At 72.9% G+C, this 57,671-nt stretch carries 54 protein-coding genes (2 of these 54 cut by a window edge); 46 read left to right on the top strand and 8 right to left on the bottom strand.

Annotated elements, in window-relative coordinates; all coding sequences use genetic code 11:
* A protein-coding gene (locus ACH0BZ_RS03150; RefSeq protein WP_406896503.1) for a neutral zinc metallopeptidase crosses the window boundary here: on the bottom strand, positions 1 to 679 show its 5' portion. 221 nt of this gene lie to the left of the window's left edge; the window shows 679 of its 900 coding nt (coding positions 1-679); the start codon lies at positions 677 to 679; the stop codon falls past the left edge of the window.
* Between the two features lie 193 nt (positions 680 to 872).
* On the opposite strand from ACH0BZ_RS03150, the gene aspS reads away from it, so the two are divergent.
* Entirely contained in the window at positions 873 to 2,696 is a 1,824-nt protein-coding gene (gene aspS / locus ACH0BZ_RS03145; protein ID WP_406896501.1) for an aspartate--tRNA ligase, read from the top strand.
* Positions 2,697 to 2,782: 86 nt separating this feature from the next.
* On the opposite strand, the gene ACH0BZ_RS03140 is transcribed toward aspS, so the two are convergent.
* The gene (locus tag ACH0BZ_RS03140; RefSeq protein WP_406896500.1) at positions 2,783 to 4,081 is read right to left on the bottom strand and encodes an alkaline phosphatase family protein; all 1,299 of its coding nucleotides are present in this window, start codon (positions 4,079 to 4,081) and stop codon (positions 2,783 to 2,785) included.
* A gap of 155 nt (positions 4,082 to 4,236) precedes the next feature.
* Between ACH0BZ_RS03140 and ACH0BZ_RS03135 the strand changes: the two genes are divergently transcribed.
* The 7 genes from ACH0BZ_RS03135 to ACH0BZ_RS03105 all read left to right on the top strand — a co-directional run bounded on the left by ACH0BZ_RS03135 (position 4,237) and on the right by ACH0BZ_RS03105 (position 11,712).
* Positions 4,237 to 5,580, top strand: coding sequence for a replication-associated recombination protein A (locus tag ACH0BZ_RS03135; protein WP_406896499.1), 1,344 nt, complete (start codon positions 4,237 to 4,239; stop codon positions 5,578 to 5,580).
* 111 nt (positions 5,581 to 5,691) lie between these two features.
* Positions 5,692 to 5,847, top strand: coding sequence for a hypothetical protein (locus ACH0BZ_RS03130; RefSeq protein WP_406896498.1), 156 nt, complete (start codon positions 5,692 to 5,694; stop codon positions 5,845 to 5,847).
* A 164-nt stretch (positions 5,848 to 6,011) separates the two neighbouring features.
* On the top strand, positions 6,012 to 8,672 hold the full coding sequence (alaS, locus tag ACH0BZ_RS03125) for an alanine--tRNA ligase (protein WP_406896497.1): 2,661 nt from the start codon (positions 6,012 to 6,014) through the stop codon (positions 8,670 to 8,672).
* Between the two features lie 50 nt (positions 8,673 to 8,722).
* Positions 8,723 to 9,142 carry a Holliday junction resolvase RuvX gene (gene ruvX / locus ACH0BZ_RS03120; RefSeq protein ID WP_406896780.1) on the top strand — a complete coding sequence of 140 codons (420 nt, stop codon included), beginning with the start codon at positions 8,723 to 8,725 and terminating at the stop codon, positions 9,140 to 9,142.
* A 106-nt stretch (positions 9,143 to 9,248) separates the two neighbouring features.
* A complete protein-coding gene (mltG, locus tag ACH0BZ_RS03115; protein ID WP_406896496.1) occupies positions 9,249 to 10,421 on the top strand; it encodes an endolytic transglycosylase MltG in 1,173 nt (390 codons plus the stop codon).
* Entirely contained in the window at positions 10,411 to 11,280 is an 870-nt protein-coding gene (locus tag ACH0BZ_RS03110) for a shikimate dehydrogenase (RefSeq protein ID WP_406896495.1), read from the top strand. The genes mltG and ACH0BZ_RS03110 overlap by 11 nt, the downstream gene beginning before the upstream one ends.
* Before the next feature lie 3 nt (positions 11,281 to 11,283).
* Complete coding sequence (locus tag ACH0BZ_RS03105; RefSeq protein WP_406896494.1) at positions 11,284 to 11,712, top strand: prepilin peptidase; 429 nt, start codon at positions 11,284 to 11,286, stop codon at positions 11,710 to 11,712.
* Between the two features lie 56 nt (positions 11,713 to 11,768).
* Here the strand turns inward: ACH0BZ_RS03105 and ACH0BZ_RS03100 are convergent, their stop codons facing one another.
* Positions 11,769 to 13,313, bottom strand: coding sequence for a flavin-containing monooxygenase (locus tag ACH0BZ_RS03100; protein WP_406896493.1), 1,545 nt, complete (start codon positions 13,311 to 13,313; stop codon positions 11,769 to 11,771).
* 70 nt (positions 13,314 to 13,383) lie between these two features.
* Between ACH0BZ_RS03100 and ACH0BZ_RS03095 the strand changes: the two genes are divergently transcribed.
* From ACH0BZ_RS03095 to secG, 38 genes are all read left to right on the top strand, one after another.
* Positions 13,384 to 14,436: a helix-turn-helix domain-containing protein gene (locus tag ACH0BZ_RS03095; RefSeq protein WP_406896492.1), complete on the top strand. Its 1,053-nt coding sequence runs from the start codon at positions 13,384 to 13,386 to the stop codon at positions 14,434 to 14,436.
* Positions 14,437 to 14,462: 26 nt separating this feature from the next.
* A complete protein-coding gene (aroC, locus tag ACH0BZ_RS03090; protein ID WP_406896779.1) occupies positions 14,463 to 15,698 on the top strand; it encodes a chorismate synthase in 1,236 nt (411 codons plus the stop codon).
* Positions 15,695 to 16,282: a shikimate kinase gene (locus ACH0BZ_RS03085; RefSeq protein ID WP_406896491.1), complete on the top strand. Its 588-nt coding sequence runs from the start codon at positions 15,695 to 15,697 to the stop codon at positions 16,280 to 16,282. Before aroC ends, ACH0BZ_RS03085 begins: the two co-directional genes overlap by 4 nt.
* On the top strand, positions 16,252 to 17,406 hold the full coding sequence (gene aroB / locus ACH0BZ_RS03080; protein WP_406896490.1) for a 3-dehydroquinate synthase: 1,155 nt from the start codon (positions 16,252 to 16,254) through the stop codon (positions 17,404 to 17,406). Before ACH0BZ_RS03085 ends, aroB begins: the two co-directional genes overlap by 31 nt.
* Positions 17,403 to 18,518, top strand: coding sequence for a M24 family metallopeptidase (locus ACH0BZ_RS03075; protein ID WP_406896489.1), 1,116 nt, complete (start codon positions 17,403 to 17,405; stop codon positions 18,516 to 18,518). The genes aroB and ACH0BZ_RS03075 overlap by 4 nt, the downstream gene beginning before the upstream one ends.
* 44 nt (positions 18,519 to 18,562) lie before the next feature.
* Positions 18,563 to 19,126: an elongation factor P gene (gene efp, locus ACH0BZ_RS03070; RefSeq protein WP_406896488.1), complete on the top strand. Its 564-nt coding sequence runs from the start codon at positions 18,563 to 18,565 to the stop codon at positions 19,124 to 19,126.
* 2 nt (positions 19,127 to 19,128) lie between these two features.
* Positions 19,129 to 19,683, top strand: coding sequence for a transcription antitermination factor NusB (gene nusB / locus ACH0BZ_RS03065; RefSeq protein WP_406896487.1), 555 nt, complete (start codon positions 19,129 to 19,131; stop codon positions 19,681 to 19,683).
* A gap of 69 nt (positions 19,684 to 19,752) precedes the next feature.
* A complete protein-coding gene (gene pyrR, locus ACH0BZ_RS03060; protein WP_406896486.1) occupies positions 19,753 to 20,337 on the top strand; it encodes a bifunctional pyr operon transcriptional regulator/uracil phosphoribosyltransferase PyrR in 585 nt (194 codons plus the stop codon).
* Positions 20,334 to 21,275: an aspartate carbamoyltransferase catalytic subunit gene (locus ACH0BZ_RS03055; protein WP_406896485.1), complete on the top strand. Its 942-nt coding sequence runs from the start codon at positions 20,334 to 20,336 to the stop codon at positions 21,273 to 21,275. The genes pyrR and ACH0BZ_RS03055 overlap by 4 nt, the downstream gene beginning before the upstream one ends.
* A complete protein-coding gene (locus ACH0BZ_RS03050) occupies positions 21,272 to 22,588 on the top strand; it encodes a dihydroorotase (RefSeq protein ID WP_406896484.1) in 1,317 nt (438 codons plus the stop codon). The genes ACH0BZ_RS03055 and ACH0BZ_RS03050 overlap by 4 nt, the downstream gene beginning before the upstream one ends.
* Positions 22,585 to 23,142, top strand: a complete 558-nt coding sequence (locus tag ACH0BZ_RS03045; RefSeq protein WP_406896483.1) for a hypothetical protein — start codon at positions 22,585 to 22,587, stop codon at positions 23,140 to 23,142. Before ACH0BZ_RS03050 ends, ACH0BZ_RS03045 begins: the two co-directional genes overlap by 4 nt.
* Entirely contained in the window at positions 23,139 to 24,350 is a 1,212-nt protein-coding gene (gene carA / locus ACH0BZ_RS03040) for a glutamine-hydrolyzing carbamoyl-phosphate synthase small subunit (protein WP_406896482.1), read from the top strand. Before ACH0BZ_RS03045 ends, carA begins: the two co-directional genes overlap by 4 nt.
* Positions 24,350 to 27,709: a carbamoyl-phosphate synthase large subunit gene (carB, locus tag ACH0BZ_RS03035; protein WP_406896480.1), complete on the top strand. Its 3,360-nt coding sequence runs from the start codon at positions 24,350 to 24,352 to the stop codon at positions 27,707 to 27,709. The genes carA and carB overlap by 1 nt, the downstream gene beginning before the upstream one ends.
* Positions 27,706 to 28,560, top strand: coding sequence for an orotidine-5'-phosphate decarboxylase (pyrF, locus tag ACH0BZ_RS03030; RefSeq protein ID WP_406896479.1), 855 nt, complete (start codon positions 27,706 to 27,708; stop codon positions 28,558 to 28,560). The genes carB and pyrF overlap by 4 nt, the downstream gene beginning before the upstream one ends.
* Before the next feature lie 434 nt (positions 28,561 to 28,994).
* On the top strand, positions 28,995 to 29,318 hold the full coding sequence (gene mihF / locus ACH0BZ_RS03025) for an integration host factor, actinobacterial type (protein ID WP_107747547.1): 324 nt from the start codon (positions 28,995 to 28,997) through the stop codon (positions 29,316 to 29,318).
* Positions 29,319 to 29,325: 7 nt separating this feature from the next.
* Positions 29,326 to 29,940 carry a guanylate kinase gene (gene gmk, locus ACH0BZ_RS03020; protein ID WP_406896478.1) on the top strand — a complete coding sequence of 205 codons (615 nt, stop codon included), beginning with the start codon at positions 29,326 to 29,328 and terminating at the stop codon, positions 29,938 to 29,940.
* 23 nt (positions 29,941 to 29,963) lie between these two features.
* Positions 29,964 to 30,251 carry a DNA-directed RNA polymerase subunit omega gene (gene rpoZ / locus ACH0BZ_RS03015; RefSeq protein WP_406896477.1) on the top strand — a complete coding sequence of 96 codons (288 nt, stop codon included), beginning with the start codon at positions 29,964 to 29,966 and terminating at the stop codon, positions 30,249 to 30,251.
* The gene (gene coaBC / locus ACH0BZ_RS03010; RefSeq protein ID WP_406896476.1) at positions 30,248 to 31,516 is read left to right on the top strand and encodes a bifunctional phosphopantothenoylcysteine decarboxylase/phosphopantothenate--cysteine ligase CoaBC; all 1,269 of its coding nucleotides are present in this window, start codon (positions 30,248 to 30,250) and stop codon (positions 31,514 to 31,516) included. The genes rpoZ and coaBC overlap by 4 nt, the downstream gene beginning before the upstream one ends.
* Before the next feature lie 92 nt (positions 31,517 to 31,608).
* Positions 31,609 to 32,820: a methionine adenosyltransferase gene (gene metK, locus ACH0BZ_RS03005; protein ID WP_406896475.1), complete on the top strand. Its 1,212-nt coding sequence runs from the start codon at positions 31,609 to 31,611 to the stop codon at positions 32,818 to 32,820.
* 55 nt (positions 32,821 to 32,875) lie between these two features.
* A complete protein-coding gene (locus tag ACH0BZ_RS03000; protein ID WP_406896474.1) occupies positions 32,876 to 34,930 on the top strand; it encodes a primosomal protein N' in 2,055 nt (684 codons plus the stop codon).
* Positions 34,931 to 34,994: 64 nt separating this feature from the next.
* Complete coding sequence (def, locus tag ACH0BZ_RS02995) at positions 34,995 to 35,549, top strand: peptide deformylase (protein ID WP_406896473.1); 555 nt, start codon at positions 34,995 to 34,997, stop codon at positions 35,547 to 35,549.
* 3 nt (positions 35,550 to 35,552) lie between these two features.
* Complete coding sequence (fmt, locus tag ACH0BZ_RS02990; RefSeq protein WP_406896472.1) at positions 35,553 to 36,491, top strand: methionyl-tRNA formyltransferase; 939 nt, start codon at positions 35,553 to 35,555, stop codon at positions 36,489 to 36,491.
* Positions 36,488 to 37,996: an RsmB/NOP family class I SAM-dependent RNA methyltransferase gene (locus ACH0BZ_RS02985; RefSeq protein WP_406896471.1), complete on the top strand. Its 1,509-nt coding sequence runs from the start codon at positions 36,488 to 36,490 to the stop codon at positions 37,994 to 37,996. The genes fmt and ACH0BZ_RS02985 overlap by 4 nt, the downstream gene beginning before the upstream one ends.
* Before the next feature lie 24 nt (positions 37,997 to 38,020).
* The gene (locus ACH0BZ_RS02980; RefSeq protein ID WP_406896470.1) at positions 38,021 to 38,956 is read left to right on the top strand and encodes an alpha/beta hydrolase; all 936 of its coding nucleotides are present in this window, start codon (positions 38,021 to 38,023) and stop codon (positions 38,954 to 38,956) included.
* 122 nt (positions 38,957 to 39,078) lie between these two features.
* Entirely contained in the window at positions 39,079 to 39,756 is a 678-nt protein-coding gene (gene rpe / locus ACH0BZ_RS02975; protein ID WP_406896469.1) for a ribulose-phosphate 3-epimerase, read from the top strand.
* An 11-nt stretch (positions 39,757 to 39,767) separates the two neighbouring features.
* On the top strand, positions 39,768 to 40,874 hold the full coding sequence (ribD, locus tag ACH0BZ_RS02970; protein ID WP_406896468.1) for a bifunctional diaminohydroxyphosphoribosylaminopyrimidine deaminase/5-amino-6-(5-phosphoribosylamino)uracil reductase RibD: 1,107 nt from the start codon (positions 39,768 to 39,770) through the stop codon (positions 40,872 to 40,874).
* A gap of 10 nt (positions 40,875 to 40,884) precedes the next feature.
* Positions 40,885 to 41,508, top strand: coding sequence for a riboflavin synthase (locus ACH0BZ_RS02965; protein ID WP_406896467.1), 624 nt, complete (start codon positions 40,885 to 40,887; stop codon positions 41,506 to 41,508).
* Positions 41,509 to 41,593: 85 nt separating this feature from the next.
* Complete coding sequence (locus ACH0BZ_RS02960) at positions 41,594 to 42,838, top strand: bifunctional 3,4-dihydroxy-2-butanone-4-phosphate synthase/GTP cyclohydrolase II (RefSeq protein ID WP_406896466.1); 1,245 nt, start codon at positions 41,594 to 41,596, stop codon at positions 42,836 to 42,838.
* Positions 42,835 to 43,311 (top strand): 6,7-dimethyl-8-ribityllumazine synthase, encoded by a 477-nt coding sequence (ribH, locus tag ACH0BZ_RS02955; RefSeq protein WP_406896465.1) that lies wholly within the window; start codon positions 42,835 to 42,837, stop codon positions 43,309 to 43,311. Before ACH0BZ_RS02960 ends, ribH begins: the two co-directional genes overlap by 4 nt.
* Positions 43,308 to 43,781: a PH domain-containing protein gene (locus ACH0BZ_RS02950; RefSeq protein WP_406896464.1), complete on the top strand. Its 474-nt coding sequence runs from the start codon at positions 43,308 to 43,310 to the stop codon at positions 43,779 to 43,781. The genes ribH and ACH0BZ_RS02950 overlap by 4 nt, the downstream gene beginning before the upstream one ends.
* A gap of 6 nt (positions 43,782 to 43,787) precedes the next feature.
* Positions 43,788 to 45,854, top strand: a complete 2,067-nt coding sequence (uvrC, locus tag ACH0BZ_RS02945; protein WP_406896463.1) for an excinuclease ABC subunit UvrC — start codon at positions 43,788 to 43,790, stop codon at positions 45,852 to 45,854.
* A 5-nt stretch (positions 45,855 to 45,859) separates the two neighbouring features.
* On the top strand, positions 45,860 to 46,744 hold the full coding sequence (gene rapZ / locus ACH0BZ_RS02940) for an RNase adapter RapZ (protein ID WP_406896462.1): 885 nt from the start codon (positions 45,860 to 45,862) through the stop codon (positions 46,742 to 46,744).
* Between the two features lie 7 nt (positions 46,745 to 46,751).
* Positions 46,752 to 47,750 (top strand): uridine diphosphate-N-acetylglucosamine-binding protein YvcK, encoded by a 999-nt coding sequence (yvcK, locus tag ACH0BZ_RS02935; RefSeq protein WP_406896460.1) that lies wholly within the window; start codon positions 46,752 to 46,754, stop codon positions 47,748 to 47,750.
* Positions 47,751 to 47,772: 22 nt separating this feature from the next.
* Positions 47,773 to 48,756, top strand: a complete 984-nt coding sequence (gene whiA, locus ACH0BZ_RS02930) for a DNA-binding protein WhiA (RefSeq protein WP_406896459.1) — start codon at positions 47,773 to 47,775, stop codon at positions 48,754 to 48,756.
* A gap of 142 nt (positions 48,757 to 48,898) precedes the next feature.
* A complete protein-coding gene (gene gap, locus ACH0BZ_RS02925; protein WP_406896458.1) occupies positions 48,899 to 49,915 on the top strand; it encodes a type I glyceraldehyde-3-phosphate dehydrogenase in 1,017 nt (338 codons plus the stop codon).
* Positions 49,916 to 50,037: 122 nt separating this feature from the next.
* Positions 50,038 to 51,255 carry a phosphoglycerate kinase gene (locus ACH0BZ_RS02920; RefSeq protein ID WP_406896457.1) on the top strand — a complete coding sequence of 406 codons (1,218 nt, stop codon included), beginning with the start codon at positions 50,038 to 50,040 and terminating at the stop codon, positions 51,253 to 51,255.
* A gap of 29 nt (positions 51,256 to 51,284) precedes the next feature.
* Positions 51,285 to 52,070 carry a triose-phosphate isomerase gene (tpiA, locus tag ACH0BZ_RS02915; RefSeq protein ID WP_406896456.1) on the top strand — a complete coding sequence of 262 codons (786 nt, stop codon included), beginning with the start codon at positions 51,285 to 51,287 and terminating at the stop codon, positions 52,068 to 52,070.
* A 127-nt stretch (positions 52,071 to 52,197) separates the two neighbouring features.
* Positions 52,198 to 52,431, top strand: coding sequence for a preprotein translocase subunit SecG (secG, locus tag ACH0BZ_RS02910; protein ID WP_406896454.1), 234 nt, complete (start codon positions 52,198 to 52,200; stop codon positions 52,429 to 52,431).
* Positions 52,432 to 52,524: 93 nt separating this feature from the next.
* Here secG and pgl read toward each other — a convergent pair whose 3' ends face one another.
* From pgl to tkt, 5 genes are all read right to left on the bottom strand, one after another.
* A complete protein-coding gene (gene pgl / locus ACH0BZ_RS02905; protein ID WP_406896453.1) occupies positions 52,525 to 53,259 on the bottom strand; it encodes a 6-phosphogluconolactonase in 735 nt (244 codons plus the stop codon).
* A 94-nt stretch (positions 53,260 to 53,353) separates the two neighbouring features.
* Complete coding sequence (locus ACH0BZ_RS02900) at positions 53,354 to 54,274, bottom strand: glucose-6-phosphate dehydrogenase assembly protein OpcA (RefSeq protein ID WP_406896452.1); 921 nt, start codon at positions 54,272 to 54,274, stop codon at positions 53,354 to 53,356.
* On the bottom strand, positions 54,271 to 55,818 hold the full coding sequence (zwf, locus tag ACH0BZ_RS02895) for a glucose-6-phosphate dehydrogenase (protein ID WP_406896451.1): 1,548 nt from the start codon (positions 55,816 to 55,818) through the stop codon (positions 54,271 to 54,273). Before zwf ends, ACH0BZ_RS02900 begins: the two co-directional genes overlap by 4 nt.
* Entirely contained in the window at positions 55,815 to 56,921 is a 1,107-nt protein-coding gene (gene tal / locus ACH0BZ_RS02890) for a transaldolase (RefSeq protein ID WP_406896450.1), read from the bottom strand. Before tal ends, zwf begins: the two co-directional genes overlap by 4 nt.
* Positions 56,918 to 57,671 carry the 3' end of a transketolase gene (gene tkt / locus ACH0BZ_RS02885; protein WP_406896449.1) on the bottom strand. 1,358 nt of this gene lie beyond the right edge of the window, so only the last 754 of its 2,112 coding nucleotides appear in the window; its start codon lies beyond the right edge, outside the window — the gene reads right to left on this strand; it ends in the stop codon at positions 56,918 to 56,920. The genes tal and tkt overlap by 4 nt, the downstream gene beginning before the upstream one ends.

Below are 57,671 nucleotides of genomic sequence, written 5' to 3'. Positions count from 1 at the left end.
ATCCGCGGGCCGGGGTGCTGGTGGCGTAGTGGAACCAGATACCGGCGTAGCAGTCGGCCTGGAGCTCCGCGCGAACGGCTCCCGAGGACGGGCCCTGCGGGTCCTGCTGAGAGCGGCGCAGATCGCCGAGCATGTTCTGGAGATGGTGGCCGAATTCGTGCGCCACCACGTAGCTCGTGGCGACGAGGTCGTCGGAGCCGCCGAGCTGACCGGCGAGCACCTGGTCGAAGAACGACGGATCCATGTAGACGTCCTGGTCGGCCGGGCAGTAGAACGGCCCGACGTCAGACGAGGCCGCGCCGCACGCGGTGCTCACCGAGCCCTCGAAGATGGTGGTGTGCGGTTGCTCCCACGCCATTCCGGTCTGCTGGGGGAGCTGCTGCCCCCACACGTCCTCGAGGCTGATCGTGGTGGCCTTGATCCGGCAGATCGTATCGGTGTTGGCCATCTCGCCCGTGCACTCGTCGAGCCGCTGGTCGATCCGACTCTGGGACTGGGGATCGCCCTGGCCACCGCCGGTGTCCAGGCCCAGCTGTCCGGGGTCCACGCCCAGGAAGAGGGCCACCAGGACGACGACGATGCCCCCGACGCCGCCGCCGACCGCCATTCCGCGCCGGCCGCCACCGCGTCCGCCGGAGACGGAGCCACCCGAGAGATCGGCATCCTTACGGAAGGTCATGGCCATCCACCCTTCACCGCCGGGGAGCCCGGGGTCATCCCGGGCGGGGGTCCCCGCATCGTCACGGGGATACTCTAAGCGGGCGCTCAGGGCGCTGCGACCCATCCGGGGCGAATCCGGCGGGGGTCGTAGACTGGGCGACGATCACCGCACGATCCACCTTCGCCGTCACCCCATCGAGAGGACCACCGCAGTGCTGCGCACCCATTCCGCCGGCCAGCTCCGAGCCACCGACGCCGGAGCCACCGTCACCCTGGCCGGTTGGGTCGCGCGCCGCCGGGACCACGGCGGCGTGATCTTCGTGGACCTGCGCGACTCCACCGGCGTGTGCCAGGTGGTGTTCCGCTCCGAGGACGTGGCCGGGCGCGCCCACCGGCTGCGCAACGAGTACTGCGTGGCCGTCACCGGCACGGTGGACCGCCGGCCCGAGGGCTCGGAGAACCCGAACCTCGCCTCGGGCGAGGTCGAGCTCGACGTGACGTCCTTCGAGGTGCTCGGCGAGGCCGCGGCGCTGCCGTTCCAGCTCGACGACGAGGTGGGCGAGGAGGCGCGCCTGCGCCACCGCTACCTCGACCTGCGCCGCGAGGGGCCCGGGGCCGCACTACGCCTGCGGTCCAAGGTCAACGCCGCCGCCCGTGCAGTGCTCGACCGGCACGAGTTCGTGGAGATCGAAACCCCGACCCTCACGCGGTCCACCCCGGAGGGCGCCCGCGACTTCCTCGTGCCCGCGCGCCTGCAGCCGGGCACCTTCTACGCGCTGCCCCAGTCGCCGCAGCTGTTCAAGCAGTTGCTCATGGTGGCGGGCATGGAGCGGTACTACCAGATCGCCCGCTGCTACCGGGACGAGGACTTCCGTGCCGACCGCCAGCCCGAGTTCACCCAGCTCGACGTGGAGATGAGCTTCGTCGACCAGGACGACGTGATCTCGCTGGCCGAGGAGATCCTCGCCGGCGTCTGGGCCACCGCCGGGTACGAGATCACCACCCCGATCCCGCGGATGACCTACGAGGAGGCGATGCGCCGCTTCGGCTCCGACAAGCCCGACCTGCGGTTCGATATCGAGCTGGTCGAGTGCACCGAGTTCTTCGCGGACACCCCCTTCCGCGTCTTCCAGGCGCCGTACGTCGGCGCCGTCGTCATGAAGGGCGGCGCCTCCCAGCCGCGCCGCCAGCTCGACGCCTGGCAGGAGTGGGCCAAGCAGCGCGGCGCCAAGGGGCTCGCCTACATCCTCGTGGGCGAGGACGGCGAGCTCGGCGGTCCCGTGGCCAAGAACCTGTCCGAGACCGAGCGCGCCGGGATAGCCGCGCACGTCGGCGCCGAGCCGGGGGACTGCGTCTTCTTCGGCGCCGGTCCGGTCAAGTCCACCCGCGCGCTCCTGGGCGCGGCCCGCGGCGAGATCGCCGAGAAGCTGGGGCTCATCGACCCCGACGCGTGGGCGTTCACGTGGGTCGTCGACGCCCCGATGTTCGAGCCGGCGGACGAGGCCACCGCCGCCGGCGACGTGGCCGTGGGCTCCGGCGCCTGGACCGCCGTGCACCACGCCTTCACCTCGCCGCGCCCCGAGCACCTGGGCACCTTCGACACCGATCCGGGCTCGGCGCTGGCATACGCCTACGACATCGTGTGCAACGGCAACGAGATCGGCGGCGGGTCAATTCGTATCCACCGCAAGGACGTCCAGGAGCGGGTGTTCGCGGTGATGGGCATCTCCCACGAGGACGCGCAGGAGAAGTTCGGCTTCCTGCTGGACGCCTTCGCCTTCGGCGCCCCGCCGCACGGCGGCATCGCCTTCGGCTGGGATCGGATCGTGGCGCTGCTCGCCAAGACCGACTCGATCCGCGACGTCATCGCGTTCCCCAAGTCGGGCGGCGGCGTCGACCCGCTCACGGACGCCCCCTCGCCGATCACACCGGAGCAGCGCAAGGAGTCGGGCATCGACGCCCAGCCGGTCCAGCGGGGTACCACCGCCCCGGCCGGTGCGGCCGACGGCGACGGCGCGGCGGCCCCGCAGGCCTGATCATGGCCGTGGCCGGGGCCCGCCAGCGGCCCCGGACAGGCCGGACCGCCCGCGCCGGCACCGGGGTCCGTGCCCGGCGCCGGAAACTAGAGGTGGAACGCCTCGAGCGCGGGGGCGCCGTCCATCGACCGGTGGTCGAGGCCGAAGAGCCGGGCGACCGTCGAGCCCACGTCGACCGTCCACACCGGGCGGTCGACGACCTGGCCGCGCCGGATGATCCGGTGGCCGCCGCCCACGAAGAACGGGATGCCGAGGGTGACCTCGTGCCCGTGGTTGCCGGGGATCGGGTTGGACAACGGCGTGGGGTCGGAGAACCGCCAGCCCGGGTGGCAGGTGGCGATGAGATCGCCCGCGCGGTCCCCGAGGTGGAGCTCGGCCGGGTCGTAGAGCCGGTTGACGCCGGGCAGGCCGCCCACGACCTCGCGCAGCCGGCGCAGCGAGGCGTCGCGCTCGTGCGCAGGTCCGAGGTAGGCGAAGGTGTCGGCGCCGCCGTTCTGGGCCACCCCGAACCGGCCGCGGATCGCCGGGTCGGCGTCGATGGCGCCGGCGGCGCTGATGAGGCTCATCGGCTCGGACCAGTCCATGCCGTGGTCGGCCAGCACGATGAGGACCGAGCGGTCCCACCGGCCGGTCGAGCGGAGGAACTGCTCGAACTCCCACAGCTTGTGGTCGGAGTTGTAGACCGCCTGGTTACGGGCGAGTCGTAACGAGGTGCCGGACAGGTCCATGTGCCCGAACCGGTCCATGTCGCCGAGGTTGACGAAGGTGAACCGGGGGGAGTGGTCGGTGACGGTCTGCTTGAGCGCCTCGATCGTGAACCAGTCGAGCGAGTGATCGGTGATCGGCACGAGCGGGAACGGGGCCCACTGGACGCTCGCCCGGCCGCCGAACAGCCCGTGGAGGTAATCCTTGCTCAGTACGCTCGCGGTGGTGAGCCCCGCCTCGGTCCGGATGCGGTCGAGGACCGTCGGCGCGCGCAGGTCGTCGGGCCGGTCGAGGGTGCGCTCGTCACCGACCGCGTGGTCCCAGATGGAGTTCGAGGGCACGCCGTTGCGGGCGGGCAGGACGCCGGTGACCATCGCCGCGTGGTTGGGCAGGGTCTCGGCGATCATGATCGACGAGGCCTGGGAATAACGGGTGCCCTCGGCGGCCCAGCGGTGCAGGGTCGGGGACTGGACGGGATTGAGCTCGTCGGGCCGCATTCCGTCGGTGACGATCACGTAGACGTCGAGGTCGTCGGCCACGGGCCGGACCGGCGATGCCCAGACCGGGGCCGGGTCGGCGAGGACGGTGGCGCCCACCGCGGCCATGAGCCCGGCACCCGCGAGGGCCTCCCGGCGGGTGATCGTGGTGGGACGGTGGCTGGCGTTGCCGGACGTGCACATGCGAGGGGACTCCTGGTCGAGGGGCGGCCCCGGCAGTTCGGGACAGTCGTCCGTCAACTCAACCCGGTTCGCACGCCCGGCACAAGGATTCGGGCGGGTTCGTCGCCAGAAGTTCACCGGGAGCCCTGTCGGAGGCCCTCGTCTAGCCTGGGGGCGTGACCGAGGACGCCGGATTGTTCGCCGCCGGGGACGCCGCACCGGCCCCGCCCGCGGCCGGCCCGGTAGACCCCTCGGCTCCGCTCGCGGTCCGGATGCGACCGCGCACCCTGGACGAGGTGATCGGCCAGGAGCATCTCCTGCGGCCCAACTCGCCGTTGCGGCGCCTGGTGGAGGGCCGGGGCGGGTCGTCGGTCATCCTCTATGGTCCGCCGGGGACGGGTAAGACGACGCTGGCCAACCTGGTCGCGAGCTCGTCGGGCCGGCACTTCGTGTCCCTGTCCGCCCTGAGTGCCGGCGTCAAGGACGTCCGCTCGGTGATCGAGGACGCGCGCACCCGCCAGGTCCACGGCCAGCGCACGGTCCTGTTCATCGACGAGGTGCACCGCTTCTCCAAGAGCCAGCAGGACGCTCTGCTCGCGGCCGTGGAGAACGGGATCGTCCTGCTGGTGGCCGCAACCACGGAGAATCCGCACTTCTCGGTGATCGCCCCGTTGCTCAGCCGGTCGCTCATCGCCGAGCTCCACGGGCTCGACGACGCCGGGGTGGCGGAGGTCGTACGGCGCGCCGTGAAGGACGAGCGGGGGCTGTCCGGCGGGGTCGAGGTCACCGACGAGGCGGTGGCGGACATCATCAGGCTCGCCGGCGGCGACGCCCGACGCGGCCTGACGATCCTCGAGGCGGCGGCCGGGGCCGCGGAGGAGGGGGTGGTCACGCCGGAGATCGTCGAGCTCAGCCTCGACGCCGCGCCGGTGCGCTACGACCGCGACGGGGACCAGCACTACGACGTGACGAGCGCATTTATCAAGTCGATCCGCGGGTCCGACGTCGACGCCGCCCTCCACTACCTGGCGCGGATGCTCGTGGCGGGGGAGGACCCCCGGTTCATCGCCCGCCGGCTCATGGTGCACGCCAGCGAGGACATCGGGATGGCGGACCCCACTGCGTTGCTCGCCGCGAGCGCGGCGGCGGAGATCGTGCAGAAGGTCGGCATGCCCGAGTGTCGCCTCGCGCTGGCCCAGGCCACCGTCCACCTGGCCACCGCACCCAAATCCAACGCGGTGATCGCCGCGATCGACGCGGCGATGGCCGACGTGCGCGGCGGCGGGGTCGGTCAGGTGCCCAAGCATCTGCGCGACGGCCATTACGCTGGCGCCAAGGGGCTGGGCAACGGGGTGGGTTACCGGTACGCCCACGACGCCCCGGCCGGAGTGGTGCGGCAGCAGTACCCGCCGGACGAGTTGGTGGGGCGCGACTACTACGCACCGAGCGGGCACGGGCACGAGCGCGAGCTGTCCACCCGGGTGGCCAAGCTCAGGGGGATCATCAGAGGTGGGGAATGAAGGAATTTTCTCCCGATTTTCTCTGAGTCGGGGACAGGTCTTCCTGTCGCTGCCAGAATCCCCTGTGAACGCGTCCGATCGTGGCGCGCCACCTCAGGACAGGAGAATACCGTGCAGCTCATCACCTACCTCATCGGCACCGCCGTCAGCCTCGGGACGTCCGTGGCCTTCTGGGGCACCGCCGCGCACAGCATGGGCATGTTGCCGCCCGAGGCCTTCATCGCCGCGGAGAACATCGGCATCACGCTCCCGCCGATGCCGCGCTGACCCGGGGCCGCATCGCCGACCGCGCCGGCGGGAGGGGCCACGACCACCCGGTCGTGGCCCCTCCCGCCGTTCCCGCCGCGGCACCGGATCTCCGGGTGGCGCCGGCCCGGCGGTAGTCTGGAACACCGTCCGAACCCTCCGCAGCAGACCAGTGAGGCCTTCCAGTGCAGACCCATGAGATCCGGCGCCGCTTCCTCGACCACTTCGTCAAGGCAGGCCACGCCGAGATCCCCAGCGCGTCGCTCGTCCTGGACGATCCCAACCTGCTGTTCGTCAACGCCGGCATGGTGCCGTTCAAGCCGTACTTCCTGGGGCAGGAGACGCCCGAGTACGCCACGGCCACCTCCATCCAGAAGTGCGTGCGCACCCTCGACATCGAGGAGGTGGGCATCACCACCCGCCACAACACCTTCTTCCAGATGGCGGGCAACTTCTCCTTCGGCGACTACTTCAAGGAGGGCGCGATCCGCCACGCGTGGTCGCTGCTCACGGGGTCGGTGGAGGACGGCGGGTACGGGATCGATCCGGCGTTGCTGTGGGTCACCGTCTACCTCGACGACGACGAGGCGTTCGGCATCTGGCGGGACGTCGTGGGCGTGCCGGAGGAGCGCATCCAGCGCCGTGGGATGGCCGACAACTACTGGTCGATGGGCGTGCCCGGACCGTGCGGCCCGTGCTCGGAGATCTTCTACGACCGGGGCCCGCAGTACGGCGCGGACGGCGGCCCGGAGGCCGACGAGGACCGCTACATCGAGATCTGGAACCTCGTCTTTATGCAGAACGAGCGCGGGGAGGGGGCGGGCAAGGACTCGTTCGAGATCCTCGGGCCGCTGCCCAAGCAGAACATCGACACCGGTATGGGCGTCGAGCGCGTCGCGTTTCTCCTCCAGGGTGTGGAGAACGTCTACGAGACCGATCTCCTACGGCCCGTGATCGACGCCGCGCAACGGCTCACCGGGGCGACGTACGGCGCCGACTCCGCCGCGGACGTGCGCTTCCGCGTGATCGCCGATCACGCGCGTACCGCCTACATGCTGATCTCCGACGGCGTGACCCCGGGCAACGAGGGGCGCGGGTACATCCTGCGACGGCTGTTGCGCCGGATCGTGCGGTCGGCCCGGCTCCTGGGCGCGACCGGCGAGACGATCGCCGAGTTCATGGCGACCGTCAAGGAGGCCATGGGCCCGTCGTACCCCGAGACCCTTCCGGGCTACGAGCGCATCGAGCGGGTCGCCGTGGCCGAGGAGGCCGCGTTCCTCAAGACTCTCGAGTCGGGAACCCAGCTCTTCGAGCGCGCCGTCGGCGCCGCCAGAGGGGCGGGCCGGCAGACCCTGTCCGGCGACGAGGCCTTCGCCCTCCACGACACCCACGGCTTCCCGATCGACCTCACGCTCGAGATGGCGGCCGAGGCGGGCCTGCAGGTGGACGAGGAGGGCTTCCGCTCGCTCATGGCGGAGCAGCGGGCGCGCGCCAAGGCCGATTCGCAGGCCAAGAAGTACGCCCACGCCGACCTCTCCGTGTACCGGGAGTTCCTCGACGCGGGCGAGACCCGGTTCACCGGATTCACCGAGCTCACCGACGAGGTCACGCTCCTCGGGATCGTCGCCGGCGGCGAGTCGGTCCGCGTGGCCCGGGAGGGCGACGAGGTCGAGTTCGTGCTCGACCACACCCCGTTCTACGCGGAGTCGGGCGGCCAGCTGGGCGACCGGGGCACGATTTCCACCGCCGGCTTCCAGATGCGGGTGGACGACGTGCAGAAGATCGGCAAGAAGCTCTGGGTGCACAAGGGCGTGCTCACCGGAGGCGAGGTCGAGGCGGGCCAGCTCGTCACGGCGGCCGTCGACCCCGCGTGGCGCAAGGGCGCCACGCAGGGCCACTCGGCCACCCACCTCGTCCACGCCGCGCTGCGCCAGATCCTCGGCCCGGAGGCCGTCCAGGCCGGCTCGCTCAACAAGCCCGGCTACCTGCGCTTCGACTTCAACTGGTCGGGCGGCATCCCCGGGGACGTGCTCGCCCAGGTCGAGGAGGTGACCAACCTCGCCGTCGACGCCGACTACGGGGTCCACACCATCGAGACGACCCTCGACGAAGCCAAGCGGATGGGTGCCATGGCGCTGTTCGGGGAGAATTACGGCTCGCAGGTGCGCGTGGTGGAGATCGGCGGTCCGTTCTCCATGGAGCTCTGCGGCGGCACGCACGTCACCAGCTCGGCGCAGATCGGCCCGGTGAGTCTGCTCGGCGAATCGTCCGTCGGGTCGGGCATCCGCCGCGTCGAGGCCTACGTGGGCATGGACGCCTACCGCCACCAGGCCCGCGAGCGGGCGCTCGTCTCTGGTCTGGCCACCTCTCTCAAGGCGCCCGCCGACGAGCTGCCCGACCGGGTGGCGGCGCTGGCCGCCAAGCTCCGGGAGGCGGAGAAGCAGCTCGAGGCGCTGCGGGCCGCCCAGCTCGCCTCCCGGGCCGGCGACCTCTTGGCCGGGGCCGAGGACCTCGGCGGCGTCCGCCTCCTCGCGCACTCCGCGCCGGGGACCCCGGCCGGGGACCTGCGCACACTCGCCTCGGACCTCAAGGGGCGCCTCGGCTCGGACGCCGGGGTCATCCTCCTCACCGCGCCCGAGAGCGGCAAGGTGCCCTTCGTCATCGCCGTGAGCGCGGCCGCCCAGGAGCGGGGCCTGCGGGCCGGCGACCTGGTCAAGGCGATCGCTCCGGCTCTCGGTGCCCGCGGAGGAGGCAAACCCGACATGGCGCAGGGTGCCGGTTCCGAGCCGGGCGGCGTCGACGCGGCCGTGGCGGCTCTGCGCGACGTGGTGCGGGGCGCCGGGTGACGCACGACGGCCCCGCCGCGTCGGCCTGGACCCGCGGCCGGCGCCTGGGCATGGACGTGGGGACCGCGCGCATCGGAGTGGCCTCCTGCGACCCCGACGGCATCCTCGCCACACCCGTAGAGACGATCCGGGTGGTCTCGGGCGACCCCGGGTGGGAGCGGGAACTGTGCCGGCTCGCCGAGCTCGTCGAGGAGTACGACGCCGTCGGCGTGGTCGTGGGCCTGCCCACCTCGCTCAAGGGGCGGGAGACGGCGTCGACCGCCATGGCCCGGTCCTTTGTCGCCGCACTCGGTGCGGCGACGCCGGACCTGCCGGTCGAGCTCGTCGACGAGCGGCTCACCACGGTGACGGCGGGCGCGGCCCTCCACGGCGCCGGCCGGAACACGCGGAAGCAGCGCGACGTCATCGACCAGGCGGCCGCGGTGGTGCTGCTGCAGTCGTGGATCGACTCGCGGCACGCCCGGCGATGAGCAGTGGGCCGCCCGCGCGAACTGGATAAACTCGCCCACACCACCGTGCTGCCGCCCGGGCAGCCCTGTGAGGGCGCGTACCCCACGGCCAAGTAAAAGGAGCACGATGTCTGCGGCACGAGGACGTTCACGGACGGCGGGGACTGCCCGACTCCTGCTCATCGGCGCGGTCATCGGCGTCGTGGTGGCCTTCGGCGCCATGGCGTACCGCTACCTCAACGCCGAGGTCACCGCCGCCCCGGATCACGAGGGCGAGGGCACCGGCAGCACGCTGCTGCACGTGCAGGCCGGGGACACGCTCGGCGTGGTGGGCGACCGGCTGTACGAGATCGGCACCGTGGCCAGTACCCGCGCCTTCGTGGGCGCGGCGTCCGGCACCTCCGTCGAGGGCATCCAGCCGGGGTACTACCAGGTCCGCCGGGAGATGAGCGCGGACGCGGTCGTGGAGATGCTCGCCGACCCGGAGAGCCGGGTCGGGTTCATCGACATCAAGCCCGGCGGGCGACTGCTCGACACCGACGTCGTGGGCGGTCACACCGAGAAGGGCATCTACACCCTCATCGCCGACGCCACGTGCATGCGCGACCTCGACATCCCGGACGCGGAGCCGACGTGCCGCCACCCCCAGGAGATCGTCGACGCGGCCGTGCACACGGACCCCTTAGAGCTCGGCGTGCCGGACTGGGCGATCAACGAGGTGCGGACCGCGCCGGACCCGGTGCGCCGCCTCGAGGGCCTGGTGGCGCCCGGCGTGCACAACGTCGACCCCACCGCCGAGCCCGTAGAGATGCTCCGCCAGCTCATCGACTCCTCCACCGCCAGCTACGACGAGACGGGACTCGTGCCGTCGGCCGAGCGGATCGGGCTCACCCCGTACCAGGTGGTCACCGCAGCCTCGCTCGTGGAGAAGGAGGGGCACACCGGGGACTTCGACAAGATCGCCCGGGTGATCCTCAACCGGCTCGACGAGCCGATGCGTCTGCAGTTCGACTCCACGGTCAACTACGCACTCGCGGACCAGGAGATCGCCACCACCGACGCGGACCGCGCCGCCGAGACCCCCTGGAACACCTACGCCAAGGACGGGCTGCCGTACGGCCCGATAGGCTCGCCGGGTCTGGACGCGCTGCGCGCGATGGAGAACCCGGCCGAGGGCGGCTGGAAGTACTTCGTCACCGTCGACATGCAGGGCACGACCCTTTTCGCCGACGAGTACCCCGAGCACGAACAGAACCAGTCGATGGCCATCCAGAACGGTGTCCTGTCCAGTGGCCGCTGACGCCACCTCCCCGGGGGACGTCGCCGGGACTGCGCGGTCCGCCGCGGTACTGGGCTCCCCGGTCGAGCACTCGCTCTCGCCCGTGCTGCACGGCGCCGCCTACCGCGCGCTCGGCCTGGCCGACTGGACCTACGAGCGAATCGAGTGCGTCGCCGAGCGGCTGCCAGGCCTCGTGGGCGCCTCGCCGGCCGACCGGGTCGGCTACTCGGTGACGATGCCCGGCAAGGTCGCCGCCCTGGAGTTCGCGAACGAGGTGAGCGAGCGCGCCCGCATCGTGGCCAGCGCCAACACCCTCGTGCGCCGGAACGGGGACTGGTACGCGGACTGTACCGACGTGGACGGCGTGACCGGCGCGCTAGCGGAGTTCGGCGACCTACCCGCCGAGCCGTCGGCGGTCGTGCTCGGCGTCGGCGGGACGGCGCGGCCGGTGCTCGCCGGGCTCGCGGCCGCGGGGGCAACCCGGGTCCTGCTCGCGTCGCGGCGCGACAACGCGGGCCCCGCGCTCGAGTGCGGCCGGGAGCTGGGTCTGGAGGTGCGTGACGTGCGGCTCGACGACCCGGCGCTGCCGGACGCGATCGGCGCGGCGGACGTCCTGGTCAACACGATCCCCGAGCCCGGCGTGCGTGAGCTCACCGGGCTCGTCGCCGGCGCGCGGCGGCTGTTCGACGTCCTCTACGATCCCTGGCCCACGGCGCTCGGCGCGGTGGCGGGCGACGCCGGCATCCCCGTGGTGGGCGGCGACGTGATGCTGCTCAACCAGGCCTTCGGTCAGGTCGAGCTGTTCACGGGGCTCCCCGCGCCGCGCCGGGAGATGGCGGCGGCGCTCGCGGATGCGCTGGGACGCCGCTCCGACGCCTAGGCGATGACCTCCGTCGCCTCGGGGCTCTCCTGCGCGTGGCTGCTCTCGGTGGCCCTCGTCGACGCCCGGTCGCGTCGCATACCGTGGCCCCTGGCCGCGGTGGGACTCCTGGTGGCCGCCGGGGTCGCGGCGAGCACGGGGACGGCGTGGGCCGCGGTGGCGGGTGGGGCCGCACTGGGCGCGGTCTACCTCGTGCTGCGGCTGATCTCGCCGTCGTCGCTCGGCGGCGGCGATCTCAAGGCGGCCCCGGCGATGGGGGCGCTCTCCGCCTCCGCGGCCGGCACCGACGGCTGGCTCGTCGTCCTCGTCGTCCCCTTTGTCATCACCGCCCTCGCCGGTCTCGTGCTGCGGGTCGCGCGGGGCGCGAGGGCGGTGCCCCACGGCCCCGGGATGTGCCTCGCCGCGGCGGCCGTGCTCCTGTCCTCGTGGTGACAGTGGCCCGTGGTCACACCGGGCCCGCCGCGGCCCGGCCCGGCGGGGCGCGGCGGTCAGTGCGCGGACGGCCCGGGGGACGGCGCTTCGGCGCGTCGCGGGGCGAGCCGGGCGTAGTCGGCCGGGTCGGCGGTCCGGGTGCGGCGCTGGTACTCGTGGACCAGCCCCGGCCAGTTGGTGGTGATCCGCCCGGAGTCGGCGCGGTACCAGGAGTTGCAGTCGCTCCACACGGAGTCACGGAGACGGGACATGATCTCCGCGTCGTAAGCCCGGTCGACCTCGGGGCGCACCTCGAGTGCCTCCCGCCGATCGGAACGGGCGAGCACCTCGACGAGCTGGCGGATGTAGCGGGCCTGCTGCTCCATCATGAGGATGATCGAGCTGCTGCCGAGATTGGTGTTGGGGCCGTAGACGACGAACATGTTGGGAAAGCCCGGCACAGCCATGCCGAGGTAGGCGCGGGCCCCGTCGCTCCACTGCTCGTGCAGGTCGCGGCCGCCCCGTCCGCGGATGGTCATGGGGGCGAGGAACTCGGTGGCCTTGAAGCCGGTGCCGTAGACGAGGACGTCGGCGGAGTGCAGGCGGCCGTCGGCGGTGCGGACGCCCTCGGGGACCACCTCGGTGATCGCGTCGGTCACCACGTCGACGTTCTCCTTCGCCAGCGCCGGGTACCACTCGTTGCTGAACAACATGCGCTTGCAGCCGATCGGCTCGGTGGGGGTGAGGGCGGCGCGCAGCTCCGGGTCCCGCACCGTGAGCCGGAGGTTGGCCCGGGCGAGCCCGGTGAGGATGCGCGCCAGCGGGCGGACCGAGGTGAGCGCCAGGCCGATGAGCTCGGTGGTCTCCCAGATCGTCCCGCGCATTGCGGTGACCAGGCCGGGCACGCGGGCGAAGGCGGCGCGGTGGCCGTCGGTGTAGGCGCGGTCGGGCTTGGGCACCACCCAGGGCGCGGAACGTTGGAAGACGGTGACGTGCCCCGCGACCTCACGGATACGCGGCACGAACTGGATGGCCGAGGCCCCCGTGCCGAGGACCGCGACGCGCCGCCCGGTCAGGTCCACGTCGTGCCGCCACTGCGCGGAGTGGAAGGACGGTCCGGCAAAGGTGTCCAGGCCGGGGAGAGCGGGCAGCGCGGGCCGGGAGAGCTGTCCGACTGCGGGCACGAGTACGTCGGATTCGTAGGTCTCGCCGGAGGCGGTGTGCACCGTCCACGTGGCGGTGTACTCGTCGAACTCGGCCGCGGTCACCTCGACGCCGGTACGGACGAGGCCGCGCAGGCCGAACCTGTCGGCGGTCTCGCGGATGTAGGAGAGGATGTCGGGCTGCTCGGCGTAGCGACGTCCCCAGTCCGTCTTGCGGTGGAACGAGTACGAGTACAGGTTCGAGGGGACGTCGCACGCCGCGCCGGGGTAGGTGTTCTCGCGCCAGACGCCGCCCACGTCGTCGGCCTTCTCGAGGATCGTGACCTCGGCCAGGCCGTCGCGGGTGAGCTCGTAGGCGGCGCCGAGGCCTCCGAAGCCTGCGCCGATGACGAGGACGCGCGGCCGGCGACGGACGGGGTCGGCCGGAGAGGTCCCTGCGGGGTGGATAGTGGTCGTCATTCCCCGACGGTAGAGCCGGCAGGGGCGTGAGCGGCAGACATTGGCGGCCGAATAATCCATAATCCCGGCCATGATCTCCTGGGACGGCCCCGCGGTGCGGCACTGGGACTTCCCGCGCTCGGCCACCGGGATCGCGGTCCTCGTCGAGGCCGGGGGCCGTCTCGGGGTGGAACCCGGGACGGTTCTGCGGGGCGTCGGACTGGGGCCGGGGGACCTGGCGAACCCCGACCTGCTCGTCGCGCCGGGCCGGGAGCTCACGGCGATCCGCAACCTCCGCGCCGCCGTGGGTGACCGCCCGGCCCTCGCCGCCGAGGTGGGTGCCGCGTACCGCCTCACGACATTCGGGATCCTCGGCTATGCGCTTCTCGCGAGCCCCACCCTGCGCGAGGTCATCGCGCTCACCCTGCGCTTCATCGACCTGAGCTACATCTTGAGCACGATCGGCGTCCGGGTGGCTGGCGGCCGGGTCGTCGTGCGGCTGGACGGTGCGGGGCTCCCACCGGACGTCCGCGACGTCCTCGTGGACCGCGACCTGTTCGCCATCCACTCGGTCCTCGGCGAACTCGTCCCCGACGGGCTGCCCTTCACCTCCGTCGCCTTCGGCGGCGGGCGCCCCGCCCCCACGCTCGAGGCGTACGGCGCGCGGCTCGGGGTGGCCCCGTCCGAGAGTGACGACGAGGGGATCGTCGCGACATTCGACGCCGCGCACCTGTGCCGGCCGCTCCCGCAGGGCAGCCAGGCCGCGGTGGCCGTGGCGGAGGCGATGTGTCGCGATCTCGCGGCCACGCGCCGGGCCCGGGGACCGCTGGGCGGTCGCGTCCGCGTGGAGATCACCGGCCGGCTCGCGCGCGGGGCGGCGATGTCCGAGGTGGCCTCGGCGCTGGGGATGAGCCCCCGGACGCTGCGCCGCCACCTCGCGGACGAGGGCACCTCCTACCAGCGCCTGCTCGACGAGGTGCGGCTCGAACTGGCCGAGCGGATGCTCGTGACCGGGCTGCTGTCGGTGGAGGACGTGGCGCTGCGTCTGGGCTACGCGGAGGCGTCGAGCTTCATCCACGCCTACCGCAGGCTCACCGGCACGACCCCCGCCCGCGCCCGGCGCCCGGGGAGGAGCCGGGCCTGATGTGCCGCGCCGCCCGCGGACGTGGGATGATCGGCGACGTGCTGAAGTGGACCACCGCCGGAGAATCGCATGGCCAGGCCCTCGTGGCGATCGTCGAGGGCGCCATCGCGGGCGTCGAGGTGACGAGCGGGGAGATCGCCGCCCAGCTCGCCCGCCGCCGGCTCGGCTACGGCCGCGGGGCGCGGATGAAGTTCGAGGCCGACGCCGTGCGGGTCCTCGCCGGGGTGCGGCACGGCCGCACCATGGGCTCCCCGGTCGCCATCGAGGTGGGCAACACCGAGTGGCCCAAGTGGGAGCAGATCATGGCGGCCGACCCGATCGACCCGGAGTCGATCGACGACAAGGCGCGCGCCGCCCTGCTCACCCGCCCGCGTCCGGGCCACGCCGACCTCGCGGGCATGCTCAAGTACGACTTCGCCGACGCCCGCATGGTCCTGGAGCGCGCCAGCGCCCGGGAGACCGCGGCCCGCGTGGCCGCCGGCACCGTCGCCCGGGCGATCCTGCGGGACGTCCTCGGCGTGGAGGTGCTCTCTCACGTCATCTCGATCGGTGCCTCCGAGCCGTACGTCGGTCCCGAGCCGACCTTCGCCGACCTCGAGGCGATCGACGCCAGCCCGGTGCGCGCGTTCGACGCGGCCGTGGGCGAGGCCATGATCGCCGAGATCGAGGCCGCCAAGAAGGCCGGCGACACCCTCGGCGGGGTGGTCGAGGTGGTGGTGCGCGGCCTGCCGATCGGTCTCGGCTCCCACGTCTCGGGCGAGGAGCGGCTCGACGCACAGCTCGCGGCGGCTCTCATGGGCATCCAGGCCATCAAGGGCGTCGAGGTGGGCGACGGGTTCGAGACCGCGCGCCGCCGTGGCAGCGTGGCGCACGACGAGATCGTCCGCGGCCCCGACGGGGTGGGCCGGCGCAGCAACCGCGCCGGCGGGCTCGAGGGCGGCATGACCAACGGGCAGGCGCTGCGCGTGCGCGCGGCAATGAAGCCCATCTCCACCGTCCCGCGGGCGCTGAGCACCGTGGACATGTCCGACGGCTCCGATGCGACCGCGATCCACCAGCGCTCCGACGTGTGCGCGGTGCCCGCGGCCGGCGTGGTGGCCGAGTCGATGGTGGCGCTCGTCCTGGCCCGCGCCGTCCTGCAGAAGTTCGGCGGCGACTCGGTATCCGAGACCCGCCGCAACGTCGAGGGCTACCTCGACGCGGTCGCCGAGCGGCTCGACTGGGACGACGAGGTGCGGGGCGGGGAGACGGGCCCGGCGTGAGCGCCGCGACGCGTCCGGTCGCCGTCCTCGTGGGGCTGCCCGGCGCCGGCAAGACCACCATCGGGCGCAAGCTCGCCCGCCGGCTGGACGTGGGGTTCCGGGACACGGACCAGATGATCGAGGAGCTCGAGGGCCGGGCGATCCCCGAGATCTTCGCCACCGACGGCGAGCCCGCGTTCCGGGCGGTCGAGGAACGGGTCGTGGGCGAGGCGCTTGAGACGGTCGACGGCGTACTCTCCCTGGGCGGCGGCGCGATCCTCTCGGAGGTCACGCGCGAGCGCCTGCGCGGGCACCGCGTGGTGCACCTGACGATCGGCGTCGCCGAGGGCGTCCGCCGCTCCGGGGGGTCGACCCGTCCGCTGCTCTCGGGTGGCGACGTGACCGCGCGGTACCAGGCCCTGCTCACCGAGCGGGCACCGCTGTACCGCGAGGTGGCGTGGACCACCGTGACCACCGAGCGGCGCAGTTCCGGCAAGGTGGTGACGGACATCGTGGACCGGTTGGAGTCCGGCGACCCCCACGCCCGGGGCGGCGGAGCCCGCGGAGGATCCCGATGGGCGAGCAGAGAAGCGAGGAGCACATGAGCGCGGAGAACCAGAGCACCGACCCGATCGTCGTGGAGGTGCGGGCCGACGCGCCGTACCCGGTGGTGATCGGCCGGGGTCTGCTCCCGGAGATCCTCGAGACCTGCCGGACGGCCCGTAACCTGGCGATCTTCCACCAGCCCCCGCTCGCCGAGACGGCGGAGGCGTTGCGCGAGCAGCTCGCCGAGGCGGGGGTCAACGCCCACCGCGTGGAGATCCCCGACGCCGAGGCCGGCAAGGACCTCGCCGTGGCCGGGTACTGCTGGGACGTCCTGGGCCGGATCGGCCTCACCCGCAAGGACACCATCGTCAGCCTCGGGGGCGGCGCGGCTACCGACCTGGCCGGCTTCGTCGCCGCCACCTGGATGCGCGGCGTGCGGGTGGTGCATATCCCCACCACGCTCCTGGCGATGGTGGACGCGGCCGTGGGCGGCAAGACCGGCATCAACACCGACGCCGGCAAGAACCTCGTGGGCAGCTTCCACGAGCCCGCCGCCGTCTTCGTCGACACCGCGACCCTCGAGACCGTGCCCCGCAACGAGCTCATCTCCGGCATGGCCGAGGTGGTCAAGTGCGGGTTCATCGCCGACCCCGAGATCCTCGACCTCATCGAGGCCGACCCCGAGGCCGCGCTCGACCCCGCCGGCGCGACGATCGTCGAGCTGATCCGGCGCAGCGTGCAGGTCAAGGCCGACGTCGTGGGAGAGGACCTCCTCGAGGCCGGCCTGCGCGAGAACCTCAACTACGGGCACACCCTGGGCCACGCCGTGGAGCGCCGCGAGCAGTACCGCTGGCGGCACGGCGCGGCGGTGAGCGTGGGCATGTGCTTCGTCGCCGAACTCGCCCGCCTGGCCGGGCGGCTCGACGACGCCACGGCCGACCGCCACGCCGCCGTGCTGTCCGCGCTCGGGCTGCCCACCGGATACGACGAGGACGCCTTCCCCCGCCTACTCGAGCTCATGGCCGGCGACAAGAAGAACCACTCCGGGGTCCTGCGGCTGGTCGTGCTCGACGGCCTGGCCCGCCCGGCCCGCATGGAGGGCCCCGACCCCACGCTCATGGCGGCCGCCTACGCCGCCATCTCCTCCGGCCGTGGAACCGGTGGTGGCGGGGTGCTGCTGTGACCCCGACCGGGCCCGCCGCGTCGTTCGCGACGCGGCGGGGGGCCGTCGCCGAGGCGCTGGTGGCCGCCGGCGCGCGGTCGATGCTCGTCACCGACCCCCGCAACATCGCCTACCTCACCGGATTCCGGGGCTCCGGGGGAGCGGTCCTGCTCTCCGATGACGGCGAGGCCGTCCTGTGCACCGACTCGCGGTACGAGTTGCAGATCGTCGAACAGGCGCCCGACGTGGGCCACGTGATCTCCCGCGAGTACGTGGCCGGTGTCCTCGGCCGGCGTCGGGAACCGGCGGACGCGCCGCTGGCCGTCGAGGCGGACCACCTCACCCTCGCGGCGGCGGCCGCCCTGCGCGACGCGCTCACCGAGGTGGGCTCAGGAGGGGCGCCGGTCGTCGAGACCCGCGGGCTCGTCGAGGGCGTGCGCCGCGTCAAGGACGCCGGGGAACTCGACCTCATCACCCGGTCCTGCCGGGTGCTCGACGAGGCGTGGACCCACGTGCTGACCACCGGGCTCGTCGCCGCCGGACGGAGCGAACGGGAGGTGGCGGCCGACCTCGAACACGCCATGCGCCATGCCGGATCCGAGGGGACGGCCTTCGACACGATCGTGGCCTCCGGCCCGAACGGCGCCCTCCCGCATCACGAGCCGGGCGACCGGCTCCTCGCGGACGGCGACCTCGTCGTCGTCGACTTCGGGGCCACGGTGGGCGGCTACGCCTCCGACTGCACCCGGACGGTGGCCCTCGGCGCCGCCTCGGACCGGCTCATCGAGGCCTACGACGTGGTGCTGCGGGCGCAGCTCGCCGGGCTCGGGGCGGTGCGCCCCGGCCTGCCCTGCGCCGAACTCGACGCGGTGAGCCGGGAGGTCATCGCGGCCGCCGGCCTCGGCGACCACTTCGGCCATTCTCTCGGCCACGGGGTGGGGCTGGACGTGCACGAAGCCCCCGCGGTGTCCGCGAGGTCCACGAGTACACTGACCGACGGCGACGTGATCACCGTCGAACCGGGCGTCTACCTCCCGGGGCTCGGCGGGATCCGCATCGAGGACACCGTGGCCGTCACCTCCGGGGGCGGCCGGGCCCTGACGACCACCTCCAAGGCCCTGGCCGTACTCTGATGTGCCCCGGGCCCGAGCACCAGACCCCCTAAGGAGAACCGACCATGGCGTCCACCGCCGACTTCAAGAACGGCCTCGTCCTCAAGGAGGAGGGCCAGCTCTGGCAGATCGTCGAGTTCCAGCACGTCAAGCCGGGCAAGGGCCCCGCCTTCGTGCGCACCAAGCTCAAGAACGTCGTCTCGGGCAAGACCATCGACAAGACCTTCAGCGCCGGCGTCAAGGTGGAGATCGCCACCGTCGACCGCCGCGACATGACCTTCCTCTACCGCGACGGTGAGGACTACGTCCTCATGGACGAGAAGGACTACGAGCAGATCAACGTGACCCCCGCCGTGATGGGCGACGGTGCGCGCTTCCTACTCGAGAACACCACGGTGCAGGTCTCGTTCAACGAGGGCGTGGCGCTCTTCGCCGAGATGCCCGTGGCTGTGGACCTCGTGGTCCAGCACACCGACCCGGGTCTGCAGGGCGACCGCTCGACCGGCGGGACCAAGCCCGCGACCCTGGAGACCGGCGCCGAGGTCCAGGTCCCGCTGTTCGTCAACACCGGCGACAAGCTGCGTATCGACACGCGCGACGGCCGCTACCTCAGCCGGGTCAACGACTGACCATGGCCGAGGACGCCGACTACCGGCGCCGGGGCTCCCGGTACCGGGCGCGCAGGCGCGCCGTGGCGCTGCTGTTCGAGGCGGAGCTGCGGGATGCCGACGTCGTGGAACTCGCCGAGGAGCGGCGCCGCATGGGCGCCGACTCCCAGGAGTTCCACGACGTGGCGCCGTACACCATGGAGATCGTCACCGGCGTGGCTGAGCGCCTCGACCGGATCGACGCGATGATCTCCGACCATCTGCGCGAGTGGACGCTCGAGCGGCTTCCCGCCGTCGACCGCGCCGTGCTGCGCGCCGGGGCCTGGGAACTGCTCTACGGCGCCGAGGACCTGGGGGCGGCCACGGTGATCGACCAGGCGGTCCTGCTCACCGCCGACCTGTCCGCGGAGAAGTCGGTGGCCTACGTCAACGCCGTGCTCGACCGCGTCGCGGGCCTGGCCGAGCACATCCGGGCCGCCGAGCGGGCTGTGTCCTCACTCGACGCCTCACCCGAACCGGACGCGGTGGACGTGTCGGAGACCACGCCCGACCGTGGGGGGAGCGACCCCGTCGGCTGATAGAGTGGCGAGCCGAAAGCTATCCCTTTAACGAGCCGTCCAGCGAGGCGGACAAGGAGGTGGTGATCGGTGAACGACGGTGGCCCCGGCGCGGGCACGGTCTCACTCTTCACGTCTGACGACGTCTCCCGGACGGTATCCCGGCTGGCGCATCAGATCATCGAACGCACCGCGGTGGACGCGCCCGAGGCGCCCCGCGTGGTTCTGCTCGGCATCCCCACCCGGGGCGTACCCCTCGCCGCCCGGCTCGCCGGCCGCATCCGCGACTTCGCCGGGGTCGACGTCCCCGCCGGCGCCCTCGACGTGACGCTCTACCGCGACGACCTCGCGGGCGGCCCCCACCGGCCGATGGGCCCCACGACCGTTCCCACCGAGGGGATCGACGGCGCCACCGTCGTCCTCGTCGATGACGTCCTCTACTCCGGCCGCACCATCCGCGCCGCCTTCGACGCCCTGCGTGACCTCGGCCGCCCGGCCCGCGTGCAGCTCGCCGTGCTCGTGGACCGCGGGCACCGCGAACTGCCGATCCGCGCGGACTACGTGGGCAAGAACGTGCCCACCTCCCGTGACGAGGACGTGGCCGTGCGGTTAGCGGAGGTCGACGGTGACGACGCGGTGGTCCTGCACCGCCCCGGACAGGAGGAAACCCGGTGAAGCACCTGCTCTCCGCCGCCGACCTGGACCGCGCCGCGGCCGAGTCGATCCTCGACGAGGCCGACCGGCTCAAGGAGGCGCTGCTCGGCCGCGAGGTCCGCAAGCTGCCCACGCTGCGCGGTAAGACCGTCCTCACGGTGTTCTACGAGAACTCCACCCGCACCCGCGTGTCCTTCGAGACCGCCGGCAAGTGGATGAGCGCGGACGTCATCAACGTCTCCGCGAGCGCGTCGTCGGTGCAGAAGGGCGAGTCGCTGCGGGACACCGCGCTCACGCTCACCGCGATCGGCGCCGACGCGCTCATCGTGCGGCACCCCGCCTCCGGTGCCGCCGTGCAGATGGCCCGCTGGGTGGCACCGGGTGGCGTGGGCCCGTCGGTGATCAACGCCGGCGACGGGACGCACGAGCACCCCACCCAGGCGCTGCTCGACGCCATGACCCTGCGCGAGCGGCTCGGCGGGCTCGACGGGCGCCGCGTCGTGATCGTGGGCGACGTCCTGCACTCCCGGGTCGCGCGCTCCAACGCGCTGCTGCTCTCCACTCTCGGCGCCGAGGTCGTCCTGGTGGCTCCGCCCACCCTGCTGCCCGTCGGCGTGGACACCTGGCCGGTCCGCGCCTCCACCGACCTCGACGCCGAGCTCGCCGACGCGGACGCCGTGATGATGCTGCGCGTCCAGGCCGAGCGCATGAACGGCGCGTTCTTCCCCTCGGCCCGCGAGTACGCCGTCCGGTACGGCCTCGGCCCGGGCCGTGCCGCCCGGCTGCGGGAGGACACGGTGGTGCTGCACCCCGGGCCGATGGTGCGCGGCATGGAGATCGGCTTCGACATCGCGGACGCCCCGGCCTCCGCGGTCCTGCAGCAGGTGACCAACGGCGTTCACGTGAGGATGTCCGTCCTCCTGCACACCCTCGTCGCAACGGAAGGAACCCCCGAGTGAGCCCTCGCCAGACCCCGCCCCTGCTGCTGAGCCGGGTGCGACCCTACGGGGAGGGCGACCCCGTGGACGTTCTCGTGGTGGACGGTCGCATCGCCGCGATCGGGCCCGATGCCGGCGCGGAGGCCCCGGACGGCACCGAGACCCACGACCTCGGCGGCGGCGTCCTGCTGCCCGGCTTCGTGGACCTGCACACCCACCTGCGCGAGCCCGGCCGCGAGGACACCGAGACCATCGCCACGGGTTCGGCGGCCGCGGTCCGCGGCGGCTACACCGCCGTGTTCGCCATGGCCAACACCCAGCCGGCGCAGGACAACCAGACGGTCACCGACTCGGTGTGGCGGATCGGCCGCGAGGTCGGCCTGTGCGATGTCCACCCCGTCGGCGCCGTGACGGTGGGCCTGAAGGGCGAGCAGCTCACCGAGATGGGCCAGATGGCCTCCGGCGAGGCCGGGGTCAGGATTTTCTCCGACGACGGCATGTGCGTCCACGACCCGCTCATCATGCGCCGGGCGCTCGAGTACTCGGCCGGGCTCGGCGTCCTGGTGGCCCAGCACGCCGAGGAGCCGCGGCTCACCCGCGGGGCCGTGGCGCACGAGGGGCCGACCGCCGCCCGGCTGGGCCTGACCGGCTGGCCCCGCTCGGCCGAGGAGTCCATCGTCGCCCGCGACGCGATCCTCGCCCGCGACGCCGGCGCCCGCGTCCACATCTGCCACGCCTCGACGACCGGCACGGTCGAACTGCTCACCTGGGCCAAGGGGCAGGGCATCGCGATCACCGCCGAGGTCACCCCGCACCACCTGCTGCTCGACGACACGCGGCTGGAGACCTACGACGGCGTCTACCGCGTCAACCCGCCGCTGCGCGAGGAGCACGACACCCTCGCCCTGCGCAGGGCCCTCGTCGAGGGCGTCATCGACTGCGTGGCCACAGACCACGCCCCGCACGCCGCTCAGGAGAAGTGCTGCGAGTTCGCCGCCGCCCGCCCGGGCATGCTGGGCCTGGAGACGGCCCTGCCGATCGTCGCCTCGCTGCTCGTGGAGACCGGCGACATGACGTGGCGCGACCTCGCCCGCGTGATGAGCACCCGGCCCGCCGAGATCGCCGGGCTCACCGACCAGGGCCGGCCGATCGAGGTGGGCGAGCCCGCCAACCTCGCCGTGGTGGACCCCGACTCGGAGTGGACGGTCGTCGGCGAGGAGTTGGCCAGCCTCTCCGCCAACACCCCGTACGAGGGCATGTCCTTCTCGGCGCGGGTAGTGGGCACCGTCTACCGGGGCCGTCTGGTGTCGCGTGACGGAGAGGTGCTCGCGTGAGCCAGCAGTTCTGGACCGTGGTCGTCGTCCTTGCCGTATTCCTGGCGATCGTCGGCCTCATGGCGGTCGGCTGGCGCAACCGCCAGTCGGGGCAAGAGGACCTGTACGACGACCTACCGACGCCGCCCGGGGACCCGGGCGAGGTGGTCCTCGGCCCGCTCGGCGGGGTGTACGTGGGCAGCACCGTTGCCGGCGACTGGCAGGCGCGTGTCGCCCGCCCGCCGCTCGGGCACCGCTCGGCCGGCACCCTCACCGCCCACACGGGCGGGCTGGCGCTCGCGCTCGCCGACGGCACCGTGTGGATCCCCCGCGCGGACCTCGTGGGCGTGCGCCGCGAGTCCGCTCTCGCCAACAAGGTCGTCCCCGGGGGCGGCCTGCTCGTGGCCCGGTGGCGCGTCGCCGGCCGCGAGGGCCACACCGTGATCGATTCCGGGTTCCGTGCCGACGACAAGGACACCTACCCCCGCTGGGAGGCGCTGCGCGGCTACGCCGACGACGGCTCCGATGAGCAGCACACCGACAGCCCCCGCTCCAGCACCGAGGAGAACCAGTGACACCGCAGAGCAGCACCACCGCCACGGGCGCGCGGCAGCCCGCCGCCCTCGTCCTCGAGGACGGGCGCATCCACCGCGGGACGGCCTTCGGGGCGTCGGGCACCACCCTCGGGGAGGCCGTCTTCACCACCGCCATGTCCGGCTACCAGGAGACGCTCACCGACCCCTCCTACTGCCGCCAGATCGTCGTCACCACCGCGCCGCAGATCGGCAACACGGGTTGGAACGACGAGGACGGCGAGTCCCTGCTCGACGGCCGGGACCGCGGCGGCCGCATCTGGGCCGCCGGCCTGGTGATCCGGGACCTGTCGCGCCGCGCCTCCAACTTCCGGGCCCGGCGCACCCTCGAGGAGGAGATGGTCGCCCAGGGCATCGTGGGCATCGCCGACGTGGACACCCGGGCCGTGGTCCGGCACATCCGCGACGCCGGCTCGATGAAGGCCGGCATCTTCTCCGGCGAGGACCTCGCCGACGATGAGACGATGCTCGCCGCCGTCCGCGACCAGGAGTCCATGGCCGGCGCCAACCTGTCCGGCGAGGTCTCGACCGACGAGGCCTACGTCGTGGAGCCCGCAGACGGCACCGAGGCCCGCTACACCGTGGCCGCGCTCGACCTGGGCATCAAGAGCAACACCCCGCGCATGCTCGCGGCGCGCGGATGCCGCGTCCACGTCATCCCGCACGACTCCACGCTGCAGGACGTTCTCGACCTGGACGTGGACGGCGTGTTCCTCTCCAACGGTCCCGGCGACCCGGCCACTGCGGACGCCGCCGTGCACCTCACCAAGGAGGTGCTGAGCCAGGGAATCCCGTTCTTCGGCATCTGCTTCGGCAACCAGATCCTCGGCCGCGCGCTCGGTCTCGAGACCTACAAGATGCGCTTCGGGCACCGCGGCACGAACATCCCCGTCGTGGAGAAGGCCACCGGCCAGGTGGCGATCACCTCGCAGAATCACGGCTTCGCCCTCCGCGCGCCCGAGTCCGACACGTGGGACACCCCGTGGGGGACCGCGACCGTCACGCATCTGTGCGCCAACGACGGCACGGTCGAGGGTGTCGCGCTGTCCGACGGCAGCGCCTTCTCGGTCCAGTACCACCCCGAGGCCGCGGCCGGCCCGCGGGACGCCGCCGACCTCTTCGACCGTTTCGTCGGTCTCCTGGGCTCCGCCGGGGCCGGATCCGCCACCACCGGAAAGGGCACGAACTGATGCCGCGCCGTTCTGACATCCACCACGTCCTCGTGATCGGCTCCGGGCCGATCGTCATCGGCCAGGCCTGCGAGTTCGACTACTCCGGCACCCAGGCGTGCCGCGTGCTGCGCGCGGAGGGCCTGCGGGTGACCCTGGTCAACTCCAATCCGGCCACGATCATGACCGACCCGGAGTTCGCCGACAGCACGTACGTCGAGCCGATCACGCCCGAGTACATCGACAAGATCTTCGCCAAGGAGGCGGCCGACGGGCACCCGGTCGACGCCGTCCTCGCGACCCTCGGCGGGCAGACCGCGCTCAACGCCGCGATGGCCCTGGACGCCCAGGGGATCCTCGCCAAGCACGGCGTCGAGCTCATCGGCGCCGACATCCCGGCGATCAACCGCGGCGAGGACCGCCAGACCTTCAAAGACATCGTCGAGAGCATCGGCGGCGAGTCCGCCCGCAGCCGCGTGTGCCACACGATGGAGGAGGTCCACGAGACCGTCGCCGAACTCGGCCTGCCGGTCGTCGTACGGCCGTCGTTCACCATGGGCGGCCTCGGCTCCGGCCTCGCCTTCACCACCGAGGACCTCGAGCGGATCGCCGGTGGTGGCCTCGCCGCGTCGCCGACCGCCAACGTGCTCATCGAGGAGTCCATTCTCGGCTGGAAGGAGTACGAGCTCGAGCTCATGCGCGACGGCAAGGACAACGTCGTGGTGGTGTGTTCGATCGAGAACGTCGACGCGCTCGGCGTGCACACCGGCGACTCGGTCACCGTCGCGCCGTCGATGACCCTGACCGACCGCGAGTTCCAGAACATGCGCGACATCGGCATCGCGATCCTGCGCGCCGTGGGCGTGGACACCGGCGGCTGCAACATCCAGTTCGCCGTCAACCCGGCCGACGGTCGGCTCGTCGTGATCGAGATGAACCCGCGCGTGTCCCGGTCCTCGGCCCTGGCCTCCAAGGCCACCGGCTTCCCGATCGCCAAGATCGCGGCCAAGCTCGCGATCGGCTACACGCTCGACGAGATCACCAACGACATCACCGGCGAGACCCCGGCGTGCTTCGAGCCCACGCTCGACTACGTCGTCGTCAAGGCCCCCCGCTTCGCCTTCGAGAAGTTCCCGGGTGCCGACGACACGCTCACCACCACCATGAAGTCGGTGGGCGAGGCCATGAGCCTGGGCCGCAACTACCGCGAGGCGCTCGGCAAGGTCATGCGCTCGCTCGAGACCAAGCAGTCCGGCTTCTGGACCATGCCCGACGAGTACTTCGCGCCCGGCCGCTCGACGGACGTCGAGGCCGTCCTCGAGGACCTGCGCCGCCCCACCGAGGGGCGGATGTACGACGTCGAGCTCGCGCTGCGCCTGGGCGCCACGGTCGAGCAGGTCCACGAGGCCTCCGCGATCGACCCCTGGTTCCTCGAGGAGGTCGCGGCGCTCGTCGAGCTGCGCGAGGAGATCGTCGAGGCCCCCGTGGTGGACGAGGCGCTGCTGCGCCGCGCCAAGCACAACGGCCTGTCCGACGCGCAGATCGCGGCTCTGCGCCCCGAGTTCGCGGGCGCCGAGGGCGTCCAGCGGCTCCGTCACCGCCTCGGCGTGCGGCCGGTGTACAAGACGGTCGACACCTGCGCCGCCGAGTTCGAGGCCAAGACGCCGTACCACTACTCGACCTACGAGCTCGACCCGGCCGCGGAGTCGGAGATCGCGCCGCAGACCGAGCGCGAGAAGGTCATCATCCTGGGCTCCGGCCCCAACCGGATCGGCCAGGGCATCGAGTTCGACTACTCGTGCGTCCACGCCGCCCTGACCCTGTCCGAGGCCGGCTACGAGACCGTCATGGTCAACTGCAACCCGGAGACGGTCTCGACCGACTACGACACGGCTGACCGGCTCTACTTCGAGCCCCTGACGTTCGAGGACGTCATGGAGGTCTACCACGCGGAGTCGCAGTCCGGAACCGTCGCGGGCGTGCTCGTCCAGCTGGGCGGCCAGACGCCGCTGGGCCTGGCCGCGCAGCTCGAGGAGGCCGGCGTGCCGATCGTGGGCACCAGCCCGTCCGCGATCGACCTCGCCGAGGACCGCCGCGAGTTCGGCGAGGTGCTCGTGGGCGCCGGGCTGCCCGCGCCCGCGTTCGGTACCGCGATCACCGCCGCCGAGGCCACCGAGATCGCCGCCGGGATCGGCTACCCGGTGCTCGTGCGCCCGTCTTACGTCCTCGGCGGGCGGGGCATGGAGATCGTCTATGACGAGGAGTCGCTGCGGTCCTACATCGACCGCGCCACCGAGGTCAGCCCCGATCGCCCGGTGCTCGTGGACCGCTTCCTCGACGACGCCGTGGAGATCGACGTGGACGTGCTGTGCGACGGCACCGAGGTCTACCTCGGCGGCGTCATGGAGCACATCGAGGAGGCCGGCATCCACTCCGGCGACTCGGCGTGCGCCCTGCCGCCCATCACCCTGGGACAGGACGACATCGAGAAGGTGCGGCGCTCGAGCGAGGCCCTGGCCTTCGGCATCGGCGTCAAGGGCCTGATGAACGTCCAGTACGCGCTCAAGGACGACGTCCTGTATGTGCTCGAGGCCAACCCGCGCGCCAGCCGCACGGTCCCGTTCGTCTCCAAGGCCACCGGCGTACACCTGGCCAAAGCGTGCGCCCGGATCATGCTGGGGGAGAGCATCGCCGACCTTCGGGCCGAGGGGCTGCTGCCGTCCGACCGCGACGGCGGCTCCCTGCCCGCGGACGCCCCGGTCGCCGTCAAGGAGGCGGTGCTGCCGTTCAATCGGTTCCGCACCCCCGAGGGACAGACCGTGGACTCGCTGCTCAGCCCGGAGATGAAGTCGACCGGAGAGGTCATGGGCATCGGGCCAGACTTCGCCGTCTCCTTTGCCAAGGGTCAGCTCTCGGCCGAGGGCGTGCTGCCCACCTCCGGGACGGTGTTCGTCTCCGTGGCGAACCGCGACAAGCGCTCGATGGTGTTCCCGGCGCAGCGACTTGCCGCGCTCGGGTTCACGGTCCTGGCCACCGAGGGCACCGCGCTCATGCTGCGCCGCTACGGCATCGCCTGCGAGACCGTGGCCAAGCTCACGGAGTCGGGTCCCCGGCCCGTGGACGCCGACGGCAACCCGGCGAGGACCATCGTGGACCGGATCAACGCCGACGAGGTGGACCTCATCCTCAACATCGCGTCCTCGACGGGCGGGACCCGCGCGGACGGCTACGAGATCCGCTCCGCGGCCATCTCTCGGCGCGTGCCGTGCATCACCACAGTGCAGGGCGCCACCGCGGCGGTCCACGGCATCGAGGCCATCCGCCGCGGCGAGGTCACCGTGAGCCCGCTGCAGGAGCTGCACACCGGGTTCGCGCAGTGAGCACCGGCGCCCGGGCCCCGTTCGGCCACCGGCTCCGAAAGGCGGTGGCCGAACGGGGGAACCTGTGCGTGGGCATCGATCCGCACCCGGCGCTGCTCGAGGCCTGGGGCCTGGGCGTCGGCGCCGCCGGCGTGCGCGAGTTCTCCCGTCGGGCGCTCGAGGCGTTCGGCGACCTGGTCCCGGCCGTCAAGCCGCAGGTGGCCTTCTACGAAGAGCACGGCTCCGCCGGCATCGCCGTCCTCGAGGAGGTCCTCGGTCAGATCGGCTCCTGCGGTGCCCTGTCGGTGGCGGACGCCAAACGAGGAGACATCGGTTCCACGATGGCCGGGTACGCCCGCGCCTGGCTGGCCGACGGCTCGCCGCTCGCGTGCGACGCCCTCACCGTCTCGCCCTACCTGGGCGTGGGTGCGCTCGACGCGGCCTTCGACGCCGCCGCAGACACTGGTCGCGGGTTGTTCGTCCTCGCCCGGACCTCCAACCCCGAGGCCGGCGGCCTGCAGGCCGCCACGGGTGGGGGCGCCACCGTGGCCCAGGCGGTGGTCGACGAGGTGGGGCGGCGCAACGCCGCCCGGGCAGACGACGCCGCCGGTTCGCTGGGGTCGTTCGGCGTCGTTGTGGGCGCGACCGTCGCGGACCCGCCGCGCCTGGACGCACTCGCGGGCCCGGTGCTCATGCCCGGGGTGGGGGAGCAGGGGGGCACGCTCGACGACGTCCGCCGGATCGCCGGGCCCGCGCTCACCGACACCCTCGTCAACGTCTCCCGGCACGTGCTCCGCGCCGGGCCGGACGTTGCCGCCATGCGGTTGACCGTGCTCGACCTCGCCGCGACGTACCGTTTCGGGGCCGGCTGAACGAGCCCGCTCGAGCTCCCATCGGACCCCGTCGGACAACTGACGTCACACCGTTCACACGCGCGTCACCGCTGACGGGGGAATCGGCCGGGTTTCGGACGTTTCGTGTCGCCCTGCGTGACGTACGGCGCTAGTCTGCCCGTATCCTCACGCATCAAAGCGCAGATCAGACGGGGTGCCACGCCGGACCCCCGTGCGGGTGCACGGCCTGACAGCCGAGTACTGTTGCGGAGGTCATCAGGCCCGTGACCGGTCCTCGTCCTCCCCGGAGGGCACGGATCCCGCGGGTACGGTGAGCACGAGGGAGCGCCCGTTCCCGATGCGATCCGCAGCCCGCGGACGCGCCGGGGCCGGTCAACGCTCACCGAACGTGGATGTCCTACGGTGGACACCCGCGTGAGTCACGAGACACACACGAACGAGACGGAGGAATTGTGGCCCTTCCCCAGTTGACCGATGAGCAGCGCGCTGCTGCTCTGGAGAAGGCGGCTGCCGCCCGTCGCGCCCGGGCTGAGCTCAAGGAGCGCCTGAAGCGCGGTGGCACCGACCTCAAGCAGGTCCTCAAGGACGCCGAGAACGACGAGATCCTCGGCAAGATGAAGGTGTCCGCCCTGCTCGAGGCGCTGCCGAAGGTCGGCAAGGTCAAGGCTCAGGAGATCATGACCGAGCTGGAGATCGCCCCCACCCGCCGCCTGCGCGGCCTGGGCGACCGTCAGCGTCGTGCGCTGCTCGAGCGGTTCGACTTCACCGTCGACTGACCGTCGTATGAACACACCGTCGTCCGGGGACGCGTCCCCGGCAACGACGGCGGGGAGGGGCCGGCTGATCGTCTTGGCCGGCCCCTCCGCCGTCGGTAAGTCCACCGTCGTCGCCCGGCTCCGCGAGCGCGTCCCGGACCTGTACTTCAGCGTCTCCATGACGACCCGGGCCCCGCGGCCGGGCGAGGTCGACGGCCGTGACTACTACTTCGTCACCACCGACGACTTCCGCCGCGCGGTCGCCGAGGGGCGCATGCTCGAGTGGGCCGAGATCCACGGGGGGCTGCAGCTCTCCGGCACGCCGGCCGACCCGGTGCACCGTGCCCTGGACGCGGGGCACCCCGTGCTGGTCGAGGTCGACCTCGCCGGTGTGCGCCAGATCCGCGAGTCGATGCCCGAGGGACGCACCGTGTTCCTCAGCCCGCCCTCCTGGGAAGTGCTCGAGGGCCGCCTGCGCGGCCGGGGCACCGAACCGCAGGACGTCGTGACGCGCCGCCTCGAGACCGCACGGGTCGAGATGGACGCCCGGGACGAGTTCGACGACGTCGTGGTCAACGACGAACTCGAAACCGCGGTGGAACAGTTGGTATCATTGCTGGTCGGCCGCGACACGGCCCCGTAGACCCACCCAGAGGAGATCCCACAGTGGCCACCACCACCGAAGCCGCAGCGACCACCCCGCTGTACGACACGCCGATCGGCATCACCAACCCGCCGATCGACGAGCTCCTCGAGCGGGCGTCCTCGAAGTACGCCCTCGTGATCTTCGCCGCCAAGCGCGCGCGCCAGATCAACTCGTACTACAACCAGATCGACGAGGGCATCCTCGAGTTCGTCGGCCCGCTCGTCGACCCGGGCCTGCACGAGAAGCCGCTCACCATCGCGCTCCGCGAGCTCCACTCCGACCTCCTCGACTGCGCCGAGGGCGAGTGACCGAGAGCGGGGACACGGTGCGCCGGCGGCGCGTCGTCGTCGGCGTTGGCGGCGGGATCGCCGCCTACAAGGCCTGTGCGCTCATCCGGATCCTCACGGAGTCCGGCTGCCACGTCGACGTGATCCCCACCGAGGCGGCGCTGCGCTTCGTCGGTGCCGCCACCTTCGAGGCCCTGTCCGGGAACCCGGTCTCCACCGGGGTGTTCTCCGACGTGCCCTCCGTCCGGCACGTCGCCCTCGGGCAGCGTGCGGACCTCGTCGTGGTGGCCCCCGCCACCGCCGACCTGCTCTCGCGGGCGGCGACCGGACGGGCCGACGACCTGCTCACCTCCACGCTCCTCACCGCCCGGTGTCCGGTGCTACTCGCGCCCGCCATGCACACGGAGATGTGGGAGCACCCCGCCACCCGCCGCAACGTAGACACGCTGCGCGCCGACGGCGTCCACGTGATGCCGCCGGCGTCGGGGCGCCTGACCGGCGCCGACTCGGGGGCGGGGCGCCTGCCGGAGCCCGCCGACATCGGCCGGCTCGCCGCGCTGCTGCTCGACGGCGGTGCGCTCCCGTGGGACCTCGCCGGTCGACACGTCGTGGTGACCGCCGGCGGCACCCGCGAGGAACTCGACCCCGTCCGGTTCCTCGGCAACCGCAGCTCCGGCAAGCAGGGGCACGCGATCGCGGCCGTCGCTGCGGCCCGGGGCGCACGCGTGACGCTCGTGACCTCTGCCGACCTTCCGGTCCCGCCGGCCGTCGAGGGCGTCCGGGTGGAGTCGGCTCGCGAGCTCCATGCCGAGGTCCTCCGGCTGGCCGCCGACGCCGACGTGGTGGTCAAGGCCGCCGCCGTGGCCGACTTCCGCCCCGTCGAGGTGGCCGAGGCCAAGCTCAAGAAGGGCAGCGGGTCCGAGCCCGCGGAGATCCGGCTGGTCCAGAACCCGGACATCCTCGCCGACCTCGTGGCCGCCCGCTCGGGGGGAGAGGTCCCCGCGGGCACCGTGCTCGTGGGCTTCGCGGCCGAGACCGGCGACGCCACGGCGTCGGTGCTCGAGCACGGGCGCAGGAAGCTCGCCCGTAAGGGATGCGACCTCCTCGTCGTCAACGAGGTGGGGCGCGGCACCACCTTCGGCGAGGACGTCAACGGCGGTTGGATCCTCGACGCCGCCGGGGGCGAGACCGAGCTGGACCGCGGGAGCAAGGACCTCATGGCCGGTCGGATCCTCGACGCGGTCGCCGCACGGCTGGATGGCCGACCGGCCTCCGACCCCGCGTAGCGCACCGACTAGTCTGGTCCCACGCGATCCGGTACCGCCCGCGGGGCGGGGACGCCGGGGGACGCGCATCCGACCAGGAAGAGAGAACCACTGTGACGCAGGCACGTCGGCTGTTCACCAGCGAGTCCGTGACCGAGGGGCATCCGGACAAGATCTGTGACGCGATCTCGGACTCGATCCTCGACGCGATGCTCGAGCAGGACCCGGCGGCGCGCGTCGCCGTGGAGACCATGGTGACCACCGGGCAGGTCCACGTGGCCGGCGAGGTCAAGACGACCGGCTACGTGGAGATCCCGCAGCTCATCCGCGAGAAGATCGTGGAGATCGGCTACGACTCGTCCGAGAAGGGCTTCGACGGCGTCTCGTGCGGGGTGTCGATCTCGATCGGCGCGCAGTCGCCGGAGATCGCCCAGGGTGTGGACACCTCCCACGAGGCGCGCACCTCGGCGGACCCGGTCGAGGACGCGATCGCGCGTCAGGGCGCCGGCGACCAGGGCCTGATGTTCGGGTACGCGTGCTCGGACACCCCCGAGCTCATGCCGCTGCCCATCGCGCTCGCGCACCGCCTCGCCCGCCGCCTCACGGAGGTCCGGAAGAACGGCACGCTGGACTACCTGCGGCCGGACGGCAAGACGCAGGTCACCATCGAGTACGACGGCGAGAAGGCCGTCCGCCTGGACACCGTCGTCATCTCCACGCAGCACGCCCCGGAGATCGACCTCGAGACCACACTGCGGGACGACCTCACCGCGCACGTCATCGAGCCGGTTCTGGCCGAGGCCGCCGGCGGGATCGACACCGGCGGGTTCCGGCTGCTGGTCAACCCGACCGGCCGCTTCGTCCTGGGCGGCCCCATGGGCGACGCGGGGCTGACCGGTCGCAAGATCATCGTGGACACCTACGGCGGCATGGCCCGTCACGGCGGCGGCGCCTTCTCCGGCAAGGACCCGTCCAAGGTGGACCGTTCCGCGGCCTACGCCATGCGGTGGGTGGCCAAGAACATCGTTGCCGCCGAGCTGGCGGAGCGCGTTGAGGTCCAGGTCGCGTACGCGATCGGCAAGGCCGCCCCGGTGGGCCTCTTCGTGGAGGCCTTCGGCACGGAGAAGGTGGACCTCGCCGTCATCCAGGAGGCCGTGACCACGGTCTTCGACCTGCGGCCCGGCGCGATCATCCGCGATCTGGACCTCAAGCGGCCCATCTATGCGGACACCGCCGCCTACGGGCACTTCGGGCGTACCGACGTGGACCTGCCGTGGGAACGGACCGACCGCGTCGAGGAGCTCAGGCGCGCCGCCGGACTCTGATCCCGGCGGTGGTCGCGCTCCGGCACCGCCCGCGATGTCGGTGCGGGGTGCGAGGATGCCAGGCGTGACCACGACACGCTCCCAGGCCCGGGTCCCGGCGGCTGACGCCCCGGTGGCCCGGGTCCTGCCGTTGCTCGGGGTCTGGCACCTGGACCGCGAGTTCGACTACGTGGTCCCGGAGTCGCTCTCGGCCGACGCGGTCCCGGGCACGCGGGTCCGGGTGCGCTTCGCCGGCCGGCTCGTGGACGGCTTCCTCGTGGCGCGGTCCGACGCCTCAGATCACCGCGGCGAGCTCGCGTGGCTCGAGCGGGTGGTCTCGCCGGAGCCGGTGCTCACCCCGGAGCTACTGCGCCTGGTCGAGCACGTGGCCCGGCGGTGGGTGGGGATGCGTTCGGACGTGCTGCGCCTGGCCGTGCCGCCCCGGCACGCGGCGGCGGAGAAGTCGGTGCCCCCACCCGCGGCGCCGGAGCCGGTGGGGCCGGGCCCGGTGGAGCTGCCCGAGGGGTGGGGGGACCACCCGATGACGGCGAGGTTCCTCGAGGCGGTGACGGCGGCCGTCCCGGCGCGGGCCGTCTGGACCGTCCCGCCGGGCCGTGACTGGGCGCGCGCGCTGGCGGTGCTCGCCGACTCGGTGCGCCGGCGCGGCCTCCAGGTGCTGCTCGTGGTGCCGGACCAGCGCGACGTGGACCGGCTCACCGCGGCCTGCCGGGAGGTGGTGGGTGGCGGGGCGGCCGGGCGCGATCTCGTGGCGGATCTCTCGGCGGGTGCCGGGCCGTCGGCGCGATACCGCCGGTGGTTGCGGGCGACCCGCGGCCACGCCCGGATCGTGGTGGGGACCCGTAGCGCCGTGTTCACGCCGCTGCCGCAGCCGGGGCTGGTGGTGCTCCACGACGACGGCGACGACTCCTTCGTGGAACCGCGCGCCCCGTACCCGCACACCCGGGACGTCGCGGCGCTGCGGTCGACGCTCGACGGCACGCCTCTGCTGCTCACCTCCATCGACCGCACCCCGGAGGTGGCCGAGTACGTGCGCTCGGGCTGGGCCCACGAGATCCGGCCCGAGCCGGGGCTGGTCCGCGCGCTCGCCCCGCGGGTCGTGGCGATCACCGACGCGGACCCCACGCAGGCGCGGGACGTCGCGGGGGGCAGGACGCGCCTGCCGGCCGTGGCGATCGCGATGGCCCGGGAGGCGATCGACGTGGACGCGCCGGTGCTCGTCCAGGTGCCGCGCAAGGGCTACATCCCCACGCTGCTGTGCGGGTCGTGTCGCGAGCCCGCCCGGTGCCGGCGGTGCAACGGACCCCTGCGGGCCGGACGCATGGACGCCGTGTACGGGCCGGTGGACCTCGCGTGCGGCTGGTGCGGCGCGCCCGAGACCGGATTCCGCTGCGCGGCGTGCGGGTCCCGGGCGCTGCGCGCGGGCGTGGTGGGGGCCGGGCGGACCGCGGAGGAGCTGGGCCGGATGTTCCCCGGGGTGCGGGTCCGCACCAGCGGGGGCGGGGAGATCCTCGACTCCGTGCCCGGGGCGCCGGCGATCGTCGTGTCCACCCCGGGTGCCGAGCCGGTGGCCGAGGGCGGATACGGCGCCGCGCTGCTGCTGGACTCGTGGGCCCTGCTCGGCCGTCCGGACCTGCGGGCGGTGCAGGACGCGCTGCGCCGCTGGCTCGGCGCCGCCGGTCTCGTACGGTCGGCGGCCGACGGCGGCCGGGTCTTCCTCTCCGCCGACGCCGCGCTGCCGGTGGCCCAGGCGCTCGTGCGGTGGGACCCGCAGGGCTGGGCGGAGCGAGAGCTCGCGGACCGGGCCGAGGTGGGCTTCCCGCCGGCGGTGCACCTGGTGGCCGTGGACGGCGCGGCCGCAGCACTCGCAGAGGTCCTGGCCGAGCTCCGGCTGCCGGAGGAGGTCCAGGTGCTCGGCCCCGTGGACCTGCCACCGGGGGAGGAGTTGCCGGGCCAGGACGGGATCGCCGACCCCGAGCGCGTCCTGCTGCGGGTGCCCCCGCGGCTGGTGGCCGGGGTGGCCGGGGAACTGCGGGCGCTCGTCGTGGCCCGGTCGGGCCGGCGCAGCTCCGATCCGGTCCGCGTCCGGCTGGATCCGGTCCACATCGGCTGACCGGCCCGGCAGCGCCTAGAATGGACGTCTGCCCCGTCCCCGTCCGCGAGGAGCGTCGATACGCATGGCCGTCCAGCCCGTCCGGCTCTTCGGCGACCCGGTCCTGAGGACCCCCGCCGACCCCGTCACGTCCTTCGACGACCGGCTCGCCCGGATCGTCGAGGACCTCATGGACACCGTGCACCACGAGGAGGGGGCCGGGCTCGCCGCACCCCAGATCGGCCTGTCCACCCGTGTCTTCGTCTACAACTGTGGAGGCCGGTCCGGTCACCTCGTCAACCCCTCCTGGAAGCCGCTGGGCGAGGAGATGATCGAGGAGAACGAGGGCTGCCTGTCCATCCCGGGGGCGGCCCAGCCCACGGAGCGCCACGCCCGGGTCGAGGCCCGCGGCTTCGACATTCACGGCGAGCCCGTGCGCCTGGCGTGCGAGGGGATTCTTGCCCGCGCGGTGCAGCACGAGACCGACCACCTCGACGGGGTGCTGTTCCTGCAGCGTCTCACCCCGGAGCGTCGACGGGCGGCGATGGCGACCATCCGGAACTCGAGCTGGTTCGGCAGTGCCGCGATCAGCGGTGACACCGTGTACGACTCGCTCGCCGACGCGATGGCGGTGAGGTGAGGCGTGCGGCTGATCTTTGCCGGCACCCCCGAGGTCGCGGTCCCCTCGCTGGAGGCCCTGCTCGCCGGCTCGCGGCACGACGTGGTGGCGGTGGTCTCGCGGCCCGACGCCCGCACCGGCCGCGGGCGGTCGCTCTCCCGTAGCCCCGTGGCGGCGGCGGCCGACGCGGCCGGCATCGAGGTGCTCACCCCGCCGAACGCCCGCGACCCCGAGTTCGCCGAGCGCCTACGTGAGCTCGCGCCCGACGCCGTCCCGGTGGTGGCCTACGGGCACCTGGTGCCGCGCCCGGTCCTCGACATCCCCCTCTACGGCTGGATCAACCTGCACTTCTCGCTGCTGCCCGCCTGGCGTGGCGCCGCCCCGGTCAATGCCGCCATCGCGGCCGGCGACGAGATCACCGGCGCCACCACGTTCCGCCTCGACGAGGGGATGGACACCGGCCCGGTGCTGGGGACGATGACGGAGACGGTGCGCCCCCGCGACACCGCCGGGGACCTGCTCGGTCGGCTGGCCGACGCGGGCGCCGGGCTGCTCGTGGCCACGCTCGACGGCCTCGAGTCCGGCGAGCTGCGGGCGGTCCCGCAGCCGGCCGACGGCGTCTCGTACGCCGGCAAGATCACGGTCGACGACGCCCGGGTGCGGTGGACCGACCCGGCGGTGGGCGTGGACCGCCACATCCGGTCGGTGACGCCCGCGCCCGGCGCCTGGACCACGCTGGGGGGTGAGCGGATCAAGATCGGCGCCGCCCGCCCCGCCGACGCCGATGCCGACGCGCCCCGGCCGGCCCCTGGTGAACTCGCCTGGGACAAGCGCGCCCTCTACGTGGGGACGGCCACCACGCCCGTCGTGGTGGAGCGCCTGCAGCCGCCCGGTAAGAAGATGATGGACGCCCTGGACTGGGTGCGCGGCGCCCGGCTCGACGACGGCGCGGCGTTCGGGTGAGCGCCGACCAGGGTCGGGGGCCGCGGCGGGGATCCGGCGGCGACGGCCGGCGGCGGGGCGACGAGCGAGCCTCGTCGTCACACCGTCCCCGCTCCGGCGGCCAGTCGCGCCGGCGCCGGACCGACGGCGATCCGCGGCGGGCCCGGCACGGCGGCGACCGGCGCCGGGCGCGACCCGACTCCCGCTCGGTGGCGCTCGCTGTGCTCACGGCCGTCCGCGAACGCGACGCCTACGCCAACCTCACGCTGCCGGCCGAGCTGCGGCGCGCCGGCCTCGACGCGCGCGACGCCGCGCTCGCCACGGAACTCACCTACGGCACCCTGCGGGCGCAGGGGCTGCTCGACCGGATCGTGGAGAAGGCCGCCTCCCGGCCCGCCACCGAGATCGACCCGCCGGTGCTCGACATCGTGCGGCTCGGCGCCTACCAGCTGCTCTTCACCCGCATCGGCGCCCACGCCGCGGTCGACACGAGCGTCGAGGCCGCCCGCGCCGCCGGCCTCGGCCGCGCCGGGGCGTTCGTCAACGCCGTCCTGCGCACGGTCTCCGCGCGGGGCCTCGAGGAGTGGGTCGAGGACCTGCGCACCGGCGTGACGGACCCGGTGGCCCGCCTCGCGGTGGGGACCGCCCACCCGGAGTGGATCGCGCGCGCTTTCGCCGAGTCCCTCGGTCCCGCGGCCGCAGAGCTGCCCGCAATGCTCGCCGCCGACGACGCCCGCCCGCAGGTCCACCTGGCCGCCCGTCCCGGGGCCATCTCCGCCGAGGAGCTGGCACTGGTCACCGGGGGCACACAGGGCCGCTACTCGCCGTACGCGGTGTACCTCGAGTCCGGAGACCCCGGATCGCTCGACGCCGTGACCGACCGGCTCGCGGCCGTGCAGGACGAGGGCAGCCAGCTCGTGGCCCTGGCCGCCGCCCGCGCACCGCTCGACGGTGCCGACGGCGGCCGCTGGCTCGACCTGTGCGCCGGGCCCGGCGGCAAGGCCGTCATGCTGGGCGCGCTCGCCGAGATCGAGGGCGCCTCGCTCACCGGCGTGGAGGTCTCCGACCACCGCGCCGACCTCGTCCGTGAGGCCACCCGCGACCTGCCCGTGGAGGTCCACACCGCCGACGGCCGGGCGACCGGCCTCGAGCCGGGCTTCGACCGGGTGCTGCTCGACGCGCCGTGCTCGGGACTCGGCGCACTGCGCCGCCGCCCCGAGGCGCGCTGGCGCAAGCAGGCCGGCGACATCGCCGGGCTCGTCGCCCTGCAGCGGGAGCTTCTCGCGTCCGCGCTCGGTCTGGTCCGGACCGGGGGAGTGGTGCTGTACGCCACGTGCTCACCGCACCTGTCGGAGACCGTGTCGGTGGTGCGCGAGGCCGTCCGTCGGGGCGACGTGGAGCTGCTCGACCTGCGTCGGACCCTGCCCGAGGTGACCGACGCCGGGGAGGGCCCGTGGCTGCAGCTGTGGCCGCACCGCCACGGCACCGACGCGATGTTCATGGCGGCGCTACGCCCGGCCTCCTGACGAGGGCTGCGTTACCGTCGTCGCATGGACGACACCAGGACCGCCGAGACCACCCCGGAGCGCGAGGACGCGTGGTTCGACTCGCACGGCGACCGCTGCGCCGCCTGGGTCTACCGCCCGGCCACCGACACCGGGCCGGTGCCGGTCGTCGTGATGGCACACGGCTTCGGCAGCGTGCGCGACCTGCGACTGCCGGCCTACGCGGAGCGCTTCCAGGACGCCGGCTTCGCCGTGGTGGTGTTCGACTACCGCCACTTCGGGGCGAGCGACGGGCAGCCCCGGCAGCTGCTGGACATCGGCCGGCAACTCGAGGACTGGCGGGCCGCTCTTGCGTTCGCCCGCACGCTCGACGGCATCGACCCGGACCGCGTCATCGCGTGGGGGACCTCCTTCGCCGGCGGGCACGTCATCACCCTCGCCGGCACGGGCGAGCGGCTCCTCGGGATCGTGGCGCAGGTCCCGCACGTGAGCGGCCCCGCGGCGCTCCGGGTGACGGGCCTCGCCGCGTGCCTCCGGCTGACCCCGGCCATCGTCACCGATCTCTGGCGGGCCGCACGAGGACGGGAGCCCCGCTACGTCGCCTCCGTGGGCCGGTCGGGTGCCGTCGCCGCCATGACGAGCCCCGATGCCGACCCGGCGGTCGACCGCCTGGTCCGGGCCTCGGGCTTCCGGCGGGGCGAGGTCGACGAGACGGTTGCCGCGCGCGTGCTCCTGCGCCTGGGGGCCTACTCACCGGGCCGGCGCGCAGCCCGGCTCGCCTGCCCCGCCCTGGTACAGATCGCGGCCCGCGACGCGATCACCCCTGCCGCGACCGCCCGACGCGTCGCCAACCGCATGCCGCGAGGCCGCTACCTGGAGTACGACTGCACGCACTTCGACCCGTACGTCTACCCGTGGTTCGACCGGGTGGTCGGGGACCAGATCGCGTTCTGTCGGCAGGTGGTGGACGGCGCCGCGTGACACCCGTCCCAGCCGCTTAGGGCGAAGACGGGAAGAGGAAGCTCGCCGCCTGTGCTCCATGGAGACCTACCAGCTCGTCAAGCGGTAGCAGGGCGCCACCGCGGGACACGTAGGATCACGGCATGGCCTCGTCGTACCAGCCGCTCATCGCCCCGTCGATCCTCTCCGCCGACTTCGCCCGCCTGGGCGACGAGATCGCGCGGATCCCCGCCGCCGACTGGATCCACGTGGACGTCATGGACGGCCACTTCGTCCCCAACCTCACCATCGGGGCGCCGGTCGCCAAGGCCATCGGCAAGGTCACCGACAAACCCATGGACTGCCACCTCATGATCGAGGACCCCCTGCGCTGGGCCGGCGATTACGCCGACGCGGGGGCGTACAACGTCACCTTCCACGTGGAGGCCACCGATGACCCGAGGGCCGTCGCGGATCTTCTGCACTCCAAGGGGTGCAAGGCGGGCATCTCGATCAAGCCGAACACCCCCGTCGAGCAGTACCTCGACCTGCTCGAGCACATCGACCTCGTCCTGGTGATGAGCGTCGAGCCCGGTTTCGGCGGGCAGTCCTTCATGCCCGACATGCTCGACAAGGTCCGGACGCTGCGCGCCGAGATCGACCGCCGCGGGCTGGACGTGGTGATTCAGATCGACGGCGGCATCGACGCCCGCACGATCGGCGAGTCGGCGGCCGCCGGCTGCGACGTCTTTGTGGCCGGCTCCGCCGTGTACGGCGCCCCTGACCCGGATGCGATGATCGAGACCCTGCGCGCGGGCGCGCTCGCCGGCCGCGCGAGCTGAACGCCGACACGGTGGGGACGTTCGACGAGTCGCTGCGCGTGGCGACCCAGGCGGCAGTCGCGGCCGGCGAACGGGCGGTGGCTGTGTCCAGCCCGAATCCGCCGGTCGGCGCGGCAGTACTGGACGCCGCCGGGAACCTCGTCGCCACCGGGGCCACCGAGCCCGTCGGCGGCCGCCACGCCGAGGCCGTGGCCCTCGACGCGGCCGGCGGGGCGGCCCGCGGGGGCACCCTCGTCGTCACCCTCGAACCCTGCGCCCACACCGGCCGCACCGGCCCCTGCACACAGCGGATCCTCGACGCCGGGGTGGCCCGAGTGGTCTACGGCGTCACCGATCCCAACCCGGTCGCGGCCGGGGGAGCGGAGGTGCTCCGTGATCGTGGGGTCGACGTACGGCAGGACGAGGTCACCCTCGGAGTCCTGGCGAACTCCGAGGCACTGCGCGCATGGATGCACCGGCAGGAGAGCGGTCGTCCCCTCGTCACGTGGAAGTACGCGGCGAGCCTCGACGGGTTCGTCGCGGCCTCCGACGGAACCTCGCAGTGGATCACCGGCGAGGCCGCGCGCGAGCACGCCCACCGGCAGCGGGAGCTGGCCGACGCGATCATCGTGGGGTCCGGCACCCTGGCCGCCGACGACCCCACGCTCTCCGCCCGGTTCCCCGACGGGGCGCCGCGCCCCCGGAGCCCACTGGCGTGCGTCATGGGGATGACGAACGTGCCGGCTGATGCCGCGATCCGCACCTCGCCCGGCGGGTTCCGCCACCTGCGCACGCGCGACCCGCACGAGGCGCTCGCGATGCTGCCGGACGCCCTGCACGTGATCGTCGAGGGCGGGCCCACGGTGGCGGGGGCGTTCCTCGCAGCCGGGTTGGTGGACCACATCGACGCCTACCTGGCGCCGATCCTCCTGGGCGGGGGGCGGGGGATCGCCGAGGGCGCCGACGTCGGCACCCTCGCCGCCGCCCACCGGTTCGCAGTCGAGTACAACGAGTACCTCGGGGAGGACGTCTGGATCCGTCTCGCCCCGCCCCGCACGGGCGAACCCGAGTACACGTGGAGCATGGAACCGCCGGGAAGGGAACCGTTGGACGCGGCACCCCTGCCGGACGAGAGCTGAGGAGACACGGATGTTCACCGGAATCGTCGAGGAGCTCGGCACCCTGGAGGCCGTGGAGGCGCTCGGGGACTCCGCGCGGCTGCGGATCCGCGGGCCCCTGGTCACCTCGGACGCCGGCCACGGCGATTCGATCGCCGTCAACGGCGTGTGCCTCACTGTCACGGACGTCACGCCGGGGGAGACCTTCGCAGCGGACGTCATGGCCGAGACCCTCGACCGCACCTCGCTCGGGGACCTGGAGTCCGGTGACCCGGTCAACCTCGAGCGGGCGATGCGGGCCGACGCGCGGTTCGGAGGGCACATCGTCCAGGGCCACGTCGACGGCACCGCCGCGCTGATCAGCCGCACCGAGCACGAGCACTGGCACGTCGTCCGCTTCTCGCTGCCGTCCGACCTGGCGCGATACGTCGTGGAGAAGGGCTCGATCACCGTCTCCGGCACCTCGCTCACGGTCTCGGCGGTGAGCGGCCCGGGCGACGCCGAGCCGTGGTTCGAGGTCTCGCTCATCCCCACGACCCTCGAGGCCACCGTGCTCGGGGCCCTGGGCCCCGGGGACCGGGTGAACCTCGAGGTGGATGTGCTGGCCAAGTACGTCGAGCGGCTGCTCGCCCCCGGCGGTGGTACGACCGACTGAGGGGCGCCGGGGCGGATGCGCCATACTTGAGGCCGTGCCCGCGGCCGGCAACCCGGGCCGACCAGACCTAGGAGAACCCGCACCAGTGACCACCTTCGACGGCATCGACCGCGCCATCGCTGACATCGCGGCGGGACGGGCGGTGGTCGTGGTGGACAGCGAGGACCGCGAGAACGAGGGCGACCTGATCTTTGCCGCCGAACTCGCCACCCCCGAGCTCATGGGCTTTTTGGTCCGGTACTCCTCCGGGTACGTGTGTGTGTCCCTGGAGGCCGAGGACTGCGTCCGACTGGACCTACCGCCCATGCGGGCGATCAACGAAGATCGCCACGACACCGCCTACACCGTGACCGTGGACGCCCGCACCGGCGTCACCACGGGCATCTCGGCCGCCGACCGCGCCCGCACCGCCCGCCTGCTCGCCTCGGCGGACACGGTGCCCGGCGACTTCACCCGCCCCGGCCATGTGGTGCCGCTCCGGGCACGGCCCGGCGGCGTGCTCACCCGGCCCGGGCACACCGAGGCCGCCGTCGACCTCGCCCGTCTGGCCGGCCTGCGCCCGGCCGGCGTGATCTGCGAGATCGTCTCCGAGGACGACCCCACGACCATGGCCCGCACCCCCGAGCTCCGGCGGTTCGCCGACGAACACGGCCTGGCGATGGTCACCATCGAGGCCCTGCAGACCTGGATCCGCACCCACGAGGTCCAGGTGGTCCACGAGGCCGCGGCCCGGATCCCCACCACCGCCGGGACGCTCACCGCCCACGGCTACCGGGACACGCTCCAGGGGGTCGAACACGTCGCGATGGTCGCCGGCGACGTCTCCGGAGGCGAGCCCGTGCCGGTGCGCATCCACTCCGAGTGCCTCACCGGCGACGTGTTCCACTCGCTGCGCTGCGACTGCGGCCCGCAACTCGACGCCGCCGTGGAGGCCGTGTCCGCGGCGGGCCGCGGCGTCGTCCTCTACATGCGTGGACACGAGGGCCGGGGCATCGGCCTGGTCCAGAAGCTGCGGGCCTACCAGCTCCAGGACGAGGGGCGCGACACGGTCGATGCCAACCTCGACCTGGGCCTGCCAGCGGACGCGCGTGACTTCAGCCTGGCCGCCCAGATACTGCGCGACCTCGGGGTCTCCCGGGTCCGGATCATGACCAACAACCCGGCCAAGGCGGACGCCCTGCGGGCCGGCGGCGTCGAGGTGGTCGAGCGGGTGCCCATGCCCACGGCCGTCACCCCCGAGAACGTGCGCTACCTGCGCACCAAGCGGGACCGCATGGGACACCTGCTGGAGGGCCTGGACGACGCACCTGACGAGGAGGATCCCCGATGAGCGGAAGCGGTAGGCCCGAGCTCGTGGTGCCCGACGCGCGCGGACTGCGTCTGGGCGTGGTGGCCTCGACGTGGCACGACGAGATCTGCACCCGGCTCCTCGACCGCGCCCTCGCCGTCGCGAACCAGGCCGGCGCCGAGGTCACCGTCGCCCGTGTGACGGGCGCCGTGGAGCTGCCCGTGGTGGCACAGGAACTCGCCCGCACCCACGACGCCGTGGTGGCGTTGGGCGTCGTGATCCGCGGAGCCACCCCGCACTTCGACTATGTGTGCCGGTCGGTGACCGACGGGCTCACCCGGATCGCGCTGGACGAGGCCACCCCGGTCGCCCACGGAGTGCTCACCACGGAGAACGAGGAGCAGGCCCGGGACCGCGACGGCCACGACGGCGCCGCCGAGGACAAGGGCGGGGAGGCCGTGGCCGCTGCCCTGGGCGCGGCCGTCACCCTTCGCGACCTGAGGGCTGGCCGATGAGCGGGACCTGGGACTTCGAACACCGCCCTCGCCGGCTCCGGCAGGCCGCGATCGTCCTGGCGGCCCTCACCGTGATCGTCCACGTGGTGTGGGCGATCATCCTCGTCCGCGGCGACACGGGCGTGACCCTCGGTACGGGCGACCAGCTCGCCTTTGTGGTGGTGGGGTTCATCTTCGCCGGCGTGTTCCTACTGCCCCTGCGGATCCGCGTCCGCGTGGGCGAGGCCGGCGTCGAGCTGAGCGGGCCGGTCCGCACCCGCCTGTGGGGCTGGGACGACGTGGTGGGTGTGACGTTCCCCCGGTCCAGCCAGTGGCCGCGGCTCGAGCTCCCGGCGTACGAGCACATGGGGATCCTCGCCATCCAGGCGACCGACGGCCAGCTCGCCGTCGAGGCGATGGGCGGCATGCGCGAGGCGATCCGCCGCCACAAGCCGTCGGCCGCGGAACCCGAGACCGTCGCCGACCGCTGATCCGCCGTGGCCGATCCGCGCACGTACCGGCCGGCCCCGGGCTCGATCCCCACCGAGCCCGGTGTCTACCGCTTCCGTGACGAGCACGGGCGGGTCATCTACGTGGGCAAGGCCAAAAACCTCCGCAGCCGCCTCGGCTCCTACTTCGCCGACCTCACCCTCCTGCACCCCCGCACCAGGCAGATGGTCACCGCCGCGGCCGGCGTGCAGTGGACCGTCGTGTCCACTGAGGTCGAGGCCCTCCAGCTCGAGTACACGTGGATCAAGAAGTACGATCCGCGGTTCAACGTCCGGTACCGCGACGACAAGACCTACCCGCTGCTCGCGGTGACCGTGGGTGAGGAGATCCCCCGCGCCTTCGTCTACCGGGGCCCCCGCCGACCCGGGACCCGCTACTTCGGCCCGTACTCCCACGCGTGGGCGATCCGCGACACGCTCGACACCCTGCAGCGGGTGTTCCCCGTCCGGTCGTGCTCGGCGGGCGTGTACAAGCGCCAGGCCCAACTCGGGCGCCCCTGCCTGCTCGGCTACATCGACAAGTGCGCGGCCCCGTGCATCGGCCGGGTCACCCCCGCAGAGCACAGGGTGATCGTGGACGAGCTGTGCGACTTTCTCGCCGGCCGCACGGACGCGATCATGCGGCGCATCGAGAAGCAGATGCTCGAGGCGTCGGAGGAGCTGGACTTCGAGCGCGCCGCGCGGCTGCGCGACGATCTCGGGGCGATGCGCCGAGCCATGGAGAAGCAGGCGGTGGTGCTGGGCGACGGCACCGACGCCGACGTGGTGGGCGTCGAGGCCGACGAGCTCGAGGTGTCCGTCCAGGTGTTCCACGTGCGCGGCGGCCGCATCCGCGGCCAACGCGGCTGGGTGGTGGAGCACGACCACGGCGTGGGCCCCGACGGGCGGTTCGACGCGACGCTCGCGGTGCCCGGGGTGGTCTCCGACTACCTGGCCCAGTTCTACGGCGGCGAGGCCGAACTCGCCGAGGCCGGGGGCGAGGGCGCCGGAGGACTGGCCGCCGCCGTCCCGCGCGAGGTCCTCGTGCCCGCCCTGCCGGAGGATTCCGACGAGCTCGCCGGCTGGCTCTCCGGCCTGCGCGGCTCCCGCGTCTCGTTGCGGGTGCCACGGCGCGGCGACAAGCGTTCGCTCGCCGAGACCGTGCACCGCAATGCCGTGGAGGCGCTCACCCAGCACAAACTGCGGCGCAGCGGGGACCTCACCGCACGCTCGGCGGCGCTGCAGGAGATCCAGGAGACACTCGAGCTGGAGACCGCACCCCTGCGTATCGAGTGCGTGGACATCTCCCACATCCAGGGCACGGACGTCATGGCCTCGCTCGTGGTGTTCGAGGACGGCATCCCCCGCAAGAGCGACTACCGCCTCTACCGGATCCGCGAGGCCGCCGGCGACGGCCACTCCGACGACGTGGCGAGCATCGCCGAGGTCACCCGCCGGCGCTTCCGACGGCACCACGAGGACCCCGCTATGACGCCGGACGACGCGGACGGCCCGGTCGACGACGAGGCGGGCGCCGGCGGCGGCGAGGCGGCCGCGCCGACCCGCCGCTTCGCCTATCCACCCCAGCTCTACGTGGTGGACGGCGGGCGGCCGCAGGTCGAGGCCGCCGCCGAAGTGCTCGCCGAGCTGGGCGTGACCGACGTCCCCGTGATCGGGATCGCCAAGCGCCTCGAGGAGATCTGGCTGCCGGGGGAGGAGTACCCGGTGATCTTCCCACGCCACGGCGAGGGCCTGTTCCTGCTGCAGCGCTTGCGCGACGAGGCCCACCGCTTCGCGATCCGCGCCCACCGCGGGGCGCGCACCAAGCGCATGACGGCCTCGGTGCTCGACGGGGTCGCCGGCCTCGGCCCGGCCCGGCGGGCGGCGCTGCTGGAGAAGTTCGGGACGGTCTCAGCGCTGCGCGCGGCGTCCATCGAGGAGCTCTGCGGGGTCCCGGGGATCGGCCCCGGGACTGCGGAGGCGATCCGAACCGCGCTGGGTACCGACGCGGCCCCCGCCGACGTGACAGACTCGGACGGGGCCGCCGATCCCGGCCCGGAGAGCGACACGAGGTGACCACGGTGGAGGAGAACGACGCGACCGAAGAGCGCGCGCCGGAGCTGCTGTTCATCAGCGGCATGTCCGGGGCCGGCAAGGGCACGGCCTCCAAGGTCCTCGAGGAGTTCGGCTGGTACGTCGTCGACAACCTGCCGGTGGGCCTCGTCGAGGAACTCCTCGACCGGGTGCTCGCCTCCGGCGACGCGCCCACCCGACTGGCGGTGGTGGCGGACGTCCGCAGCCTCGGCTTCCTCGACCACCTGCAGGCGCTGGTCAGGCGGCTCGACGCCCGCGAGCGCACCCGCATCCTCTTCCTCGACGCCTCCGACGAGGCCCTGGTCAAGCGCTTCAACAACGTCCGCCGCTCGCACCCGCTGCAGAACGGCGACGGGCTCGTGGAAGGCATCCAGCGCGAGCGCCGGCTCCTGGAGAGCATCCGCGGACGGGCCGACGTCGTCGTCGACACCACCTCCCTCACCGTCCACGACCTGCGCCGCCGGCTCGAGTCGCCCTTCGGCGACCCCGGCTTCGACTTCCACCTCACCGTGGAGTCCTTCGGCTTCAAGTACGGCGTCCCCGTGGACGTGGACATGCTGCTGGACATGCGATTCCTGCCCAACCCGCACTGGATCCCCGAGTTGCAGCCGCACAACGGGCGCGAGAAACCGGTCCAGGACTACGTGCTCGCCGACCCCTCGATCGAGGAGTACCTGGCCTCGGCCGTCACCATGATCCGGCTCGCGATGGACGGTTATCGCCGAGAGGGCAAGCGGTACATGACCATCGCCGTCGGCTGTACGGGGGGCAAGCACCGCAGCGTCGCGATCACCGAGTCGCTGGCCTCCCGCCTCTCGGCGCTGGAGGCCGTCGACGTCCACGTACGGCACCGCGATCTCGGGCGGGAGTGAGCACGCCATGCCCGACACCCATGCCGGCGGGGACGGCCCCCGGATCCCGTCCCTGGTGGCGCTCGGCGGCGGCCACGGCCTGTCCGCCACGCTCCGGGCGGCCCGGCTCGTGGCCGACGACGTCACCGCGGTGGTCACCGTCGCCGACGACGGCGGCTCCTCGGGCCGGCTGCGCCGCGAGCTCGACATCCTCCCGCCCGGCGACCTGCGCATGGCGCTGTGCGCGCTCGCGGGCAGGGACGACCACCACGAGATGCTCACGCGGCTGTTCCAGCACCGCTACGGCGGGTCCGGGGCGCTCGCCGGTCACGCCGTGGGCAACCTCGTCTTTGCCGGCCTGTGGGAGATGCTCGGGGATCCGCTCGAGGCGCTCGAGGTGGTGGGCGAACTCCTGGGAGTGACGGGGCGGGTGCTGCCGATGTCTCCGGTCGGGCTCGACATCGCCGCCGAGGTCGTGGGCCTGGAGGCCGACCCGCGCGTGGTCCGGACCATCGTCGGCCAGGTCGCCGTCGCCACCACCCCCGGCCAGGTGCGCCGGGTCCGGCTCATCCCGGACGACCCGCCGGCGGCCGATGGGGTGGTCGAGGCGATCGAGCGGGCCGACGCGGTGGTGCTCGGACCGGGCTCGTGGTTCACCAGCGTCATCCCCAACGTCCTCGTGCCTGCGATCGCCGACGCTCTCTCGCGGACGTCCGCGCGCAAGATCCTCGTGCTCAACCTCGCTCCGCAACCGGGCGAGACCGCCGGGTTCTCCGCCGAGCGACACCTCCACGTGCTGCGCCAGCACGCCCAGGACGTGGAGGTCGACGTGGTCCTGGTGGACCCTCGTATGCAGCTCAGTGCCACCGAGCGCGACCACCTGGAGCGGGCGGCCGCCGGCCTCGGCGCCCGCGTGCTCACCGCGGAAGTGGCCTGCACGGCCGCGGATGGGACGATGAGAGCAGTTCACGATCCGGCCCTGCTGGCCGCGGCCCTCGCCGCCGCCCGGGCCGGTACCGACGCATGACCCCGGAGTGAAGGAGCAGGGCGTGTCGCTGACCGCGCAGGTCAAGTCCGAGCTGGTGAGGGCCCCGGTGGGCCAGTCCGAGACCAGGAGGGCCGAGGTGGCTGCCCTCCTGCGCTTCGCCGGGACGCTCCAGGTTCTCTCCGGTCGGCTCGTGATCGAGGCCGAGGTGGACTCCGGCGAGATCGCCGACCGACTCGCCGGCGAGCTCGACTCGTTGTTCGGGGTGGCCTGCGAGATCCACCCGATCGGCGGCTCCGGTGGCCGGCCGGCCCGCAAGTTCGTCCTCCGCGTGATCGACCGGGGAGCCGATCTCGCCCGGCAGCTCGGGCTCGTCGACGGCAAGGGCCGCGCGGTGCGGGGCCTACCGGCCGCGGTCGTCGGCGGATCCGTCGCGGCGGCCGAGGCGGCGTGGCGCGGGGCGTTCCTCGCCCACGGCTCGCTCACGGAGCCGGGTCGGTCCTCGGCGCTCGAGGTCACGGCGCCCGGCGCCGAGGCCGCGATGGCGCTCGTCGGCGCCGCCCGGCGGCTCGGCGTCACCGCCAAGGCCCGCGAGGTGCGGGGAGGGGACCGGGTGGTGCTGCGCGACGGCGAGGCGATCGGGATCCTGCTCGCGCGGATGGGCGCCACGTCCACCCGGGACGTCTGGGAGGAGCGCCGGTCGCGGCGGGAGGTCCGTGCCACGGCCAACCGTCTGGCCAACTTCGACGACGCCAACCTGCGCCGCTCGGCCCGCGCCGCGGTGGCGGCGGCCGCCCGTGTCCAGCGGGCCCTGGAGATTCTCGCCGAGGACGTGCCGGACCACCTGCTGGCCGCCGGCGAGCTGCGGGTGCAGCACCGGCAGGCCTCTCTCGAGGAGCTCGGGCAGCTCGCGGATCCGCCCATGACCAAGGACGCGGTCGCCGGCCGGATCCGGCGCCTGCTGTCCATGGCGGACCGCAAGGCCGCCGACCTCGGGATCCCGGACACCGAGTCCGTGGTCACCGAGGACATGCTCGACGACGCCTGAGCCCCCTCTCCGTGCACACCTGCGGCCGGACCCCGCACGGACACCGGGACAGGCGGGTAGTGTCGACCGCGAGCCCAGGTCGGCGCACCCATACCCGGCCCGGTACCCACACATCCGAGAACCACCCATAAGGAGACATCACGTGACCGTGCGCGTAGGCATCAACGGATTCGGACGTATCGGCCGGAACTTCTTCCGTGCGGTGGAGGCCCTCAAGGCCGAGGGCAAGACGGATATCGAGATCGTCGCCGTCAACGACCTCACCACCAACGACATGCTCGCCCACCTGCTCAAGTACGACTCGATCCTCGGTCGCCTGGGCAAGGACGTCACGTTCGACGACTCCTCGATCACCGTCGGCGGCGTCAAGATGGGCGCCCTCGCCGTCAAGGAGGGCCCCGCCTCCGTGCCGTGGGGCGACTACGACGTGGACATCGTGGTGGAGTCCACCGGCATCTTCACCGACGCCGAGAAGGCCAAGGGGCACCTCGAGGGCGGCGCCAAGAAGGTCATCATCTCCGCGCCCGCCACCAACGAGGACATCACCATCGTCATGGGCGTCAACGACGACCAGTACGACGGCTCGCAGACGGTCATCTCCAACGCGTCCTGCACCACGAACTGCCTCGCGCCGGTCGCCAAGGTCCTCTCCGACGAGTTCGGCATCGTCAAGGGCCTCATGACCACGGTCCACGCCTACACACAGGACCAGAACCTGCAGGACGCGCCGCACAAGGACCCGCGTCGGGCCCGCGCCGCCGCCATCAACATGGTGCCCACCTCGACCGGCGCCGCCAAGGCCGTCGCGCTGGTGCTGCCGGAACTCAAGGGCAAGTTCGACGGCTACGCCGTCCGCGTCCCGCTGCCCACCGGCTCGCTCACCGACCTCACGGTCGAGCTGGAGAAGAAGGCCTCGGTCGACGAGGTCAACGCCGCGATCAAGGCTGCCGCCGAGGGGCCGATGAAGGGCATCCTCAAGTACACGGAGGACCCGATCGTCTCCTCTGACATCGTCACCGACCCGCACTCGTCGATCTTCGATGCGCAGCTCACCAAGGCGATCGACGGCCAGATCAAGATCGCCTCGTGGTACGACAACGAGTGGGGCTACTCCAACCGCCTCGCCGACATCGTCGGCCTCGTCGGCAAGTCGCTGTAGAGCCTCACGGCCCTGAGCACGGAGCACCACCACCGGGCCCGGCCCGGGAACGCCGCAGGCGCGTCCCGGCCGGGCCCGGCCCACATATCCACCCCACCGAATCTCCTCAAGGAGTCCACCCCATGGCCGTGAGCACGCTCAAGGACCTGCTCGACGCCGGCGTCGAGGGTCGCAAGATCCTCGTCCGCTGCGACCTCAACGTCCCCCTCGACGGGAAGACCATCACCGACGCCGGCCGGATCACGGCCTCTCTGCCCACTCTCAACGCCCTGCTGGACGCCGGGGCGGCGCTCGTGATCACCGCGCACCTCGGTCGCCCCAAGGGCGAGCCCAGCGACGAGTTCTCGCTCGCTCCCGTGGCGGAGAAGCTCGGCGACGAGCTCGGCCGCTACGTTCAGCTCGCCGGGGACGTCGTGGGCCCGGACGCCCGCGAGCGCGCCAACGGCCTCACCGACGGCGACGTGCTGCTCGTGGAGAACGTCCGCTTTGATCCCCGCGAGACCAGCAAGGACGACGCCGAACGCGCCGAGTTCGCCCGCGAGCTCGCCGCGCTGGTGGGCGAGGACGGCGCGTTCGTCTCCAACGGCTTCGGCGTGGTCCACCGCAAGCAGACCTCCGTCTACGACGTGGCGCAGGTGCTGCCCGCCTACGCCGGCGACCTCGTGCAGAGCGAGGTCGACGTGCTCGCCGACCTCACGGGCGACCCGGAGCGGCCCTACGCGGTGGTGCTGGGCGGCTCCAAGGTCTCGGACAAGCTCGCCGTCATCGAGGCCCTCGCCCCCAAGGTCGACACCCTCGTCATCGGTGGCGGCATGTGCTTCACCTTCCTCGCCGCGCAGGGCTACGGCGTGGGCTCCTCGCTGCTGCAGGAGGAGATGCTCGACACCTGTAAGGACCTGCTCACCAAGTACGGCGACGTCATCTCGCTGCCGGTCGACGTGGTGGCCGCCGACTCCTTCTCCGCCGACGCACCCCACACGACCGTCGCCGCAGACGCGATTCCCGAGGGCAAGATGGGCCTGGACATCGGACCCGAATCGGTGGCCGCGTTCGCCGAGAAGCTCACGGAGGCCAAGACCGTCTTCTGGAACGGCCCCATGGGCGTGTTCGAGTTCGAGGCGTTCGCCGCCGGCACCCGCGGCGTGGCCGAGGCGATCATCGCAGCCACCGCTGACGGCGCGTTCTCCGTGGTGGGCGGCGGCGACTCCGCCGCGGCCGTGCGCACCCTCGGCCTGGGGGAGGAGAACTTCTCCCACATTTCCACCGGTGGCGGCGCGTCGCTGGAGTACCTCGAGGGCAAGGAGCTCCCGGGCGTCACCGCCCTCGAGCGCACCAACTGATCGCCGACCAGCCGACCACAGGAGAGAACATGTCCCGCACCCCGCTCATCGCCGGCAACTGGAAGATGAACCTCAACCACCTCGAGGCGATCGCGCTCGTGCAGAAGGTGGCCTTTGCGCTGCCGGAGAAGTACCTCGACAAGGTGGACGTGGCGTTCATCCCGCCGTTCACCGACATCCGGGGCGTCCAGATCGTCATCGAGGGCGACAAGCTCGGCTTCGGCTACGGGGCGCAGGACGTCTCCGTGCACGAGTCCGGCGCCTACACCGGCGAGGTGTCCGCAGGGATGCTCGCGAAGCTCGGCTGCACCTACGTGGTGGTGGGTCACTCGGAGCGGCGCGAATACCACGCCGAGACCGACGAACTGGTGGCCGCCAAGGCCGCGGCGTGCCACAAGCACGGCCTGACCCCGATCGTGTGCGTGGGCGAGAAGCTCGAGGTGCGCGAGGCGGGGGAGCACGTCTCCGTCGTCGTCGAGCAGCTCAAGGGCTCCCTCGCCGGGCTGTCCGCCGATCAGCTCGCCGGCACCGTCGTCGCGTACGAGCCGGTGTGGGCCATCGGCACCGGCAAGACCGCCTCCGCGGCCGACGCCCAGGAGGTCTGCAAGGCCATCCGAGACGCTCTGGCCGAGCTGGCCGACGCCGAGACGGCCGAGACCATGCGGGTGCTCTACGGCGGCAGCATGAACGCCTCCAACGTAGGTGAGCTGCTCGAGCAGCCCGACGTCGACGGCGGCCTGGTGGGCGGCGCCTCGCTCAAGCCGGACGAGTTCGCCCAGCTGTCGGCCATCGCCGCGGGCGGCCCGCTGCCCTGATCCGACGCGTCCCGTCGCGCCCGCGCCGCCCGCGCGGGCGTGGCGGGATTCGGCCCCGCGCACCGAGCGGGTATCCTGGAGCGGTCGCCACCCGACCGATCGACCCGACGTGAGGCACGAACCGCACATGAAGCTCGCCCTGGACATCTTCCTCGTCATCACCAGCCTGCTGATGATGCTCTTCATCCTGCTGCACCGCGGCAAGGGTGGCGGCCTGTCCTCGCTGTTCGGCGGCGGCGTGCAGTCGTCCCTCTCCGGCTCGAGCGTCGTGGAGCGCAACCTCGACCGCGTGACCATCATCGTGGCGGTCCTGTGGACCATCGCGATCGTCGCCGTCGGCCTGGTCGTCAGCTTCGACTGACCGCACACGGACTCCGGCGCCCGGCGGGCGCCACGCACGGGGTGCGTCTCCCTCCGGGGGAGCGCACCCCGTCGTCGTCTCCGGGACCGGTCGCTAGCCCAGCTGCGAGGCGGATGCCTCGTCGAGGAAGAACACCGTGGACTCCCGGCCCACGGCTCCGGCGACCGGCCAGTCGGACGGCGCGGCGCCCGCGACGGCCCGGGCCACCGCCTCCGCCTTCTCGGCGCCGGCGGCCACCACGTACACGTGGCGGGAGCGGCGCACCGCGGGGAGGGTGAAGGTGACGCGCTCCGGGGGCGGCTTGGGGCAGTCGCGGACCCCGACGGCGAGGCGGTCGGTCTCCGCGACGGCCGGCGAGTCGGGGAAGATCGAGTCGATGTGCCCCTCGTGGCCCATGCCCAGGAGCGTGACGTCGAACAGCGGCGCGTCCCCCTCCGGAAGGTCCAGGCCGTCGAGGAAACGCGCGGCCGCCGCGTCCACATCGGAGTCCTCCGCGGTCCGCGCGGGCCAGCGGTGCACGGTCGGCCGGTCGCCGAGCGCGTCGAGGAGGGCGGCGTCGAGCTGGCCGTCGTTGCGCTCCGGGTCGCCGGCGGGGACGAAGCGCTCGTCGCCGAAGTAGATCGTCACCCGCTCCCAGTCCACGGCGTGCGCGGCGAGCGCGGCCGCCGTTCGCACCCCCACAGAGCCGCCGGTGAGCGAGAGCACCGCCCGGCCGGAGTCGGCGATCCTCTCCGCGAGGCGCGCCGCGGTCTCGGCGGCGGCCGCGCTCGCGAGCGCGTCGGCGTCGGTGTGGACGGTGATCGTCCGGGGCTCGGGGTCGGGGGACACGGGGCCTCCTCGGCGGCGGGTCTGCGGTCCGGTCGGGGCCGGATCGGTCGCCGTCCACCCTAGCCGCGCCCGTCGGTGCGGGAGTCGTGGCCGGTCAGCGCACCGAGGCCGAGGTGTAGATCACGCGGTCGTGGCAGGCCAGCGCGTCGGCGTACACGCCGTCCGCGTCCATCCGGCGCAGCTCCTCGGCCAGGCAGTCGGCCACGGACCGGGCGACCAGCGCCACCCGGGTCGGCGGCTGCCCGGTCACGCGGAGCTCCGCGGTGGTGGGGCCCACCTGCTCGAGGACGATCGACCCGGAGGCCCGTTCCAGCACGACCATCGAGGGCCCGACGGCCCGGTGCACGTCGATCCCGAGCCGGGAGGCGAGCCAGCCGCCGGCGAGGTCGACCGACGCGGCGCGTTCGGCGCCGCACACGGTGGCGCCGGTGATCGGTTCGAACGGTGCGCGGTCGAGGGTCGCGGCGAGCAGGGACCGCCAGTGGGTGATCCGGGCCCAGGCGAGGTCGGTGTCGCCGGGGGAGTAGCCGGCGGCCCGCTTGGCGAGTGCGTCGGTGGGGTGCCCTTCGGCGTCGGAGTCGACGATGCGGCGCCGCGCCAGCCGACCCACCTTGTCGACGGCGAGTAGGGTGGGCGAGTTCCGCGGCCACCACACCGCGACCGGGGTGTCCGGCAGCAGCAGCGGGGTGACGAGGGACGCGGACTGCGAGGCCATGCCACCGGACGTCCGCAGCACCACGACCTCGGCCGCGCCGGCGTCGCCGCCCACGCGGATCTGCGCGTCGAGCCGGCTGGCCGCCGCCCGGCTGCCCCGGATCACCACGATGACGCGGCACGGGTGCTCTCGGCTCGCCTCGTTGGCGGCGTCGATGGCCGCCTCGCTGCCGCGGACGTGGTCGGTGAGGACGATGAGCGTGAGGACGCGGCCGATCGTGGACAGGCCCGCCTCCTCGCGGATCTGCACGAGCTTCTTGGAGATGTCCCGGGTCGAGGTGTCGGGTAGGTCGATGATCACGGCCGCCTCCAGGTCCGCCCGCTCCGGGCGAGCATTTCGTCGGCCCCTCGCGGGCCCCACGTGCCGGACTGGTACTGCTCGGGAGGCCCGGACACGGACCACTGCTCGAGGACGGGGTCGAGCAGCTCCCAGCTCAACTCGACCTCGCGGGAGACGGGGAAGAGCGACGGCTCGCCCAGCAGCACGTCCAGGATGAGCCGCTCGTAGGCTTCGGGGGAGGACTCGGTGAACGCCTCGCCGTAAGCGAAGTCCATGTTCACGTCTCGGACCTCCATCGCGGTGCCCGGCACCTTGGAGCCGAAGCGCAGGGTGACGCCCTCGTCGGGCTGGACGCGGATCACCAGGGCGTTCTGGCCCAGCTCCTCGGTCATGGTGGCGTCGAAGGGCAGGTGCGGGGCGCGGCGGAACACCACGGCGATCTCGGTGACCCGGCGGCCGAGTCGCTTGCCGGTCCGCAGGTAGAACGGCACTCCCGCCCAACGCCGGTTGTGGACCTCGAGCGTGAGCGCCGCGAACGTCTCAGTCGTGGAGGCCGGGTCGTAGCCCTCCTCCTCCTTGAGCCCCACGACCTGCTCGGAGCCCTGCCAGCCGCCGGCGTACTGCCCGCGGGCTGTGGTCTCGGCGATGGGCAGCGCCAGCGAAGTGGACTCGAGGACCTTGATCTTCTCGGCCCGCAATGCGGACGCCGAGAAGTCGGTGGGCTCCTCCATCGCGACGAGCGCCATGAGCTGGATCAGGTGGTTCTGGATCACGTCCCGGGCGGCGCCGATGCCGTCGTAGTAGCCGGCCCGACCCCCGAGGCCGATGTCCTCCGCCATGGTGATCTGCACGTGGTCCACGTGGTTGCCGTTCCACACCGGCTCGAAGAGCTGGTTGGCGAAGCGCAGGGCGAGGATGTTCTGAACGGTCTCCTTGCCGAGGTAGTGGTCGATGCGGAACACCGAGTCCTCGGGGAAGACGGCGGCGACCACCTTGTTGAGCTCGCGGGCGCTGGCGAGGTCGTGGCCGAAGGGCTTCTCGATGACGACCCGGCGCCACGACAGGTCGGTGGCCCGGGCGCACCCCGTGCGCTCGAGGTGTCGACAGACGGTGGGGAAGTCGTCCGGGGGGATCGAGAGGTAGAAGGCGTAGTTGCCGCCGGTGCCCCGCTCGGTCTCGAGGGCGGTGAGCTGGGCGGCGAGGGCATCGAACCCGGCGTCGTCGTCGAAGGACCCGGTGACGAAGCGCAGGCCTTCGGCGAGCCGCTCCCACACGTCGTCCCGGAACGGGGTGCGGCAGCCCTCCCGCGCGCTCTCGCGGGCGAAGTCGGCGAACTCGGCGTGGGTCCACCGGCGGCGGCCGAAGCCCACGAGCGCGAAGCCCGGCGGCAGCAGGCCGCGGTTGGCCAGGTCGTAGACGGCCGGGATGAGCTTCTTCTTGGACAGGTCGCCGGTCACACCGAAGATGACGAGGCCCGCCGGGCCCGCGATCCGCGGGAGTCGACGGTCCCGCGGATCGCGGAGGGGGTTGACCCAGCCCGCGGGGGCGTCCGTCGAGGGGCTCACGACCCCGCGGGCAGCTCGTCGATGCGGGCGCGGACGGTGTCGAGCAGCCCCTCCCAGGCGCTGACGAACTTCTCGACGCCCTGCTTCTCGAGAAGGGTGAACACCTCGTCGAGGTCGATCCCCTCGGCGCGCAGCGCGTCGAGCGTCTCGTGGGACGCCGCGGCGGTGCCGCGGACGGTGTCGCCCTCGAGTTCCCCGTGGTCGGCGAACGCCTCGATGGTGGGGAAGGGCAGGGTGTTGACGGTCCCGTGGGTCACCAGGCCGGTGACGTACAGGGTGTCCGGGTAGGCGGGGTCCTTGACGCCGGTCGAGGCCCACAGCAGCCGCTGGGGGCGGGCACCCTTCGCCGCGAGCTCGGCGAAGCCGCCCTCGGGGTCGTAGACCTCCTCGTAGACCTCCTGGCAGAGGCGGGCGTTGGCCAGCCCGGCGCGGCCGCGCAGCTCCGAGTCCTCCGGCAGCCGCGAGTCGATCTCGGTGTCCAGTCGGGAGACGAACACCGACGCGACGGAGTGGATGCGGGACACGTCGTGCCCCGCCGCGGCGGCCTTCTCCAGGCCGGCGACGTACGCGCGGGCCACGGCGCGGTACTGGTCCGCAGAAAAGATGAGCGTCACGTTGACGTCGATGCCCCGGCCGATCACCTCGGTGATGGCGGGCAGGCCCGCCTCGGTGGCCGGAATTTTGATCATGACGTTGGGGCGGGCCACCGCGGCGGCCAGCTCGACGGCCTGCTCGATGGTCTCCTCGGTGCGGTCCGCCAGACGGGGGTCCACCTCGAGCGAGACCCGGCCGTCGACGCCGTCGGTGGCCTCGTAGATCCGGGCGAGCACGTCGCACGCGTCCCGGACGTCGGCGGTGGTGAGTGCGCCCACCACGGCGTCGACGTCGCGGTTCTCCGCCACCGCCTCGGCGAGCGCCGACTCGTAGGTCGAGGAGTCGGCGAGCGCGGACTGGAAGATCGCCGGGTTGGTGGTGACGCCCACGATCGAATAGGTGGACATGCGCTGCTCGAGCTCGCCGGAGCGGATGAGCTGGCGCGACAGGTCGTCGAGCCACACCGAGACGCCGGCGGCGCTCAGGGCGGCGAGGTTGGCGTTGGTCATGAGTCCTCCCCTCGGGCGGCCGCGAGGGATTCGCGGGCGGCGGCGACCACCGCGTCGGCGGTGATCCCGAACTCGGCGAACAGGGTCTGGAACGGCGCCGAGGCACCGAAGTGCTCGAGCGAGACGGCTCGGCCGGCGTCGCCCAGGAAGCGGTACCACGGCATCGCGATGCCGGCCTCGACGCTCACCCGGGCCCGCACGGAACGGGGGAGCACCGACTCGCGGTACTCGGCGTCCTGCTGGTCGAAGAACTCGACGCACGGCATCGACACGACCCGGGTCGGCACGCCCTCGGCCTCGAGCGCCTCGCGCGCCTCGACGGCGAGCTGCACCTCGGATCCGGTACCCATGAGGATCAGCTCGGGGGTTCCGGTCGAGGCCTCGGCGAGCACGTAGCCGCCGCGCTCGACGCCCTCGCGGGCCTTCTCCGCGGTGCCCTCGAGCACCGGGACGTTCTGGCGTGTCAGGCACAGGCCCTTGGGGCCGTCGAGCGCCATGAGCATCGCTCGCCACGCGGCGGCGGTCTCGTTGGCGTCGGCGGGCCGGAGCATGGCCAGGTTCGGGATGGCGCGCAGCGCGGCGAGCTGCTCGACCGGCTGGTGCGTGGGGCCGTCCTCGCCGAGGCCGATCGAGTCGTGCGTCCACACGTAGTAGGCGTTGCTGCCCTGCAGGGCCGCGAGTCGGACCGCGGGCCGCATGTACTCGCTGAAGATGAGGAACGTGCCGCCGTACGGGCGGGTCGGGCCGTGA

Source organism: Dietzia sp. 179-F 9C3 NHS (assembly GCF_045369825.1).
In the GTDB taxonomy this organism is placed as follows: Bacteria; Actinomycetota; Actinomycetes; order Mycobacteriales; family Mycobacteriaceae; genus Dietzia.
The sequence above is the reverse complement of the archived record's forward strand: the minus strand, read 5'-3'. Positions and strand labels throughout refer to the sequence as shown.

Bases quoted from the DNA above. Each gene is read 5' to 3' on its own strand.
- ACH0BZ_RS02980 (WP_406896470.1), top strand. From the start codon at position 38,021: ATGGACGACACCAGGACCGCCGAGACCACCCCGGAGCGCGAGGACGCG.
- tpiA (WP_406896456.1), top strand. From the start codon at position 51,285: ATGTCCCGCACCCCGCTCATCGCCGGCAACTGGAAGATGAACCTCAAC.
- efp (WP_406896488.1), top strand. From the start codon at position 18,563: ATGGCGTCCACCGCCGACTTCAAGAACGGCCTCGTCCTCAAGGAGGAG.
- tal (WP_406896450.1), bottom strand. From the start codon at position 56,921: ATGACCAACGCCAACCTCGCCGCCCTGAGCGCCGCCGGCGTCTCGGTG.
- gmk (WP_406896478.1), top strand. From the start codon at position 29,326: ATGAACACACCGTCGTCCGGGGACGCGTCCCCGGCAACGACGGCGGGG.
- ACH0BZ_RS03140 (WP_406896500.1), bottom strand. From the start codon at position 4,081: ATGTGCACGTCCGGCAACGCCAGCCACCGTCCCACCACGATCACCCGC.
- mltG (WP_406896496.1), top strand. From the start codon at position 9,249: ATGTCTGCGGCACGAGGACGTTCACGGACGGCGGGGACTGCCCGACTC.
- rpe (WP_406896469.1), top strand. From the start codon at position 39,079: ATGGCCTCGTCGTACCAGCCGCTCATCGCCCCGTCGATCCTCTCCGCC.
- ACH0BZ_RS02965 (WP_406896467.1), top strand. From the start codon at position 40,885: ATGTTCACCGGAATCGTCGAGGAGCTCGGCACCCTGGAGGCCGTGGAG.
- secG (WP_406896454.1), top strand. From the start codon at position 52,198: ATGAAGCTCGCCCTGGACATCTTCCTCGTCATCACCAGCCTGCTGATG.
- aroC (WP_406896779.1), top strand. From the start codon at position 14,463: ATGATCGGCGACGTGCTGAAGTGGACCACCGCCGGAGAATCGCATGGC.
- ribH (WP_406896465.1), top strand. From the start codon at position 42,835: ATGAGCGGAAGCGGTAGGCCCGAGCTCGTGGTGCCCGACGCGCGCGGA.
- ACH0BZ_RS03100 (WP_406896493.1), bottom strand. From the start codon at position 13,313: ATGACGACCACTATCCACCCCGCAGGGACCTCTCCGGCCGACCCCGTC.
- ACH0BZ_RS03095 (WP_406896492.1), top strand. From the start codon at position 13,384: ATGATCTCCTGGGACGGCCCCGCGGTGCGGCACTGGGACTTCCCGCGC.
- ACH0BZ_RS03000 (WP_406896474.1), top strand. From the start codon at position 32,876: ATGCCAGGCGTGACCACGACACGCTCCCAGGCCCGGGTCCCGGCGGCT.
- ACH0BZ_RS02920 (WP_406896457.1), top strand. From the start codon at position 50,038: ATGGCCGTGAGCACGCTCAAGGACCTGCTCGACGCCGGCGTCGAGGGT.
- ACH0BZ_RS03105 (WP_406896494.1), top strand. From the start codon at position 11,284: ATGACCTCCGTCGCCTCGGGGCTCTCCTGCGCGTGGCTGCTCTCGGTG.
- nusB (WP_406896487.1), top strand. From the start codon at position 19,129: ATGGCCGAGGACGCCGACTACCGGCGCCGGGGCTCCCGGTACCGGGCG.
- carB (WP_406896480.1), top strand. From the start codon at position 24,350: ATGCCGCGCCGTTCTGACATCCACCACGTCCTCGTGATCGGCTCCGGG.
- yvcK (WP_406896460.1), top strand. From the start codon at position 46,752: ATGCCCGACACCCATGCCGGCGGGGACGGCCCCCGGATCCCGTCCCTG.
- ruvX (WP_406896780.1), top strand. From the start codon at position 8,723: ATGGACGTGGGGACCGCGCGCATCGGAGTGGCCTCCTGCGACCCCGAC.
- def (WP_406896473.1), top strand. From the start codon at position 34,995: ATGGCCGTCCAGCCCGTCCGGCTCTTCGGCGACCCGGTCCTGAGGACC.
- ACH0BZ_RS02950 (WP_406896464.1), top strand. From the start codon at position 43,308: ATGAGCGGGACCTGGGACTTCGAACACCGCCCTCGCCGGCTCCGGCAG.
- aroB (WP_406896490.1), top strand. From the start codon at position 16,252: ATGGGCGAGCAGAGAAGCGAGGAGCACATGAGCGCGGAGAACCAGAGC.